This is a genomic window from Duganella alba, assembly GCF_009674495.1.
GTDB lineage: Bacteria > Pseudomonadota > Gammaproteobacteria > Burkholderiales > Burkholderiaceae_D > Rugamonas > Rugamonas alba.
Map to the genome: position 1 here is coordinate 1 of NZ_WKJN01000009.1, position 56,483 is coordinate 56,483.

52 protein-coding genes (1 of these 52 running past the window's edge) are annotated in these 56,483 nt (G+C 64.6%); 18 read left to right on the forward strand and 34 right to left on the reverse strand.

Translation table 11 applies throughout. The features are described from left to right. The 11 genes from GJ695_RS10900 to pgi all read right to left on the reverse strand — a co-directional run. On the reverse strand, positions 1-1,604 hold a 1,604-nt coding region (locus tag GJ695_RS10900; protein ID WP_154364597.1), incomplete at its 3' end, for a methyl-accepting chemotaxis protein. Between the two features lie 103 nt (positions 1,605-1,707). Then, positions 1,708-3,402, reverse strand: a complete 1,695-nt coding sequence (locus GJ695_RS10905; protein ID WP_154364598.1) for a methyl-accepting chemotaxis protein — start codon at positions 3,400-3,402, stop codon at positions 1,708-1,710. Positions 3,403-3,487: 85 nt separating this feature from the next. Then, on the reverse strand, positions 3,488-4,561 hold the full coding sequence (locus tag GJ695_RS10910; protein WP_154364600.1) for a patatin-like phospholipase family protein: 1,074 nt from the start codon (positions 4,559-4,561) through the stop codon (positions 3,488-3,490). 37 nt (positions 4,562-4,598) lie between these two features. After that, positions 4,599-5,534: a transaldolase gene (tal, locus tag GJ695_RS10915; protein ID WP_154364602.1), complete on the reverse strand. Its 936-nt coding sequence runs from the start codon at positions 5,532-5,534 to the stop codon at positions 4,599-4,601. Positions 5,535-5,596: 62 nt separating this feature from the next. Next, a complete protein-coding gene (locus GJ695_RS10920; protein ID WP_166455105.1) occupies positions 5,597-6,460 on the reverse strand; it encodes an EamA family transporter in 864 nt (287 codons plus the stop codon). Between the two features lie 3 nt (positions 6,461-6,463). Further along, the gene (locus GJ695_RS10925; RefSeq protein ID WP_229260406.1) at positions 6,464-6,862 is read right to left on the reverse strand and encodes a response regulator; all 399 of its coding nucleotides are present in this window, start codon (positions 6,860-6,862) and stop codon (positions 6,464-6,466) included. Positions 6,863-6,871: 9 nt separating this feature from the next. Continuing rightward, the gene (locus GJ695_RS10930) at positions 6,872-8,308 is read right to left on the reverse strand and encodes an ATPase domain-containing protein (RefSeq protein ID WP_154364604.1); all 1,437 of its coding nucleotides are present in this window, start codon (positions 8,306-8,308) and stop codon (positions 6,872-6,874) included. Between the two features lie 36 nt (positions 8,309-8,344). Next, positions 8,345-9,199, reverse strand: a complete 855-nt coding sequence (locus GJ695_RS10935; RefSeq protein WP_154359757.1) for an SIS domain-containing protein — start codon at positions 9,197-9,199, stop codon at positions 8,345-8,347. Positions 9,200-9,204: 5 nt separating this feature from the next. Further along, positions 9,205-10,677 (reverse strand): glucose-6-phosphate dehydrogenase, encoded by a 1,473-nt coding sequence (gene zwf / locus GJ695_RS10940; protein ID WP_154364606.1) that lies wholly within the window; start codon positions 10,675-10,677, stop codon positions 9,205-9,207. Between the two features lie 255 nt (positions 10,678-10,932). Continuing rightward, positions 10,933-11,820, reverse strand: coding sequence for an SMP-30/gluconolactonase/LRE family protein (locus tag GJ695_RS10945; RefSeq protein ID WP_229260407.1), 888 nt, complete (start codon positions 11,818-11,820; stop codon positions 10,933-10,935). Then, the gene (gene pgi, locus GJ695_RS10950) at positions 11,817-13,469 is read right to left on the reverse strand and encodes a glucose-6-phosphate isomerase (RefSeq protein WP_154364608.1); all 1,653 of its coding nucleotides are present in this window, start codon (positions 13,467-13,469) and stop codon (positions 11,817-11,819) included. Before pgi ends, GJ695_RS10945 begins: the two co-directional genes overlap by 4 nt. A 213-nt stretch (positions 13,470-13,682) precedes the next feature. On the opposite strand from pgi, the gene edd reads away from it, so the two are divergent. Together edd and eda are read left to right on the forward strand one after the other, a co-directional pair. Next, complete coding sequence (edd, locus tag GJ695_RS10955) at positions 13,683-15,608, forward strand: phosphogluconate dehydratase (protein WP_154364610.1); 1,926 nt, start codon at positions 13,683-13,685, stop codon at positions 15,606-15,608. Positions 15,609-15,611: 3 nt separating this feature from the next. Continuing rightward, positions 15,612-16,235 (forward strand): bifunctional 4-hydroxy-2-oxoglutarate aldolase/2-dehydro-3-deoxy-phosphogluconate aldolase, encoded by a 624-nt coding sequence (gene eda, locus GJ695_RS10960; protein ID WP_154364612.1) that lies wholly within the window; start codon positions 15,612-15,614, stop codon positions 16,233-16,235. A gap of 10 nt (positions 16,236-16,245) precedes the next feature. Here eda and GJ695_RS10965 read toward each other — a convergent pair whose 3' ends face one another. Together GJ695_RS10965 and GJ695_RS10970 are read right to left on the reverse strand one after the other, a co-directional pair. Beyond that, on the reverse strand, positions 16,246-16,890 hold the full coding sequence (locus tag GJ695_RS10965; protein WP_154364614.1) for a phytanoyl-CoA dioxygenase family protein: 645 nt from the start codon (positions 16,888-16,890) through the stop codon (positions 16,246-16,248). A gap of 10 nt (positions 16,891-16,900) precedes the next feature. After that, complete coding sequence (locus tag GJ695_RS10970; RefSeq protein WP_154364617.1) at positions 16,901-17,794, reverse strand: LysR family transcriptional regulator; 894 nt, start codon at positions 17,792-17,794, stop codon at positions 16,901-16,903. A gap of 80 nt (positions 17,795-17,874) precedes the next feature. Between GJ695_RS10970 and GJ695_RS10975 the strand changes: the two genes are divergently transcribed. After that, on the forward strand, positions 17,875-18,582 hold the full coding sequence (locus GJ695_RS10975; protein ID WP_154364619.1) for an NAD(P)H-dependent oxidoreductase: 708 nt from the start codon (positions 17,875-17,877) through the stop codon (positions 18,580-18,582). Here the strand turns inward: GJ695_RS10975 and GJ695_RS10980 are convergent. Beyond that, positions 18,579-18,890, reverse strand: coding sequence for a hypothetical protein (locus GJ695_RS10980; protein WP_154364621.1), 312 nt, complete (start codon positions 18,888-18,890; stop codon positions 18,579-18,581). The genes GJ695_RS10975 and GJ695_RS10980 overlap by 4 nt on opposite strands. Before the next feature lie 68 nt (positions 18,891-18,958). Then, positions 18,959-20,362: a cytochrome P450 gene (locus GJ695_RS10985; RefSeq protein ID WP_154364623.1), complete on the reverse strand. Its 1,404-nt coding sequence runs from the start codon at positions 20,360-20,362 to the stop codon at positions 18,959-18,961. 95 nt (positions 20,363-20,457) lie between these two features. On the opposite strand from GJ695_RS10985, the gene GJ695_RS10990 reads away from it, so the two are divergent. Next, complete coding sequence (locus GJ695_RS10990; RefSeq protein WP_154364625.1) at positions 20,458-21,303, forward strand: helix-turn-helix domain-containing protein; 846 nt, start codon at positions 20,458-20,460, stop codon at positions 21,301-21,303. On the opposite strand, the gene GJ695_RS10995 is transcribed toward GJ695_RS10990, so the two are convergent. From GJ695_RS10995 to GJ695_RS11010, 4 genes are read right to left on the reverse strand one after another with little or no spacing between them, the layout of a single operon-like run. Continuing rightward, positions 21,285-21,758, reverse strand: coding sequence for a DUF6265 family protein (locus GJ695_RS10995; protein ID WP_154364627.1), 474 nt, complete (start codon positions 21,756-21,758; stop codon positions 21,285-21,287). The genes GJ695_RS10990 and GJ695_RS10995 overlap by 19 nt on opposite strands. 8 nt (positions 21,759-21,766) lie before the next feature. Next, positions 21,767-22,708 (reverse strand): sensor domain-containing diguanylate cyclase, encoded by a 942-nt coding sequence (locus GJ695_RS11000; RefSeq protein ID WP_154364635.1) that lies wholly within the window; start codon positions 22,706-22,708, stop codon positions 21,767-21,769. Continuing rightward, entirely contained in the window at positions 22,705-23,349 is a 645-nt protein-coding gene (locus tag GJ695_RS11005) for a chemotaxis protein CheC (RefSeq protein ID WP_154364637.1), read from the reverse strand. Before GJ695_RS11005 ends, GJ695_RS11000 begins: the two co-directional genes overlap by 4 nt. A gap of 2 nt (positions 23,350-23,351) precedes the next feature. Next, a complete protein-coding gene (locus GJ695_RS11010) occupies positions 23,352-23,723 on the reverse strand; it encodes a response regulator (protein ID WP_154364639.1) in 372 nt (123 codons plus the stop codon). A gap of 191 nt (positions 23,724-23,914) precedes the next feature. Between GJ695_RS11010 and rpiA the strand changes: the two genes are divergently transcribed. Beyond that, a complete protein-coding gene (gene rpiA / locus GJ695_RS11015; RefSeq protein ID WP_154364641.1) occupies positions 23,915-24,592 on the forward strand; it encodes a ribose-5-phosphate isomerase RpiA in 678 nt (225 codons plus the stop codon). Between the two features lie 91 nt (positions 24,593-24,683). Here the strand turns inward: rpiA and GJ695_RS11020 are convergent, their stop codons facing one another. Both GJ695_RS11020 and argA read right to left on the reverse strand, forming a co-directional pair. Continuing rightward, entirely contained in the window at positions 24,684-24,956 is a 273-nt protein-coding gene (locus GJ695_RS11020) for an oxidative damage protection protein (RefSeq protein ID WP_117011551.1), read from the reverse strand. A gap of 36 nt (positions 24,957-24,992) precedes the next feature. Then, positions 24,993-26,303 carry an amino-acid N-acetyltransferase gene (gene argA / locus GJ695_RS11025; protein WP_154364643.1) on the reverse strand — a complete coding sequence of 437 codons (1,311 nt, stop codon included), beginning with the start codon at positions 26,301-26,303 and terminating at the stop codon, positions 24,993-24,995. 55 nt (positions 26,304-26,358) lie between these two features. Here argA and hrpA point away from each other — a divergent pair, with 55 nt between their 5' ends. Together hrpA and GJ695_RS11035 are read left to right on the forward strand one after the other, a co-directional pair. After that, positions 26,359-30,399, forward strand: a complete 4,041-nt coding sequence (gene hrpA / locus GJ695_RS11030; protein WP_154364645.1) for an ATP-dependent RNA helicase HrpA — start codon at positions 26,359-26,361, stop codon at positions 30,397-30,399. 65 nt (positions 30,400-30,464) lie between these two features. Then, on the forward strand, positions 30,465-31,583 hold the full coding sequence (locus GJ695_RS11035; protein ID WP_166455106.1) for an extracellular catalytic domain type 1 short-chain-length polyhydroxyalkanoate depolymerase: 1,119 nt from the start codon (positions 30,465-30,467) through the stop codon (positions 31,581-31,583). Here GJ695_RS11035 and GJ695_RS11040 read toward each other — a convergent pair whose 3' ends face one another. Both GJ695_RS11040 and GJ695_RS11045 read right to left on the reverse strand, forming a co-directional pair. Next, on the reverse strand, positions 31,584-32,549 hold the full coding sequence (locus GJ695_RS11040; RefSeq protein WP_154364647.1) for a TlpA disulfide reductase family protein: 966 nt from the start codon (positions 32,547-32,549) through the stop codon (positions 31,584-31,586). Positions 32,550-32,654: 105 nt separating this feature from the next. After that, complete coding sequence (locus GJ695_RS11045; RefSeq protein WP_154364649.1) at positions 32,655-33,908, reverse strand: putative Na+/H+ antiporter; 1,254 nt, start codon at positions 33,906-33,908, stop codon at positions 32,655-32,657. A gap of 115 nt (positions 33,909-34,023) precedes the next feature. Here GJ695_RS11045 and imuA point away from each other — a divergent pair, with 115 nt between their 5' ends. The 4 genes from imuA (at position 34,024) to GJ695_RS11065 (ending at position 37,800) form a co-directional block, all read left to right on the forward strand. Further along, entirely contained in the window at positions 34,024-34,716 is a 693-nt protein-coding gene (imuA, locus tag GJ695_RS11050) for a translesion DNA synthesis-associated protein ImuA (protein WP_154364651.1), read from the forward strand. Next, a complete protein-coding gene (locus GJ695_RS11055) occupies positions 34,646-36,118 on the forward strand; it encodes a Y-family DNA polymerase (RefSeq protein WP_154364653.1) in 1,473 nt (490 codons plus the stop codon). The genes imuA and GJ695_RS11055 overlap by 71 nt, the downstream gene beginning before the upstream one ends. A 61-nt stretch (positions 36,119-36,179) precedes the next feature. Next, complete coding sequence (locus tag GJ695_RS11060) at positions 36,180-37,016, forward strand: TlpA family protein disulfide reductase (RefSeq protein ID WP_166455108.1); 837 nt, start codon at positions 36,180-36,182, stop codon at positions 37,014-37,016. Positions 37,017-37,041: 25 nt separating this feature from the next. Beyond that, entirely contained in the window at positions 37,042-37,800 is a 759-nt protein-coding gene (locus tag GJ695_RS11065; RefSeq protein ID WP_154364657.1) for an alpha/beta hydrolase family protein, read from the forward strand. Here the strand turns inward: GJ695_RS11065 and GJ695_RS11070 are convergent. The 3 genes from GJ695_RS11070 to GJ695_RS11080 form a co-directional block, all read right to left on the reverse strand. After that, positions 37,797-38,135 (reverse strand): hypothetical protein, encoded by a 339-nt coding sequence (locus GJ695_RS11070; RefSeq protein ID WP_154364658.1) that lies wholly within the window; start codon positions 38,133-38,135, stop codon positions 37,797-37,799. The genes GJ695_RS11065 and GJ695_RS11070 overlap by 4 nt on opposite strands. Positions 38,136-38,162: 27 nt before the next feature. Further along, a complete protein-coding gene (locus GJ695_RS11075; RefSeq protein WP_154364660.1) occupies positions 38,163-38,801 on the reverse strand; it encodes a glutathione S-transferase family protein in 639 nt (212 codons plus the stop codon). Between the two features lie 161 nt (positions 38,802-38,962). Continuing rightward, positions 38,963-40,834, reverse strand: coding sequence for a M61 family metallopeptidase (locus tag GJ695_RS11080; RefSeq protein WP_154364662.1), 1,872 nt, complete (start codon positions 40,832-40,834; stop codon positions 38,963-38,965). Positions 40,835-41,056: 222 nt separating this feature from the next. Here GJ695_RS11080 and GJ695_RS11085 point away from each other — a divergent pair, with 222 nt between their 5' ends. The 5 genes from GJ695_RS11085 to coaD all read left to right on the forward strand — a co-directional run bounded on the left by GJ695_RS11085 (position 41,057) and on the right by coaD (position 46,435). Next, the gene (locus GJ695_RS11085) at positions 41,057-41,515 is read left to right on the forward strand and encodes an Hsp20 family protein (protein WP_154364664.1); all 459 of its coding nucleotides are present in this window, start codon (positions 41,057-41,059) and stop codon (positions 41,513-41,515) included. A 140-nt stretch (positions 41,516-41,655) separates the two neighbouring features. Beyond that, entirely contained in the window at positions 41,656-43,152 is a 1,497-nt protein-coding gene (locus GJ695_RS11090) for a Do family serine endopeptidase (protein WP_154364666.1), read from the forward strand. A gap of 57 nt (positions 43,153-43,209) precedes the next feature. Then, entirely contained in the window at positions 43,210-43,869 is a 660-nt protein-coding gene (locus GJ695_RS11095; RefSeq protein WP_154359790.1) for a response regulator, read from the forward strand. An 8-nt stretch (positions 43,870-43,877) separates the two neighbouring features. Beyond that, positions 43,878-45,254, forward strand: a complete 1,377-nt coding sequence (locus tag GJ695_RS11100; protein ID WP_229260408.1) for an ATP-binding protein — start codon at positions 43,878-43,880, stop codon at positions 45,252-45,254. A 32-nt stretch (positions 45,255-45,286) separates the two neighbouring features. Beyond that, complete coding sequence (gene coaD / locus GJ695_RS11105) at positions 45,287-46,435, forward strand: pantetheine-phosphate adenylyltransferase (RefSeq protein ID WP_154364671.1); 1,149 nt, start codon at positions 45,287-45,289, stop codon at positions 46,433-46,435. On the opposite strand, the gene GJ695_RS11110 is transcribed toward coaD, so the two are convergent. From GJ695_RS11110 to GJ695_RS11145, 8 genes are all read right to left on the reverse strand, one after another. After that, a complete protein-coding gene (locus tag GJ695_RS11110; protein WP_154364673.1) occupies positions 46,436-46,942 on the reverse strand; it encodes a hemerythrin domain-containing protein in 507 nt (168 codons plus the stop codon). It lies immediately after the preceding gene. A gap of 104 nt (positions 46,943-47,046) precedes the next feature. Beyond that, entirely contained in the window at positions 47,047-47,772 is a 726-nt protein-coding gene (locus GJ695_RS11115) for a tetratricopeptide repeat protein (RefSeq protein WP_154364674.1), read from the reverse strand. A 1-nt stretch (position 47,773) separates the two neighbouring features. Next, a complete protein-coding gene (locus GJ695_RS11120; protein WP_154364676.1) occupies positions 47,774-49,891 on the reverse strand; it encodes a bifunctional 2',3'-cyclic-nucleotide 2'-phosphodiesterase/3'-nucleotidase in 2,118 nt (705 codons plus the stop codon). 76 nt (positions 49,892-49,967) lie between these two features. Then, positions 49,968-51,677, reverse strand: a complete 1,710-nt coding sequence (locus GJ695_RS11125; RefSeq protein ID WP_154364678.1) for a DUF3443 family protein — start codon at positions 51,675-51,677, stop codon at positions 49,968-49,970. 12 nt (positions 51,678-51,689) lie between these two features. Next, positions 51,690-52,160, reverse strand: coding sequence for a DUF2844 domain-containing protein (locus GJ695_RS11130; RefSeq protein WP_154364680.1), 471 nt, complete (start codon positions 52,158-52,160; stop codon positions 51,690-51,692). 84 nt (positions 52,161-52,244) lie between these two features. After that, positions 52,245-52,565 (reverse strand): CCDC90 family protein, encoded by a 321-nt coding sequence (locus tag GJ695_RS11135; protein ID WP_154364682.1) that lies wholly within the window; start codon positions 52,563-52,565, stop codon positions 52,245-52,247. Between the two features lie 55 nt (positions 52,566-52,620). Beyond that, a complete protein-coding gene (locus tag GJ695_RS11140; RefSeq protein WP_166455109.1) occupies positions 52,621-55,005 on the reverse strand; it encodes a TonB-dependent receptor plug domain-containing protein in 2,385 nt (794 codons plus the stop codon). Positions 55,006-55,227: 222 nt separating this feature from the next. After that, positions 55,228-55,923, reverse strand: coding sequence for a PhzF family phenazine biosynthesis protein (locus GJ695_RS11145; protein WP_229260409.1), 696 nt, complete (start codon positions 55,921-55,923; stop codon positions 55,228-55,230). A gap of 129 nt (positions 55,924-56,052) precedes the next feature. Between GJ695_RS11145 and GJ695_RS30380 the strand changes: the two genes are divergently transcribed. After that, positions 56,053-56,184 carry a hypothetical protein gene (locus tag GJ695_RS30380; RefSeq protein ID WP_267874262.1) on the forward strand — a complete coding sequence of 44 codons (132 nt, stop codon included), beginning with the start codon at positions 56,053-56,055 and terminating at the stop codon, positions 56,182-56,184. Between the two features lie 52 nt (positions 56,185-56,236). Continuing rightward, positions 56,237-56,483 carry the beginning of an error-prone DNA polymerase gene (locus GJ695_RS11150; RefSeq protein ID WP_154364683.1) on the forward strand. It continues 2,921 nt past the right edge of the window, so 247 of the gene's 3,168 nt are visible here — the first part of the coding sequence; its start codon is at positions 56,237-56,239; its stop codon lies beyond the right edge, outside the window.

Consider the following 56,483-nt stretch of genomic DNA (forward strand, 5'->3'; position numbering starts at 1 on the left):
GCCGCACGCACTGCCGGACGTGGCGCCGGCTTCAACGCAGGCGCCTGCATGGCCGCCGCGCCCAGCTTGAACTGCGCCGACACGCCGGCCAGCGACGCCGCCTGATCCTGCATGCTGGCCGCCGCTGCCGCCGCCTGTTCCACCAGCGCCGCGTTCTGCTGCGTCATCTCATCCATCTGCGCGATCGCTTCGTTGACCTGATTGATGCCGATGCTCTGTTCCGAGCTGGCGGCGGTGATCTCGCTCATGATGTCGGTAACGCGGCGCACGCTGGCCACCACTTCCTCCATGGTGCTGCCGGCCTGCTGCACCAGCTGCGCGCCGGCATCCACCTGCGCCACCGAATTGTCGATCAGGGCCTTGATCTCCTTGGCCGCAGCCGCCGAGCGTTGCGCCAGGCCGCGCACTTCGGACGCCACCACCGCAAAGCCGCGACCCTGTTCGCCGGCGCGCGCCGCTTCCACCGCCGCATTCAGCGCCAGGATATTGGTCTGGAAGGCGATGCCGTCGATCACGCCGATGATGTCGACGATCTTCTTGGCCGAACTGTCGATCGCGCCCATGGTGTGCACCACCTGGCCGACGATGGCGCCGCCTTTTTCCGCCACTTCCGAGGCGGCGTGCGCCAGCTTGTCGGCCTGGCGGGCGTTGTCGGCGTTCTGGCGCACGGTGGTGGTCAGTTCCTCCATCGAGGCGGCGGTTTCCTCCAGCGCGCTGGCCTGCTGCTCGGTGCGCGCCGACAGGTCGTGATTGCCGGCGGCGATTTCGCTCGACGCCAGCGCGATCGACTGCGCGCCGTGCTGCACGTCGCCGACCACTTTCACCAGCTCGTCGTTCATGCCTTTCAGTTCGCGCATCAGGTCGCCGATCTGGTCGCGCGGGGCGGCGCCGAACTCGGTGGTCAGGTCGCCGCTGGCAACCGTGGTGGCGACGCCGATGGCCGCTTCCAGCGGACGGGTGATGCTGCGCGAAATCAGCGTCGCGCACACCGCGCCCAGCGCCACCAGCAGCACGCCAAGCGTGATGGTGAGGTTGATGCTGCGGGTGGTCGCGGCTTCCACGTCCTGCGCCATCTGGTCCAGCACCTTGCGTTCGTACTCCACCAGTTTCAGCATGCCGGCCTGGTAGGCCTCGGCCGACGGCGTGAAGCTGGTGCTGAAGATGCGCGCCGCGCCTTCGGCGTCGCCGGCCTTGTTGGCGTCCAGCAGCGCCTGCTTGGATTCGACGAACTTGGCGCGTACCGCCAGCGTGGCCTGGTAGATGGCTTTCTCGTCGTCGCTGGTGATCAGTTCACCCATCTTGCGGTTCATGACGTTGCCCTTTTTCGAACCGTCGGCCATGGTTTCGGCAAAGGTGGTGGCCAGCGAGGTGTCGCTGCTCTTGGCCATCATGATGGTGCGGGCGATGGTGACGGCGGTCTGGGTGTACCAGTCGGCGGCCAGGCGCTCACGCGCCAGCGGCTCGGCCATCATGCGCTTGGTGGCGTCGGCGTTTTGTACCGCATTGCGCAGCGCAAACGCGGTGGAGATGATCGAAAGGACCAGGACAACGGCAAAGCCCAGCGACAGCCGGGCGCCGATGCGGATGTTGGATAAGGAGGACATGACCGGGAGCAGGCCGACAACGGCCTGTAATTATTGGTAACGCTCCCAGTATAGCTTTTTTCTAAATGAATTTACATGCAGAAACATTCTGTTACGGTAATAATCACAGCGTCTGGCCGTCTTGCCAATCTTGTTCCGCGCCCACGGTTGCGGGCCGGCGCGCCGGTGTGGGCGGCTGCAGCCGGGCCCGCGCCGCCGGCAAGGCGGCGCGTTGCGGCGGTGGCGCCAGGGCGGCCTGCCGTCCGTCGTTGCCCAGCTTGAACGACGCCGCGACCTCGGCCAGCCGCGTCGCCTGCTCCTGCATGCTGGCCGCCGCCGCCGCCGCTTGTTCGACCAGCGCGGCGTTCTGCTGGGTCACCTGGTCCATCTGCGTGATCGCCGTGTTGACCTGGTCGATGCCGATGCGCTGCTCGCTGCTGGCCGAGGTGATCTCGCCCATGATGTCGGTCACGCGGCGCACGCTGCTCACCACATCCTCCATGGTGCTGCCGGCCTGCTGCACCAGCTTCGCGCCGATGTCGACCTGCTCGACCGAGTTGCCGATCAACTCCTTGATTTCCCTGGCGGCGCCGGCCGAGCGCTGCGCCAGGTTGCGCACCTCGGACGCCACCACCGCGAAGCCGCGTCCCTGTTCGCCGGCGCGCGCCGCTTCCACCGCCGCATTCAGCGCCAGGATATTGGTCTGGAACGCGATGCCGTCGATGACGCCGATGATGTCGACAATCTTGCGCGACGAATCATTGATCGAGCCCATGGTGTTGACCACCTGGCCGACGATGGAGCCGCCTTTCTCCGCCACCTCGGAGGCAGCGCGCGCCAGCTGGTTGGCCTGTTTGGCGTTCTCCGCATTCTGGCGCACGGTGGAGGTCAGCTCCTCCATCGACGACGCGGTTTCCTCCAGCGAGCTGGCTTGTTCCTCGGTGCGCTGCGACAGGTCCATATTGCCGGCGGCGATTTCGTTGGACGCGGTGGCGATGGTGTGGGTGCCTTCCTGCACCTGGCTGACCACCGTGCGCAGCGCGTCGTTCATGCCGCGCAGCGCCGTCATCAGGTCGCCGATCTCATCCTTGTTGTGTTTCTGGTCGAACCGCGTGGTCAGGTCGCCGTTGGCCACGGTGGCGGCGATGTCGACGGCGGAGCGCAGCGGCACCGTGATCGAGCGCGAGATGAACCACGCGGCGATCGAGCCGATGCCGACCATCAGCGCGGCCAGCAGCATCAGCAGCGCGTTGCTGCGGCTGTTGGCGGCGTCGATGGCGTGGGCGGTGTCGTCGATCGCCTGGCGCTGCATGGCAAGGAAGCTCTTGATGCGGTTCTGGTAGGCGTCGGCGGCGGGCGTGAAGGCTTGCTTGAACAGCTGCTCGCCCTTGACGCTGTCGCCGGCCTTGCGCGCGTTCATGACGTCGGTCTTGCCCTTCTGGTACTTGGCGCGCAGGTCGGTGATCTCGGCGAAAATCCGGCGTTCTTCATCACTGGTCAGCAGCTCCTTGATCTGGCCGATCAGCTCGCCGCCGCGCTTGGTGCTGGCGGCGATGACGTCGGCAAAGGTGTCGGAGAGTTTTTCATCGGTGCTGCGGGCGATCAGCGCGGTGCGGGCGATGGCGGAGTAGGTCAGCACATACCAGTCGGCCACCAGGCGCTCCTTGGCAAGCGGCTTTTCCATCATGTCGCGCGTGGCCTGCGCGGTGGCGCGCGCGTTGACCAGGGCGACGGAAGTGGCGAGGATGGCCAGCAGCAGAACCACTGCAAAACCGATGGCGAGACGTGTACCAATACGCATTTGCGACAGGACATTCATGATCATCACTCCGAACAGGCATGCGGGATACAAGTATGCGCCCGTCTGGCCGCGCGTGGATCACTTCGTTGCTTTTTGGGAACAGTCAGAAACTGGCGGCCTGTTTCAGGTCCGGTTTTTCGCACCAGCGTGCGAAGGCCTCGGCCATCCGCTCGCTCTCGCCGATGGCGTGCAGCCAGTCGCGGTTGCGGCGGTCGTGGTCCTGGCCGTAGACGGTGAAGTCCTTGCGGTCCGGCAGCTTGGCGTTGGGCAGTTTGCTGACGAAGTCGGCGGAGGGCGACACCAGGATCATGTTGTCGAGCGCCGCGTCGCGCGCGCGGCGCCACGGCATGGACTTGTCCAGCCAGCCGGGCACGATGTGGTCGCTGAAGTGCGGGTACAGCACCAGGCCGGGATCGCGCTGGTAGGGCAGGTGCAGGTGGTAGTCGATCAGGCCGCCGTCCCAGTAGGCGCCGTCGGGCGCGCCGGCGATGTGGGTCACCGCCTGCAGCACCAGCGGGATGGAACCGGAGGCCAGCAGCGCGTCGCGCAGATTGTCTTCGGTGAGGCCGACGAAGTGGCCGGCGAAGGCGTCGAAATCATCGCGCAGCCAGCGCGCGTCGTCGTGCTGATGGTGGAACACCACCCGTTCCATCGACGCGGCGAGGCGCTTGCGCGACAGCGCGTTGCCGGCGGCGGCCAGCAGGAAGCCGGTCATTTCGCGCCAGCGCGCGCCGTTGGTGTTGCCCAGCGCGCCGATGCCGCGCACGGCCAGCACCGAGACGTGGTGATGCGGATGGTTGACCGCCTCGGCCGCGCGGCCATCGAGCAGCTCATCGAGCAGCGCGCGGCAGGTTTGCGACACGTAGGCGGGCGTGACCTTGTCCGGATAGCGCTGGCCGGCATACAGGCGCGCCAGCCGCCGGTGCGCGGCGACCGGATCGTGGAATGCCGAGGCCGCCATGCGCCAGGCGCCGATGGAGGCGCCGACCAGCCGGCGCTGGCGCGGCGCCTCCGTGAGGAAGTCGCCGAACAGCCAGCAATCGAGGCCGTTGAGGATCAGGCCCTTGGGGCCGCCGGCGGCGGCGGGCACGATGGCGATATCGGCCGGCTGCACGCCCTCGGCAGCGATGCGCGCCCGCGCCCGCCCGCCGAGCCGGATAGTGATCGGAGAAGTCATGGTCTTCAACCGGGGGCGGCGCTGCCCCCGGATCGGATTAGCGCATGCCGGAGATGATCTGCTTCAGCTTGCCGGTGTCGGCGACGAAGGCGCGGATGCCTTCGGCGGTCTTCTCGGTGGCCATCGCGTCTTCGTTCAGCATGAAGCGGAAGGTCGGCTCGTCCATGGCGATCTTGCCGATGGAGGCGTTCTTGCCGCTGTCCGAGCTCAGTTTGCGCTCGACCGGCGCGTTGCTGTCGGCCAGTTTTTGCAGCAGGTCCGGGCTGATGGTCAGGAGGTCGCAGCCGGCCAGTTCCAGGATCTGGCCGACGTTGCGGAAGCTGGCGCCCATCACTTCGGTGTTGTAGCCGAACTTGCGGTAGTAGTTGTAGATGCGCTTGACCGACTGCACGCCCGGATCTTCGGCGCCTTCGTAGTCGATGCCGGTGGATTTCTTGTACCAGTCGTAGATGCGGCCGACGAACGGCGAAATCAGCTTGGCGCCCGCTTCGGCGCAGGCGATCGCCTGCGGCAGCGAGAACAGCAAGGTCATGTTGGTGTGGATGCCTTCTTTTTCCAGGATCTCGGAGGCGCGGATGCCTTCCCAGGTCGAGGCCATCTTGATCAGCACGCGCTCGCGCTCGATGCCGTTCTTTTCGTACAGCTTGATCAGCTCGCGGCCCTTGGCGACCGAAGCGGCGGTGTTGAACGACAGGGCGGCGTCGATTTCGGTCGATACGCGGCCCGGAATCACGCGCAGGATCTGCTTGCCGAAGGCGACCAGCAGGTGGTCGATGACTTCGCCGGTGCTGGCGTCCATGTTGTCGCGCACGGCTTTTTCCAGCAGCGGCTTGTACTCGTCCTTCTGCACCGCCTTCAGGATCAGCGATGGATTGGTGGTGGCGTCGCGCGGGGTATAGGCCTGGATGGCCTGGAAATCGCCGGTGTCGGCTACCACGGTGGTGTACTGTTTGAGTTGTTCGAGTTGGTTCATGAGCGCTGCCAATTTGATAAGGGAGTTGTTGTCCCGTTTATTTTACTCCGAACCCGGCCGGATTAGCCGAGCCGCATGACAATCGCGCCACAGGCGATCAGGCTGACCGCCACAATCCGGCCCGGCGCCAGCCGTTCGCGCAGGAACAGGGCGGCCAGGGCGGCGGCGAACAGGATCGAGGTTTCGCGCAGCGCCGCCACGGCCGCCACCGGCGCCTGCGTCATGGCCCACAGCGCCAGCCCGTAGGAGGCCAGCGTGCCGACGCCGCCCAGCAGCATCACCTGCGCGTGGCTGCGGGCGTAGGCCGGCAGTGCGCGCCAGCGGCTGGTGGAGCACAGCAACAGCAGCACGGCGGTCAGCACGAACAGCCACATGGTGTAGGCGGCCGGCGCGCCGGAGCGGCGCACGCCAACGCCGTCGATCATGGTGTAGGCGGCGATGATGACGGCGTTGAGCAGCGCGTAGACGGTGGCGCGGCGGCGCGCGGCGCGGTTGGCGTCATTGTCGGCGCCGGCATTGGCGCCGCGCAGGATGGTCAGCGTCAGCACGCCGCCGCAGATCAGCATGACGGCGATGTCCTGGCGCAGATGCAGCCGTTCGCCCAGCAGCGGCACGCTGGCCAGCGCCACCAGCAGCGGCGCGGCGCCGCGCATCAGCGGATAGGCCTGGCTCATGTCGCCGTGACGGTAGGCGGCCGCCAGCAGGCGGTAGTAGATGACCTGGCAGCAGGCCGACGCCGCCAGCCACGGCCAGCTTGCCGGGGCCGGCGCTGTCGCCAACGGCAGCAGCGGCAGCGACACCAGGCCGGCGCCGCAGGCCACCAGCAGGGTGCTCAGGTATTTGTCGGGGCCGACCTTGACCAGCGCGTTCCAGGTCGCGTGCAGCAGCGCGGCCAGCAGGACGATGGTGACGACCGGGCCATCCACCGGCTAGCCCCGGCGCCCGATCAGCTGGTTGATGGCGGCCAGCAGCGTGTCGAACGGCACCGGTTTGCGGAAGAAGCTGTCGCACGGCGGCTGCAAGTCCCGGGGCAGGATGCCGGCGCTGCACAGGATGAAGGGAATGTCGTGCAGCGCCGCGTCGGCGCGCATGGCGCTGCACAGGGCGGCGCCGTTCATCACCGGCATCATGTAGTCGGACACCACGATGTCGGGCCGCTGCTGGCGCACGGCGGCCAGCGCCTCGGCGCCGTTGGGCGCGGTGCGCACGCGGAAGCCGCGAAACTCGAACAGCATGGTGTAGGCCGACAGCACGTCGAATTCGTCGTCGACCACCAGAATGAGCTTGCCATCCGGGTTGCTGTCCATGAGTGCGGGATGGTCGCTCATGGCCAGCCGTTATCGGTTCAGCACGGGCGGTACGCTGGGTGGTACCGGTCCGTCGATGCTCATGCCGTTGTCGGAGATGAGCAGCACGTGGTTGGCGGCGTCGTAGCTGTTTTCACGCAGCTTGAGCACGCCGATCTGGCGCAGGTTGACGCCGGCCACGTCCACGTAACGCAGCAGGATGATGTTCTCGAACAGCATCGAGGCGGCCTCATCGCTTTGCACGTGGTCATGGCTGAAGTAGGGCAGTTCCTGCGTCAGGAAGGTGGTGACGTTGCGCACCCGCAGTTCGTTGACGAAGGCGGCCAGGAAGGAGCGCGAGCGGCCCTTGTGCAGCACGATCTCGCGCAGGCCGTCGAGGCCGTCCACCAGCAGGCGCGACACCTTGCGCTGCGCCACATTGGCCAGCACGCCTTGCGCCAGGCTGTCGACCAGCACTTCCAGCGGCGGATGCCAGATGATCTGCAACGCGCCGTTGTCGAAGTAAGGTTGCAGCTCCAGGCCGATGTTGCGCGCCTTTTCCAGCAGCCGCTGCGGCGATTCGTAGAAGCCGACGATCAGCGCCGGCTCGCCGCGTTGCAGGCCTTCGTGGATGAAGTGCAGGCCCATCAGCGTCTTGCCGACGCCGGGATTGCCCAGCAGCGCGGTGGTCGATCCCTTGGCGACGCCGCCGTTGGTCAGTCGGTCCCAGCCGGAAATGCCAAAGCCCAGCCGTTCGCGCGACACCGACGGCATCGCCGCCGACACCGTGCTGACCGCTTCCAGGCGGGGGTAGATGGCGATGCCGTCCTCGCCCACTTCAAACACATGGCGGCCCAGCAGGTGCTTGCTGCCGCGCAGCTTGAACACCTTGATTTCGCGGATCAGCTGCAAGCCGCTCTCGAACTGGCTCAGTTCGATCAAGCCGTCGACCAGCGTGTTTTCCGAGTCGGCCTGGTTGCCTTCGGTGGGCGACAGCAGGAAGGTGGTGCATTCCATGGTCGACACCAGCGAATTGAGCGACAGCATGAACTCGGACAGCGCCACGTCCGACGGCTTGGCCTCGCGCACGGTGCGGAAGCCGTCGATAATCATGATGTCCGGCCGCTGCTCGGCCAGGGTGGCGGCGATGGACTTGAGCAGCGCGCGCAGGCCGCCCTTGAGCAGGTCGCCATACGCGCCGATGAAGACGATGCGCTCGCCGACCAGTTCTTCGTCGAAGAAAGAGAAATTGCTCAGGTGATTGAGCATCTTGCCGTGGGTTTCGGCGATCAGCGTCAGGATCAGGACTTTCTTGCCCTGGTGCGCGTGCTGGAAGCCGATCTGGCAGGCCAGCGTGGTCTTGCCGCTGCCGGCCAGGCCCTGGATCAGGTACAGGCTGTGCGCGGGAAAGCCGCCGCCCAGGATCTCATCGAGGCCGGGAACGTGGGTGCTGAGCAGTGGAATGCGCTGGGAAGGGCGGTTGGGCATAATGACCGCACTTTAGCACACCCTCCCGCAGGCAAGCTATCCGATGAACGAATCGAATTGCAGGTCGAATTCCTGCAGCGCCTTCTGGGCGTTCTGCATTTTCTTGCGGAATTCCGGGCCGCGTTGCAGCGCCAGGCCGACCGCCAGCACGTCGATCACCACCAGGTAGGCCAGGCGGGCCGAGATCGGCGTGTACGGGTCGATGTTGAAGATCAGGTCGATCGGGATCAGCACCGTGGCCAGGTCGGCCAGCGGCGTGCCGGACGGCGCCAGCACGATCACCTCGGCGCCGCCGCGGCGCGCCAGCTTGACCGAGCGCACCAGCGACGGGCTGTTGCCGCGCTGGGAGATGGCCACCAGCGCATCGCCGGTGCGCAGCAGCGCCGCCGCGATGCTGTGGATATGCGGATCGGCATAAGCCACGGTCGGCACGCCGGAACGGAAGAACTTGTGCTGGGCGTCGGCGGCGACGATGCCGGACGTGCCCTGGCCGTAGAACTCGATCTTGTTGGCTTTCGACAGGATGTCGAGCGCGCGCTGGATCGCTTCCGGGTCGAGGTTGTTGCGCAGGTCGAGCAGGGTGTTGATCGAGCGGCTGCAGATTTTATTCACCAGGTCGGCCGCGAGGTCGTCCTGGGTCGGCTGCTCGTTCAGGCCGGGCAGGGCCAGCGCCAGGCCCTGGGCCAGCTTGAGCTTGAACTCATGCCAGCCGTCATAGCCCAAGGTACGGCAGAAACGCACCACGGTCGGTTCCGACACCTGCGCGCTTTTGGCCAGCGCAGTGATGTTCTGGTTGACCGTCTGCGTCGGATGTTCGAGCACGGCCAGCGCCACCTTGCGCTCCGATTTGGAGAGCGAGTCGAGTTGGGTACGGATGGAATCCAGCAGCATCTATATCAGTCCTCAGGCAGCACTTCTTCGCGCCATTGCAGGCCGTCGCGGCCGATCAAGGCGGAGGCGGCGGCCGGGCCCCAGGTGCCGGAGGAGTAAGGCAGCGGGTAGCTGTCGTCCGATTCCCAGTTGTCCAGAATCGGCTCGACCCATTCCCAGGCCGCTTCCAGCTCGTCGCCGCGCATGAACAGCGTCAGCTGGCCGCGCAGCACGTCAAGCAGCAGGCGCTCGTAGGCTTCCATGCGCGGCGACTTGAACTGCTCGCGGAAGTCCAGTTCCAGCTCGGCCTGTTTCAGGCGCATGCCGTCGCCCGGCGTTTTCGCCATGAGGTTCATGCGCAGGCCTTCGTCCGGCTGCAGACGGATCACCAGCGAGTTCGGCTGGAAGCTGTTGGTCGGCTGGTTGAAGATCGAATGCGGGATCTGCTTGAAGCGCACGACGATCTCTGCCAGGCCGTCGGCCATGCGCTTGCCGGTACGCAGGTAGAACGGCACGCCGGCCCAGCGCCAGGTGTCGATTTCCGCCTTCATGGCGACAAAGGTTTCGGTGCGCGAATGTTCCGGCGCATCCGGCTCGTCGCGGTAGCTCGGTACGGCCTTACCGTCGACGTGACCGGCGCGGTACTGGCCGCGCACGATGTTCTGCGCCAGCGTGGTCGGCGTGAATTTTTTCAGCGAGCGCAGCACTTGCAGCTTGGCGTCACGCACGGCGTCCGGCGCGATCGAGGTTGGAGGTTCCATGGCGACGATACACAGCAGTTGCAGCAGGTGGTTTTGCAGCATGTCGCGCAGCGCGCCCGAGGTGTCGTAGTAGCCCATGCGGTTGCCCACGCCGAGTTTCTCGGCGATGGTGATCTGCACGTCGGAAATCCATTCGCGGCGCCACAGCGGCTCGAACAGGATGTTGCCGAAGCGCAGAGCCAGCAAGTTCTGCACGGTTTCCTTGCCGAGGTAGTGGTCGATCCGGTAGATCTGCGATTCCTCGAAGACCTTGCCGACTTCGGCGTTGATCTGTTTGGCCGAGGCCAGGTCGCGGCCCAGCGGTTTTTCCAGCACCACGCGCGAGTTCGGCGTGACCAGGCCGTTTTCCTTCAGCGCCTCGCAAATCTGCGCGAAGATCGCCGGCGGCGTGGCCAGGTAGTAGACCTTGGTGATGGCGTCTTCCTTGCGCAGCGCCTCGACCAGCGGCTTGTAGCTGCTGGCGTCGGTGGCGTTCAGCGACACGTAGACGATGCGGGCGGTAAAGCGCGCCCATGCGGCCGGCGTCACGGCTGGCGACTTGATCAGGGGCTTGGAAGTGGTCTCGACGGTTTGCAGGAATTCTTCCTGGCTGGCGTCCGCGCGGCCGACGCAAATGATGCGGGCGGTGGCGGGCAAGTCATTGGCAACATCGCGGGCGTACATCGCGGGCAGCAATTTGCGCATCGCCAGATCGCCGCTGCCGCCAAACAGAACCAGGTCAAAATCGGAAAGAGCCATATATGAAAATCGTCGCAAAAAAAGTGCCGGAGGAATGGCCGCGAGCTGGTGCGGCCGCTTTGTGTAAATTTACTACTTATATTCGTCGTTTGCAAGAAATTTTACTACATTGCCGTAGGGAGATTATACGGGGTATAACCCAAACCCTGCCCGCGCCACCGAGTCCACGACTGGCCTCCGCGCTATAACCCGCACGGCGATCCGTCGCGGGGTCAGACCCCGTACGGGGTCTGACCCCTCTTGCCGTAGTGCGGGTTAACGCGAGCGGTACGCCGGCTCTTCCCGGCCCGCCACATCCATCCGGATCGCCAGCAACTTGCCACTCAACGGATACTGCGCCAACTCCGGCGCCGGACGCGCCCCCGCGCTGGTCACGTACAAGGTCCGCAAATCCGCGCCGCCAAACGCCGGCATGGTCGGACAACGCACCGGCAGCTTGATCTCACCCAGCACCGCGCCATCCGGCGACAGCTTCACAATGCGCGCACCCTCGAACATCGCCACCCAGTAGTTGCCTTCGCTGTCCACGGCCGCTCCATCCGGCCGCCCGCCGTAGTTGTTCTCCTTGTCCATCGAGAACTGATGCAGCAAACGCTGGTTCTCCACCGTCCCCGTGGCCGCATCAAAGTCCAGCTTCGTCACACGGTGCGCAGCCGTATCGGCGTGATACATGGTCTTCCGATCCGGACTGAATCCCGAACCATTCGAATTGGTCATCCCGCCCGACCAGGCCTTGCGCAGCTTGCCCTGTTCCAGCACGTACATCTCGGCCGCCGGCTTGTCGCGCGGCTCATAGATGGTGCCGACCCAGAAACGCCCGGCCGGATCGACATGGCCGTCATTAAAGCGCGTAATCGACTGATCATACGGCGCCGCCACAATCTCGCTCAGCCGCACTTCGTCGCTGCCGGTATCCAGATGCGCAAAGCCGCTGCGCATGGCGACAATCAAGCCGCCCTGGTCGTTGATCGCCAGCGTGGCCGGCTCGCTCGCCAGCTTCCACGAGCGATGCGCGCCACTGGCCGGATCGAGACGATGCACGGTAAAGGCGGGAATATCCACCCAGTACAGCGCCTGTTCCTGCGGGTGCCACAACGGGCACTCGCCGGTCTGCATGACTTCATCGTAGGCGACGGTGATCATATGTGTTGCGCCGCCTTCGCCATGAAGATCAGACCATTGGTCGAACTGTCGTGACGTTCCTGCTTCACGTCATCGGTCAGCTCCGACTGGATATTTTTGGCCAGCACCTTGCCCAGCTCCACACCCCACTGATCGAAGCTGTTCACGTCCCAGATCACGCCCTGTACAAAGGTCTTGTGCTCGTACAGCGCGATCAGCGCACCCAGCGCGCCAGGGGTCAGCTGGTCCATCAGGATGGTGTTCGACGGACGGTTGCCAGGGAAGGTCTTGTGCGGCACCAGCTCTTCGATCTGCTCGGCGCTCAGCTTCTGGCCCGCCAGATCGGCGCGCACTTCGTCCGCCGTTTTTCCGGTCATGAAGGCTTCCGACTGCGCGAAGCAGTTGGCCAGCAGCGCATCGTGATGGCCCGGCAGGTCATGCGTGGCGCGCAGCGCGGCGATGAAGTCGATCGGAACGATGTCGGTGCCCTGGTGCAGCAGCTGGAAGTAGGCGTGTTGCGCATTGGTGCCGCATTCGCCCCACACCACCGGGCAGGTCGGCGTGTCCACCGCGGCGCCGTTGCGGGTGACGCGTTTGCCGTTCGATTCCATGTCCAGCTGTTGCAGGTAGGCGGCGAAGCGGTTCAGATCCTGATGATACGGCGCGATCGACAGCGAGCCGCAGTCGAGGAACTGGCGGTTCCAGAAGCCCACCATCGCCAGCAGCACCGGCATGTTCTGTTCCAGCGGCGCTACGCGGAAGTGTTCGTCCATCGCGTGCGCGCCGGCCAGGAAGTCGCTGAAGTAGCCGAAGCCCACCGCCAGCGCCACCGACAGACCGATCGCCGACCACACCGAATAACGGCCGCCGACCCAGTCCCAGAACGGGAACATATTGGCTGGGTCGATGCCGAAGGCTTTCACCGCTTCCGTGTTGGTGGAGACGGCGACGAAGTGCTTGGCCAGGTTGTCGGCCGCGCCGCCGTTTTCCAGGAACCAGGCGCGCGCGGTGCCGGCGTTCAGCATGGTCTCGGCGGTGGTGAAGGTTTTGGAGGCGATGATGAACAGCGTGGTTTCCGGCTTGACCTGCGCCAGCGCCGCATCCATGTCATGGCCGTCGACATTGGAAACGAAGTGCATCTTCAGGCGCGGATGCGCGTAGGAGCGCAGCGCCAGTACCGCCATCTTCGGCCCCAGGTCCGAACCGCCGATGCCGATGTTGACGATGTCGGTGATCGGCTTGCCGTTGTAACCGAGCCAGGCGCCGTTGCGCACGCGGTCGGTGAAATCCTTCACCTGATCGAGCACCGCGTGCACGTCGGCGTTGACGTCCTGGCCGTCCACCACCAGAGCCTTGCCGCGCGGCATGCGCAACGCGGTGTGCAGTACGGCCCGATGTTCGGTAAGATTGATCTTCTCGCCACTCAGCATGGCGTCGCGCTGGCGTTCGACGCCGCGTTCGCGGGCCAGGTCGAGCAGCAGGCCGACGGTGCTGGCGTCCAGGCGGTTCTTGGAATAGTCCAGGAACAGGCCGGCCGCGTCGACCGTCAGTTTCGGGAAACGCTGGGCGTCGGCCGCAAACAGCTGGCGCATTTGCCAGGTTTTGGCGTCGACAGCGTGGGATTCAAGTGCTTGGAAGCTGGCAGTGGAAGTGAGTGCAGGCTGGCGCATAATATGATTGGCTGAGGAGGGTGGTTAAATGATACATGAAAAACAGGTAAATTCACTACGGTTTCAACGTGGCGCACCATAAATTCTCCCGCTAAACGGATGGTTCAACCGTGTGTTGCTGATCGCCAGCGTAAGCCAGCCCGTCTACGAAAAGCCGGTGGGTTTTTCAATTTTGTAGTAAAATTTCACGGAATCCATTCATAAGGAACAATCATGGCGTTGCACCCAGTCCTAGAAAGCGTCACCGCGCGCATCATTCAGCGTAGCAAACCTTCGCGTGGCGCGTATCTGGCCCACCTTGAAGCGGCCCGCGTCAAAGGCGGCCCGCAGCGCGGCACCCTGGCCTGTACCAATCTTGCACACGGCTTTGCCGCTTTCCCCGCCAACGACAAGCTGGTGCTGAAAGAGATCAAGAAGCCGTCGGTGGCGATTATCTCGGCGTACAACGACATGCTGTCGGCCCACCAGCCGTTCGAGCGTTTCCCTGAAATTATCAAACAAGCCGTGCGCGAAGTCGGCGCCGTGGCGCAATTCGCCGGCGGCACGCCCGCCATGTGCGACGGTGTGACCCAGGGCCAGCCGGGCATGGAACTGTCGCTGTTCTCGCGCGACGCGATCGCCATGTCGACCGCCGTGGCGCTGTCGCACAATATGTTCGACTCCGCCGTCTACCTGGGCGTATGCGACAAGATCGTGCCGGGCCTGCTGATCGGCGCGCTGCACTTCGGCCACCTGCCGGCGGTGTTCGTGCCGGCCGGTCCGATGACCACCGGCCTGTCGAATTCCGAGAAAGCCAAGATCCGCCAGCTGTACGCGCAAGGCAAGGTTGGCCGCGCCGAGCTGCTGGAAGGCGAGTCGCAGTCTTACCACGGCGCCGGCACCTGTACCTTCTACGGCACCGCCAACAGCAACCAGATGCTGATGGAGGTCATGGGCCTGCACCTGCCGGGCGCCGCCTTCATCACCCCGAATACGCCGCTGCGCGATGAACTGACCAAGGCCGCCGCCCAGCGCGCCGCCGTCATCAGCGACCAGTCGAATGAATACCTGCCGGTCGGCCATGTGGTCGATGAAAAGGCCATCGTCAACGCCCTCGTGGCGCTGCTGACCACCGGCGGTTCGACCAACCACACGCTGCACCTGGTGGCCATCGCCAAGGCGGCCGGCATCGTCATCGACTGGAACGACTTCGACGAGCTGTCGAAAGTGGTGCCGCTGCTGTGCCGCATCTACCCGAACGGCGAAGCGGACGTGAATCACTTCCACGCCGCCGGCGGCACCGGCTTTGTCATCCGCGAACTGCTGGATGCGGGCCTGCTGCACGACGACGTCACCACCATCCTGGGCAAGGGCCTGCGCAAGCACTGCGCCGAGCCGTTCCTGGGCGAAGGCGACAAGGGCGTGGTCTGGAAAGACTCGCCGCTGCAATCGGGCGACGACAAGGTGCTGCGCAAATACGACGCGCCATTCTCGGCGGACGGCGGCATGGTGCTGGTGCAGGGTAACCTGGGCCGCGCCGTGATGAAGGTGTCGGCCGTGAAGCCGCAGCACCGCACGGTGGAAGCGCCGGCGCTGGTGTTCAATTCGCAGGAAGACTTCATGGACGCCTACAAGGCCGGTACGCTGGACCGCGACTTCGTGGCCGTGATCCGCTTCCAGGGCCCGCGCGCCAACGGCATGCCGGAGCTGCACGCGCTGACCCCAGCGCTGGCCAACCTGCAGGACGCCGGCCGCAAGGTGGCGCTGGTGACCGACGGCCGCATGTCCGGCGCCTCGGGCAAGGTACCGGCGGCGATCCACGTGTCGCCGGAAATTCTGGCCGGCGGTCCACTGGGCCTGGTGCGCGACGGCGACATCATCAAGGTGTGCGCCGAAACCGGCACGCTGGAAGCGCTGGTGGAATCGAGCGTATGGCACGCGCGTTCGCTGGCCACCGCCGACATGACGCTGAACCAGGTGGGCATGGGCCGCGAGCTGTTCTCGATGTTCCGCAACAGCGTGTGCGAAGCGGAGAAGGGCGCGACCACGTTCCCGCTGCCGTCGCCGATCGCCACCACGGTTGGCCTGCATGACAAAGACCCGGTCGGCAATACCGTGCCGGGTTCCGACGAAGATTTCTCGATGAAGAAAGAAGCCTAAATCATGACCATGACTCTGCTCGACATTATGCGTACTTCGGCCGTGATCCCTGTGATCGCGATTGACGAACCTGAACATGCCGTCCCGCTGGCGAAAGCGCTGGTGGCCGGCGGCATCCGCGTGCTGGAAGTGACGCTGCGCACCAAGCACGGCCTGGGCGCGATCAAGGCCATGAGCGAAGTGGAAGGCGCCATCGTCGGCGTCGGCACGCTGACGCAGCCGGACGAATTTGCCGCCGCGCGCGATGCGGGCGCGGTGTTTGGCGTGTCGCCAGGCCTGACGCCGGCGCTGATCGCCGCCGCCAAGAGCAGCGGCCTGCCGCTGCTGCCGGGCGTGATGACGCCGTCGGAAGTGATGGCGGCGCGCGAGCAGGGCTTCCGCCAGCTGAAACTGTTCCCGGCGGTGCCGGCGGGCGGCGTCGGCATGTTGAGCGCGATCTACGGTCCGCTGCCGGACGTCACCTTCTGCCCGACCGGCGGCATCTCGCAAGAGACGGCGTCGCAGTTCCTGGCGCTGAAGAACGTCGCCTGCGTGGGCGGTTCGTGGCTGACGCCAAAAGACGCCATCGCCGCCGGCGACTGGGGCCGCATCACCGACCTGGCCAAAGCCGCCAGCGGCCTGCGTTAATTCTTCCGCTTCAGGCCCATTCCAGCCCATAGGGCAGAGTGGGTGGGCCGAACAGGAAATGCAGCACGCGCCTGCGGCTGCCGCCTGTCGCTTTGGACGATGCGTGCAGCAGTAACGGCCGCATCGCCATCCCGGCGCCTTGCGCGACCGGGCAGAGCACCTCTTCCGTCACATCCCGGATGCCGGCCTTGCCGGCTTCATTCAAACGTCCGCTCCGATGCGAGCCTGGGATGACCTTCAACGCGCCGTCTTCAGGTCCGCAATCGTCGATATGCAGGCGTAGTGCGAGCAGTTGTTCCAGCAGCGCCGGTGGCGGCTGCACGAACAATACGCCATCCTTCTCCGACCAGCCGCTGAGCGCCGCGTGCGCAATCCGGGCTTTAACCGGGATGCTCAAGTCCTGATGAAACGCCACCAGCCAATTATGTTCCGTCGATTTCTCGAAATAGGTGCATTGGACTGCGACGTAATCGTTCGCTATCAGGCCTGCCGCCAGCAGCTTCAGGCGCACTTCGTCTGCCAGGCTGGCGCACCAGTCCAGTTCCAGCATCTGGCGCGAGTTCATTTGCCCGGCATCGATGAATTGCAGGCGGTCCGGCGCAACCATGTCGGGCAGAATGGCGTAGCCTGATTGATCGAAGAGATGTGTCGTCATGGCCGCAAGTCTACACACTTGCGGCCATGTGGTCGCGCAGCCATTGGTGGGCTGGATCGCGGTGCGAGCGTTCGTTCCACAGCATCGCCATTTCGTAGCCGGGGATGTCCACCGGCGGCGCGACGATGCGCAAGGCGGCGTTGTCGCGCACCAGCCGTTCCGGCAGCATGGCCACCAGATCGGTGCGCGCCAGCGTCGCAATCACAAACAGAAAATGTGGCACCGACAGCACCACCCGTCGAGTCAGTCCAACCTGCGCCAGCATCTGGTCGGTGACGCCGTGGAAGCCGCCGCCGTCCGGTGAGACGATCACCTGTTCCAGTTCGCAGAATTGCTTGAGCGTCGGCCGCCGCTTCAGGCGCGGATGATCGGCGCGGCCGGCCAGCACATAACGTTCCTTGAACAAGCGGCGGTGGCGCATGCCCGGCGGCGCCTCGTCGGCCGTGTGGAAGGCGAGATCGATCACACCTTGCTCCGCCTGCCGTGCGATGAGCGGCGGGGACAGCTCCAGCACCGCCAGCCGCGTGCCTGGTGCGGCAGTGCGCAGGCCTGCCATGGCGGGCAGCAGGATGGTCGATTCGCCGTAGTCGCTGGCCGCCACGCGCCAGGTGTGGTCCGCCTGCGCCGGATTGAAGGGCGCAGCGGGAGACACGGCCCGGCCCAGCACTTCCAGCGCCAGCCGCAATGGTTCGCGCAGCTCTTCCGCCCGCGCGGTGGGACGCATGCCGCGCGGTCCGGGCAGCAGCAGCGGATCGCCGAAGATGTCGCGCAGCTTGGCCAGGTGGACGCTGATCGACGGCTGCGAAAAGTTCAGCCGCTCGGCGGCGCGCGTGACATTATGCTCGGCCAGCAGCACATCCAGCGTCACCAGCAGGTTGAGGTCGAGGCGTCGAAGATTAGTCATGTCTATAGCTGGAATATTGGGAATTCATTTCTACTATACCGGATACATCCCTATGCTGAGGTTTTCAAGGAGAGCTTCACATGAATGTATTTATTGTCTACGCCCATCCGTCCGCCAACTCGCTGAACGGCGCTTTGAAAGACTACGCGGTGCAGCGCCTGCAAGCGGCCGGCCACTCCGTACAGGTCTCGGATTTGTACGCGATGGAGTGGAAGCCAGCGCTGGAAGCCGGCGAGGTGGCCGGTCATGCCGTGCTGGCGGAGCAGGAAAAACTGTTGTGGGCGGACGTGGTGATCTTCCAGTTTCCGCTGTGGTGGTTCTCCATGCCGGCCATCATGAAAGGCTGGGTGGAGCGCGTGTTCACCCATGGCTTTGCCTATGGCATCGGCGAGCACTCGGAGCTGCGCTGGGGTGATCGTTACGGCGAAGGCACGCTGGCCGGCAAGCGCGCCATGTTGATGGTGACGGCCGGCGGCTGGGAGTCGCACTACGGCCCGCGCGGCATCAATGGCGCCGTGGCGGATCTGCTATTCCCGATCCATCACGGCATTCTTTACTATCCTGGCATGGACGTGCTGCCGCCGTTCCTGTTGTATCGAAGCGACCGCATGGACGATGCGCGCTTTGCCGCGGCATGCGCTGCGCTGGGCAAGCGGCTGGATGCACTGGCGACGACGGTGCCGATTCCCTTCCGTCGCCAGAACTACGGCGACTACGACATCCCGGCGATGACCTTGAAAGTCGATATCGCGCCGGGCGTGGTCGGATTCGGCGCGCACCTCGCCTAGCCGCCCAGTTTGTTATAAAGCGGGCCAGGCCAGCGGGCGGTGACGCGGCTGCAGTGCATCTCGAACTCGTCGCCGTCCTTGGTTTTGGTGACATGGAAGTGATTGATGGCGATACGGGTCGCATCCTGCAAGGCGCCGGCTTCGGTGATCTGCTTGGGTGGCGGCTCGTCGCGGATATGCAGCAGATATTCCACCTTCTTCGGATCGGTATTCTGGTCGTACCAGATTTCGACGCGAATGGCGTCGTCGTCATGCTCGCTCTCCGCAAAGCACCGTCCCTGCCGCCTGGTCTCAAATTTAAACCGCATCGCGTCCCTCCGTTGACAGACAGGACCAGCGTAGCACGGCTGCCGCGCACGGGAAACACGCTTGCATATCAGGAGTGTTGCAGCCGCATCTGCAAGCCGATGGGGGACATGGTGAAGCCTCCGAGTTCTTGCGGCGCTTCGCCGCTGGTGGTGCCGATGGATTGGATGTTGAAGCTCGACAGCAGCATGGCGCTGGCGAGCTTGATTTCCAGTAGCGCGAGGTAGCGTCCAGGGCAGGTGCGCACGCCGGCGCCGAAGGGCATGGAGACGTGCTTGTTCACCGGCTGCTCGCTGCCCGCCAGCCAGCGCTCTGGCTTGAAGTCGGCCGCGTTGGGCACGAGGCTGTCCGACACGCTATCGTGGCGCATCACGCACCACAACAGGCTGCCTTTCGGCACCTGCACATCGCCGACCACGCTGTCGCGCAGGGCTTCCAGCGGGATGAACGGCGCCACCGGCTTGAGGCGCATGGCTTCCTGCGCGCAGGCGTCGAGATAATCCAGGCTGTCCATCTGCTCGATGGAGAATGCGGCGGGATCGGGCGCCACGCGCAGCACTTCTTCGCGCGCTTTCTGCATCGCCGATGGATTTTCGTGCAGCAGATACAGCATCCACGCCAGCGTGTTGCTGGTGGTGTCTTCGCCGGCCAGCAGCATGGTGCTGACGTTGCCGGCCACCGCCGCGTCATCGACGCCGCTGTCGCCTTCATCGGCGGCGCGGATCATCGCTTCCAGCAGGTTGGCCGGATGCGCGCGGCGTTCCGGCTCCGCCGCCAGCCGTGCGCGGGCCGCGTCGACCATGTCGTCGATGGCCTTGGTCATCGCCGCCAGGCTGGCGTCCAGCAGATGGTCCTGTGGCAGTTTGATGTAGCGCCAGTACGGGAACAGCGCCAGCGAACGGCGCGCCACGGCGGGCAGCACCACGTCCATGTGACGCTGGATGACGTCCTCGCCGCCATCGATGGTATTGACCTCGGTGCCGAACGCCAGCCCGGCGATGACGTCGACGCTGAAGCGTTTCAGGTCATCGGCCAGATCGATCACGCGGCCGTCGCGCGCCGCCTGTTGCCAGCGCTGTCGCAGCCGCAGGCCGACCGCCACCAGCGATGGAAAATACGCCTTCACCGCGTGCGGCGCCAGCGCAGTCATCACCATGCGCCGCTGGTTGCGCCACGCCGCACCTTCCGAAATGAACAGGCCTGGCTGACCGCCCATTTCCTCTGAGACGGCCGCCGTGATGGAAGGGCGGCGGAAGCCATCCGGCCGGTCGCGCAGCACGGCGCTGACCAGTTCATGGCCGGCCACCACCAGTATCGGCGTGCGGCCGAAGCGCATCTTGAACAACGGGCCGTACTGCCTGGCCCAGGCTTCCACATCCTGATGTACGCGCTGCGGCTGCAACTGCGGCAGATTGCCGGCCAGCGGCCAGGGACGCGGGCCGGGCAGGTCGTTGATCTGGCGTGTGGTCTGCATGGCGGCTCCTCTTTGGATTTGACCGAAGTGTGCGCCGGCGCGGAAAAGCAGTATTGAACGATTACGACATCCGCTGTTGGTATAAACTATTTCGCATGGAGCCTGCCGAATCGCCCACCCGATTGATCTTTCCGCGCAAGACGCTGGCGTCCTGCGTGCGCGCCTGCATCGTCCGTAGCACGATCGAGGCGCCGCTGCCGGACGCGGCCGACCGCTACAACCATTTCCCCGCAACGCCGCATTGTTCGCTGACGTTTTTCATCGAAGGCGAGGCGGAAGTGATAGAGCCTGCCGAGGCGCCCAGGGAATCGATCCGGGTGGTGTTCGGCGGCCCGCAAACGCGGCCCATGGTCACTTATAATCCCGGCCCGGTGCGCATACTGATGGTGATGCTGTATCCGCAGGCCTTGAATGCGTTGAGCGGCGTCGATGTCTCGGCATGGGTGGACCGCTGGGCTTCCATCGAACAGGTGCTGGGCCAGGATTGGCAGGCGCTGTCTGATGCCGTGCTGTGCGCCAACAGCGATGGCGAGCGGCTGGAATTGATCGAAAACTTCCTGGAGCCGCGCTGGCAGGCCGCACGGCCTGGCGGCGCCGGCGCCACGGCGGGCGACTGGGTGCGCCATCTGGCCGCGCAAGCCGCCGATACCGCGTTCGGACGCGGCGTGCGCAATATCGAGCGCCGCATCAAGGCCCGCGCCGGACAGCCGATGCGCAAGCTGCTCGGCTTCCAGCGCGCCGAACAATCCTTCTTTGAAGCGCGGGATGAATTCCTGGCCGGGAAAGCCGTATGGGCCGACATCGCCGCGCGCGGCGGTTATTCCGACCAGGCCCACTTCTGCCGCGAGGCGCGCAAGATCACCGGCCACACGCCTTTGGAACTGGCGCGCGTGCTGGCCTCCACGGATGAACGCTACTGGATCTACCGCGTCTGGACGTGAGCCGCGCACGCCGCGCGCGTCATCGGAAAGTCGATATGCTTGTTAGCGCCCTTGATGGTGCCTTCGATGCTGGCGCGCAGCTTGGCCGGCGCTTCATAGCGGTAGATCACGCGCTGCGGAAAATCGTGTCCCAAATTTTCGAAAACAACCTCCGTCGCCGTCAGTGTGGTGGCCGTGAAGCTGGCGCCATCCTGTCCCGACGGCTGCGCGTGGAAAATCACCGCGCCGTCGTTGGCGGTGGTGATGCGCATGAATTCATAGTTGGCCACCTTGCCGCCCTTGACGGTGCGGCTCAGGCCCATCATCGAATCGCCGGCCGGCGCGGCCCATTGCTCGATGGAGCCGGCCTCGCCGCCGTCTGCGGTCCAGCAGCCGGTCAGCCACGCCAGCTGGTCGATCGGTGCGGCGTGAGCGCCGGCAGACACCAGCAGCAGGAATAAAAGCACGTTGCGCATAGCGGTCCTCACGCGGGAAGCATTGAAGCGATCAGGTTGCGGCCATTGCGCTTGGCCTGATACAGCGCGCGGTCGGCGGCGCCGATCAGCGCATCGATTTCCACTGGCGCATCGACCCGCTGCGTGGCAATGCCGATGCTGACCGTAACCAATTGCGACGCATCCGTATTGCGTTCATGCGGAATCGCCAGCTCCTGCGCCCGCGCGCGGATCGCCTCCGCCATCAGCATCGCCTGCTCGACGTCGGTCTCCGGCAGGATCATGGCGAATTCCTCGCCGCCGTAGCGCGCCATCAGGTCGCACGGACGCTTCAGCATTTCCGCCAGTGCGGCCGCCACCTGGATCAGGCACTGGTCGCCTTTCTGGTGGCCGTAATGGTCGTTGTAAGCCTTGAAGTGGTCGATGTCGATCATCAGCAGCGACAGCGGCGTGCCGCCACGCTTGGCGCGCCGGTGTTCCTTCTCCATCGCCACGTCGAAGTGGCGGCGGTTGGCGATGCCGGTCAGGCCGTCGGCAAAGGTCTGCGAACGCAGCACCATGGCCTGCTCGCGCAGCAGCTTCTCGCGCGTGACGGCGATGCTGACATCGCTGACCTGGATCAGGCAGTGGCGCGGCGCGGCGTCCACCGCGATCGGCGTTACTTCCACCGCCTGCTGGATGCGCTCCTCGCGCACAAACAGCGCAAACGGCGCCTTGTTCAATGTCTGCGACAGCAGCGAAGGGAAGTTGTTGTACAGCGCGTGCTGGATGGCCGCGTCCACCCGGCCGCCGCGCAGGTCTGGGCACACGTCGAAAAAGTCGCGGCCCAGCACCTGCTCGTGCGACAGGCCGGAATGCTTGACCATCCAGCTGTTCCACAACACGATGCGGCGCTCGCTATCGAGCACGATGGCGCCCAGGCTCACCGCGCAGAACACACTCTCCAACAGGGGCAGGCGCAATGAAGTCATGATTGCCCTATTGCGCGTGCGATGTAGAGATTGATCTGGTCCTTCAGGTCGTGCAGCGCCGAGATGGCGAGCACGAAGGCGACGTAGCCGTGGATCTGGTGCTTCTCCAGCACGAAGTCGATGTGCAGCATCAGCACCACGGTATTGGCCTGGCTGGCGCCCGCGGTGGCGGTGAGGATCTCGTCGCTGGTGCCCACGTGGTACTGCGGCAGCGAGCCATGCAGCTCGCGCTGGAAGATATTGGCCAGCGTGCCGACGCAGGAGTTGAGCATGATGTTGCCGATCTCGCACATGGCTTCCTGCTCCATCTCGGTCAGCTCCTTGAGCGGCACCGCTTCGCCCACCATCAGGCGCACGATCTCCAGGCTTTTATCTTCGGGGAACATGAGGATGGCTTCGGTCTCGAAGGCGCCGGCGTAGTGCTGGCTGACGCCGCAGATGCGCTCCGGCGCGGTGTTTTGTCCATGCGCGCCCGCGCCCAGCAGCCGCGCCGCTTCGGCGCGCGCGATGAAGCTGATCGACGGCACCGCCATGCGCACCGCCTCGTTGACGATGGCGCTCATCGAGGCGGCCGCGTGGCCGACGCCGATGTTGAATATCTCGATCAGCGCATCGTTTTCCAGTTCGGAGAGCTGGAACATGATTACGCTGCTTTCAGCGTGGCCAGCAGCTGGGCGATGCGCGCCTCGGTGATCGGCTTCTCGACAAAGCCGATGCCCATCGCGATGGCGCGTTCGCGCGTGGCGGTTTGCACATTGGCCGTCAGCAGCGAAATCGGCACGGCGGGGAATTCCTGGCGCAGTTGTTCGGCGGCGGCGATGCCGCCCATGCCGGGCATGTTGACGTCCATCAGGATCAGGTCCGGCGTGGTGTGGCGCGCCTTGAGCAGCGATTCCTCGCCGGTGCCGGCTTCCTCGATGATCCAGTCGGCATGCAGGCTGGCGATGTACTGGCGCGCCATCATGCGTGAGACGCGGCTGTCGTCGACAATCAGGACGGTTTTCGTACTAGTCATGTCTCTTCCCCGGCGGTCTTTTTTTATACTACTGCGTTGCAACCATTCTCGCATATCCCGTGGCTTTCCTGACCACAGGTGTTGCTCTAGTTGTACGCTATTTGAACGGTATTGTCTGTGCGCAATTTTTAGGCAGAAAGCGCGATGGTAAAATAGCGGGATTCGATTTCCCCATCTCTTAAGTATTTATCATGACCCAAGACGAACTGAAACAAGCCGTAGCCCGTACCGCCATCGATTACGTGGTGAAAAACGAGATCATCGGCGTCGGCACCGGCTCCACCGCCAACTTCTTCATCGATGAACTGGCCAAGATCAAGGGCGACATCAAGGGCGCCGTGGCGTCGTCGGAAGCGACCGCCGCCCGCCTGCGCGGCCATGGCATCGAGGTGTTCGACCTGAACGATGTGCCGGAAATCGCGGTGTATATCGATGGTGCTGATGAAATTGACAACAGTGGCGCCATGATCAAGGGCGGCGGCGCTGCCTTGACCCGCGAAAAAATCGTGGCCTCGGTGGCCAAGCAGTTCGTTTGTATCGCTGACGGTTCCAAGCTGGTGGAAGTGATGGGCAAGTTCCCGCTGCCGGTGGAAGTGATTCCGATGGCGCGCGCGTCGGTGGCGCGTGAGCTGGTCAAGCTGGGCGGTACGCCGAAGCTGCGCTTGAAGCCGGGTACGGAGGAGGCGTTTGTCACCGATAACGGTGGTTATCTGCTGGATGTGTCGGGTCTGTCGATTACCGAGCCGAAGGCGCTGGAAGCGCAGATCAATCAGATCGTGGGGGTGATTGCGGTGGGGTTGTTTGCGGCGCGGGGGGCTAACGTGTGCCTGCTGGGTACCGCTGAGGGCGTGAAAACGCTGAAGTTTTAACCCGCACCGCCAGGTGGGGTCGGACCCTGCGGGTCCGACCCCTAAGCGACGGAGCTTGCTCTGTCACTAAAGCGTGCGGGGTAGAGCGTGCTTATTCCGCTGGCGGCACGTAACCCTGCGCGGCATCCGCACCATCACCAAAGAAATGCTTCTCCATCTGCGTCGCCAGGTATTTGCGGGCGCGCTGGTCGGCCAGGTTCAGGCGGTTTTCGTTGACCAGCATGGTCTGGTGCTTGAGCCAGGCGGCCCAGGCTTCTTTCGAAACCGACTCGTAGATCTTCTTACCCAGTTCACCCGGATACGGCGGGAAGTCCAAGCCCTCGGCTTCCTTGTTGAGTTTGATACATTGAACGGTGCGGGCCATGTGGGTTGCTCCTAAAGCTTGTGTAGAAAAACGAGATTATAAGGTTTTAATCAAAACCTGGGATTTGCGCTGCCAGTTATACATGCGCTGACGGTCCTTTGGCAGTGCATCGACGGTGGCCGGCGCGAAGCCGCGTTTGATGAACCAGTGCGCGGTGCGCGTGGTCAGCACGAACAGTTTGTTCACGCCAAGCGCGCGGGCGCGGTTTTCCATGTGCTTGAGGATACGGTCGCCGTCGCCCTGGCCCTGCACGTCGGGGTTGACGGTCAGGCATGCCATTTCGGCCATTTTCTGTTCCGGGAACGGGTACAGCGCCGCACAGCCGAAGATCACGCCATCGTGCTCGATGACCGAGAACATTTCGATTTCACGCTCGATCAGCTCGCGGCCGCGCTTGACCAGCGTGCCGTCGGCTTCCAGCGGTTCGATCAGCTTGATAATCCCGCCAACGTCCTCAATTGTGGCCGTGCGCAGCGATTCCAGGTTCTCGTGCGAAATCATGGTGCCCACGCCATCGTGGGTGAACAGCTCCAGCAGCGCCGAGCCGTCCATGTTGAACGAGACGATGTGCGAGCGCTCGACGCCGTTGTCGCAGGCCTTGATGCAGTGCTTCAGGTAGAAGGCGGTGGCGTCGGGCAGGAAGCCCGCCTGTAGCACGGCTTCCGCCTGGTGCGACGACAGTTCGCGGATTTCCGTGCCGCCGGCGTCGGTCATCATCTCGGTTTCGGTGATGAAGATCAGTTTGTCGGCGTGCAGGGCGATGGCGGTGGAGCAGGCCACGTCTTCCATGGTCAGGTTGAACGCCTCGCCGGTCGGCGAGAAGCCCAGCGGCGACAGCAGCACCAGGCCGTCTGAGCCGAGGATGGAGTGGATGGTCTCGGCGTCGACCTTGCGGGTGACGCCGGTCAGTTCCAGGTCCACGCCATCGATCACGCCGAGCGGCTTGGCGGTGATGAAGTTGCCAGAAATGATACGGATGGCCGCGTTGGACATCGGCGTGTTCGGCAAGCCCTGGCTGAACGCGGCCTCGATGTCGAGGCGCAGTTCGCCGGCGGCTTCCTTGGCGCACTCCATGGCCGAGGTGTCGGTGATGCGCACGCCGTTGTGGAAGCGGCCTTCGACGTTACGCAGGGCCAGTTGTTCGGCCACCTGCGGCCGCGAGCCGTAGATGACCGTAACGTTGATATCGAGCGCGTGCAGCAGCGAGAGGTCGTGGGCCAGCACCGGCAGGGCGCCGGCGGCCACCAGTTCACCAGGGAAGGCAACCACGAAGGTCTTGCCGCGGAAGGCGTGGATGTAAGGCGCGACGGAACGCAGCCATTGGACGAATTGGGTAGGGTTTTCCATTAGCCGCATTATAATTCGGTGCGCGACGTCCGCGCCAAAACCTTTGTAAAAAACAATGTCAGAAGCCAGCAACAAGCCAAAAAGTCAGCCTAGCCGTCCGCAAAACGCTACTCCTCGCCCGCCGCAAGCGCAGAATGCCCGCTCCGGGCAGAAGCCGCCGCGTCCACGCCTGACGCCGGAGCAGCTGGCGGCGCGCGAGGCCGAGCGCAATTTCCGCAATCCGCTGCCGCCGATCACCTATCCGGAAGATCTGCCGGTGTCCGGCCGCCGCGAGGAAATCGCCGAAGCGCTGCGCAACAACCAGGTCATCATCGTCTCCGGCGAAACCGGCTCGGGCAAGACCACGCAGCTGCCGAAGATCTGCCTGGAGCTGGGACGCGGCCAGAAAGGCCTGATCGGCCACACGCAGCCGCGCCGTATCGCCGCCTCGTCGACCGCCAAGCGCATCGCCGTGGAACTCGGTTCGCCGTTGGGCGAGCACGTGGGCTTCAAGGTCCGCTTCGCCGACACGCTGCAAAAAGGCGCGTCGATCAAGCTGATGACCGACGGTATCCTGCTGACCGAAACCCAGAGCGACCCGCTGCTCAGGGGCTACGACACCATCATCATCGATGAAGCGCACGAGCGCAGCCTGAACATCGACTTCCTGCTCGGCTACCTGAAACAGCTGCTGCCGCGCCGCCCGGATCTGAAAGTCATCATCACTTCGGCGACCATCGATGCGGACCGCTTCGCGCGCCACTTCGGCACGCCGGAGAAGCCGGCGCCGGTGATTGAAGTCTCCGGCCGCCTGTACAAGGTGGAGGTGCGCTATCGTCCGATCGAGAGCGACGTGGTCAATCCGGCCATTGCCAACGCCGAAGGCAAGGGCGCACGCACCGCCGCCGCGCGCGAAAAGCGCGACCTGATGGACGCCGTGATCGACGGCGTCGATGAAGTGGCGCGCATCGGCTCGGGCGATATCCTGGTATTCCTGCCCGGCGAGCGCGAAATCCGCGACGCCGCCGAGGCGCTGCGCAAGCACCACTCGCCGCACGTGGAAATCCTGCCGCTGTTCGCCCGCCTGTCGGCCGAGGAACAGGAGCGTGTGTTCAAGACCACCAACGCGCGCCGCATCGTCCTCTCCACCAATGTGGCCGAGACCTCGCTGACCGTGCCGGGCATCCGCTACGTGGTGGACGCCGGCCTGGCGCGCGTGAAGCGCTACAGCTACCGCAACAAGGTCGAGCAGTTGCAGATCGAGCCGATCGCGCAATCGGCCGCCAACCAGCGCGCCGGCCGCTGCGGCCGTGTGGCCGATGGTGTCTGTATCCGCCTGTACGACGAGCAGGATTTCATCCAGCGGCCGAAGTTCACCGAGCCGGAGATTCTGCGTTCGTCGCTGGCCTCCGTCATCCTGCGCATGAAAACGCTGCACCTTGCGGACGTGGAGACCTTCCCGTTCATCGAGCCGCCGCTGGCGCGCGCGATTGCGGACGGCTACCAGCTGCTGCAGGAACTGGGCGCGGTCGATGAGTACAATCAGATCACGCCATTGGGCACCAAGCTGGCCAAGCTGCCGCTGGACCCGCGCGTCGGCCGCATGATCCTGGCCGCGCTGGACAACGTCTGCCTGAACGAAGTGCTGATCATCGCTTCCGCCTTGTCGGTGCAGGATCCGCGCGACCGGCCGATGGAGCACCAGCAGGCCGCCGACGAAGCGCACAAGAAGTTCGCCGACGAGAAATCCGAATTCCTCAGCTATCTGAAGATCTGGCGCTGGTTCGAAAATGCGATTGAGCACAAGAAGACCAACCGCCAGTTACAGGACAACTGCCGCACCAACTTCCTGTCGCAACTGCGCCTGCGCGAGTGGCGCGACGTGCATTCGCAGTTGCTGACGATCGTCAAAGAGCAGGGCTGGCGTCTGAACGAAGCGCCGGCGACGTATGAAAACCTGCACATGGCGCTGTTGACTGGCTTGCTGGGCAACGTCGGCTTCAAGCAGGAGGACGATCCGGGCTTCCTCGGCGCGCGCGGCATCAAGTTCAATATCTGGCCGGGTTCCTCGCTGAGCAAGAAGCCGGGCAAGTGGATCATGGCGGCGGAGCTGGTGGACACCACGCGCCTGTACGCGCGCTGCATCGCGCAGATCCAGCCGGAGTGGCTGGAGAAGGTCGGCGGCCACCTGCTGAAAAAGTCGTGGGGCGAGCCGCGCTGGGAAAAACGTTCGGCGCAGGTCACTGCTTCCGAGCGCGCGACCCTGTATGGCCTGGTGGTGTACAGCCAGCGCCGCATCAACTACGGCTTGTTCAATCCGACCGAGGCGCGCGAAATTTTCATCCGCGATGCGCTGGTGGGCGGCGACTACGACACGCGCGCGCCGTTCTTCGCGCACAACCACAAGCTGATTAAAGAGATCGAGAACCTCGAACACAAGTCGCGCCGTCAGGACGTGCTGGTGGACGATGAACTGATCGCCGCCTTCTACGACAAGCTGCTGCCGGCCGACGTGGTCAATGGCGCGGGCTTCGAGAAGTGGCACAAGGACGTCACGGCACAGGAGCCGAAGCTGCTGTTCCTGAACCGCGATGAGCTGATGCGCCACGAAGCAGCCGGGGTCACCACCGACCTGTTCCCGAAGAAGATGAACGTCTCCGGCCTGGAACTGGCGCTGACCTATCACTTCGAGCCGGGCAGCGTGCGCGATGGCGTGACGCTGGCGGTGCCGCTGTATGCGCTGAACCAGCTGTCGCGCGAGCGCTGCGAATGGCTGGTGCCGGGCATGCTGAAGGAGAAGGTGCATCTGCTGCTGAAATCGCTGCCGCAGAAGCTGCGCCGTCATTGCGTGCCGCTGCCGGAGTACGCGGCCAAGTTCTGCGAGCGCGTGGAGGAGAGGCATGCCTTCGGCCGTGGTGAGTTGATTGACGCGATCATCGCCGATATCCGCAAGGAGATCACGGTGACGCCGCTGACCACCGACTTCAAGCCGGAGACGCTGCCTGCGCACCACTTCATGAACTTCAAGGTGATCGACGAGCATGGCCGCCAGCTGGACATGGGCCGCAACCTCGCCACCTTGCAGGCCGAATACGGCACGCAGGCCCGCGAGAGCTTCCAGAAGATGGCGGAAGCGTCCGGTCCGCAGTCGACCGTCGCCGCCCGGTCCGTCGTTCCCGCGCAGGCGGGACGGTCCGGCGCTCCGGGGCATGCTGCGCCGGCCAAAGCCGCGGCATCGGGCGCCGCCGCGCCAACCAGCAATATCACGCTGACCAACCTGACCTCGTGGACCTTCGGCGAACTGCCGGAACTGCTGGAAATCGCCCAGGGCAAACTGACGCTGATCGGCTTCCCGGCGCTGGTGGACAAAGGCACGCACTGCGACCTGGAAGTCTTCGACGACCCGACGGTTGCCGCGCGCACGCACCGCATCGGCCTGCGCCGCCTGTTCGCCTTGCAGATGAAGGACCAGATCAAGTTCATTGAAAAGAGCATTCCCAACCTGCAGCAAATGGGCATGCAGTTCATGAGCATGGGCACGCAGGAAGAACTGCGCGAGCAGATCATTAACAAGGCGCTGGACATCGCGTGCCTGCAAGACCCGCTGCCGATCGACGCCGCCAGCTTTGCCAAGCGCAAGGACGAAGGCAAGTCGCGCCTGGTGCTGCTGGTGAACGAGATCGCGCGCCTGCTGTCGCAAGTGCTGACCGAGTTCCACGGCCTGCCGAAACGCCTGCAAGGCTTGCCGCAGCAGACCGCGCAGGACATGCAGCAGCAGTTGCAAGGCCTGGTGCACAAGCGCTTCCTGCTGGAGAACGACTACAGCCAGCTGTCGCACTTCCCGCGTTATCTGAAGGCGATGAACGTGCGGATGGAGAAGCTGCGTGGCGATCCGTCCCGCGATGCGAAATTGATGGCCGAGTGGCAGCAGGCCGCCGCAGCCTATCTGCGTGCGACGCGTGAAAAATCGGCCGGCAAGAACACCGATCCGAAAATGGTGGAGTTCCGCTGGATGCTGGAGGAATTGCGCGTATCCTTGTTTGCACAAGAGCTGCGCACGCCGATGCCGGTATCAGCCAAGCGCTTGCTGAAAGTCTGGGAGTCCATGCAACGCTAAGCGGCTTGCCGCACGCTGGACGCAGCGGCTTTCAGGTAGACTATTTTGCAACAGGAGGTGTTGCGATGGCCAGAACCGGAAAGCTGCTGCGTAGTCTGATCCGCGCCGGCACGCGCACAGCGAAACTGTTCGCCGCCGCCGCAACGCCGCCGAAACCGAAGCGTGCCGCCGCCAAGCCGCGCGCCAGGCTGGCCGCCGCGAAACCTGCCGCTGCAAAACCTGCCTCGAAGCGCACCGCCACGCTTCATGCGCCACGCAAGGCCGCGCCATCTGCCGCTGCTTCGCCCGCTGTGGCGCCCGGCAAGTGGCTATCCGGCCACGCGCCAACCGCGAGCGGTCAGCGCATGAGCTACTGGCTCTACCTGCCAAACAATCTTCCCGAACGCGCGCAACGCCAGGGCATGCCGCTGGTCGTCATGCTGCACGGCTGCCACCAGACCGCGACGCAGCTGGCGCAAGGCACACGCATGAACCTGTGGGCGGAAAAAAAGGGCTTCGCCGTCCTGTATCCGCAACAGCTGATCAGCATCCAGCCGCAGCGCTGCTGGAAATGGTACGACCGCGCCACGCAGGAAGGTGGCGGTGACGTGCCCACCATCGTCGGTATCATCCACAAGGTGCTGACGCATTGCGCCATTGACCGCACGCGCATTTACGTGGCAGGCATCTCCGCCGGCGCCGGCATGGCGAATATCCTTGCACTGAACCATCCAAAACTGTTTGCCGCTGTCGGCCTGCATTCAGGCCCCGTGTTCGGCGCCGGCCACAGCACGCTTGGCGCGCTCGGCGTGATGAAACACGGCGCCGGCCTGGGCGCCGACATGGCCGCGCATGCGGTGCTGCAACGCCAGCCGCAATTCCCAGGCATGCCGGCGATCCTGCTGCAAGGCGAGGGCGATAACGTCGTCCGGCCGATCAATCAGATCCAGCTGGCGCGCCAAAGTCTATTGCTGAACCGCCTGGCCGGGCCGGCGAAAATCACGCACAAGCCCAAGGGCCGCCACAACGCCCATCAGCTGCACGACTTCTACGCCGGCCGCAAACTGATGCTGCGCGTCGCCCAGATCGAACAACTGGAACACGCCTGGAGCGGCGGCGATCCCACGCTGGCCTTCAACGCCAAGGCCGGTCCTGACGCCAGCAAGATGATGCTGGATTTCTTCTCCCGCCACCAGCGCACCTGATCACGGCTGCGAGAGTACCTTGCTGACGCGGCCCTGCGCATCCAGCATCACAATCACCGGAATATCGCGCACGCCGAAAGCGCGGAAGATCGCGCCGTCTTCATCGAGCGCCAATGGAATGCTGGTGTGCTTTTCCTTCGCATACGCAGCCAGGTCGGCGCGCGAGGTCCACAGCGGCGAGGCGATGGCAACCCATTCGGCGGCATGATCCCTGGCCATTTTCTCGGACTCGATGCGAACGCGCTCACAGGCGGCGGACGTGGCGGGGCGTGTCTCGCGCAGATAGGATTCGCACCATGGCGAAAAGAACACCAGTGCGCGCGGCTTGCCGGCGGCGGGCGTGATGGTCTTGCCGGACAAGGTCTTGATGCTGATGTCGGTCACCAGATCGCCGACCTTGAAGCTTGCCGGCGCGGTGGCCTGCGGCGTCAGCGCGATGCTGCCGGCGGCCGGCTTGGTGGTGGCCACGCGCTCCAATACGGCGTGCAGTTCCTGGTCATCCAGATGGCCCACGTGCACGATGCGGCCACTGGAATCGATCACGATATGTTGTGGCGTGACGCGCAGATTCAGCTTGGCCGCGAGGCTGCCGTCATCGATCACGGTGGGCATCCGCAGTTTGTATTTGGCGATGAAGGCGCGCACGTCGGCGTTGGTTTCGCTGTAGCCGGCGTTGACCGACACCACCGCGATACGCTTGCCGTACTGCTCGTAGATTTTCTCGAACCCCGGCGCCTGCTGGTTACAAGGAACGCACCAGCTGGCCCAGAATTTCAGATACACCGGCTGCTTGCCGTACAGCGTGGCCAGATCGATGCGCTGACCGTCAATCGACGTCAACGTCGCCGCAGGCCCCGGCTGCCCGATCAGCCCTTTGCTCGCGCTCCGCGCCCGCTGCTGACCATCCTGCGCCGTCGCCGCACCCATCAATCCACACAACAAAAGAAACACCGCACCCCATTTCATACCACGCCCTTGATGAATTAACCATCAAGCTATCCTACCCGGCGTGCGGCATACAAAACAGATGCAAGAAGCGTCTAAACGACTAGGCCATGATTGGGCGCTCGGCTACAGCAGCAGGAAAGCCGCCGCCGCCACTGCGGTGGGCGCCAGTGCGCCGGCTAGCAGGCCGAGGGTGCCGATGGATTCGTCGCGGAAGCCGCGGCGCAGCAGCGAGACGCCGGCGGGATTGGGCGCGTTGGCGATCACGGTCAGGCCGCCGCCGGTGACCGCGCCCGCCATCAGCATGTATTGCGCGGCTGGCGAGATGGTGTCGATCAGTGAACCGAGGTAGGTGAGGGCGGCGTTGTCGGTAATCGCCGTCAGGCTCATGGCGCCGAAGAACAGCGCCAGCGGCGACAGGCTCTCGACGATCGGTTGCAACCACCATTGCTGCATCCCGCCCAGCACCACCAGTCCGGCCAGGAAGAAGCCGACCAGCAGGCCTTCCTTGATGATCAGCGGGCTCTGGTAGCGCTGGTACGCGGTGGTGAAGCCGAGGAACAGCATGAAGATACCCAGGAACAGTTCCGGATGATGGCCCAGCACCACCACCGCCGCCAGGAAGCCGAGGTGGATCAGCGTCACCGCCAGCGGCACCGCCGGCGCGGCGCGCGTATCGCTGGCGCCGGCCGGCGCGCGCAGGTGCTTGCGCAGCATGAAGCTGATCGCGGTGGCGTTGATGATGACGGCGATGACCGCCTTCCAGCCGAACTGCGACGCCATGTAGGCGGTATCCCAGTTCCAGGTGGCGGACACCATCAGCACCGGCGGCGCCGCGTAGGAGGTCAGCATGCCGCCGATGGAGATGTTCACGAACAGCACGCCCAGCGCCGCATACTTCAGCCACTCCGGCATGCCGTCGCGGAAGATCAGCGGCGCCAGCATCAGCGCGGCCAGCGTCATCGCGGCCGGCTCGGTGATCAATGAGCCGGTCAGCGGCACCAGCGCCAGGCCGAACCACACCAGCGCCAGTTCCGTCTTGACCGGCATGCCGCGGGCAAACCCCATCAACACCCGCTGCACGATATCCATCACAGGCCGCGACGCGGCCACCACCATCACCACAAACACAAACAGCGGCTCGGTGTACTGGCGCGATTCGGCGTAGGCGATGGCGGCCTGGCCGCCGTTGAGCAGGGCCAGCGCAAGCATCAGGATGAACGCCCAGAAGCCGAACACCACCTCGACCTCGCCCAGCAGATGGAACAGCCCGGCGTGCTGCGGATGGCGATGGGCCAGCTTCTCGAACGACTTGGCGGCGAAGGTGTGCAGCAGCGCCAGGCCGAACAGGATGGCGCCTACCAGTTGTATTGTTTGCAAAGTGCTTCCTTTGATCATTCTCTTGGGGGCATGGTACAGCAAAGGCAAATAAATCTTGTCAAACTAGCGTGCGCAGAGTACTGTGTATTTATACAGTATTTTGCGGTACAATCTCATGACACATCCGGAAACCCTGCATCCGTCGCTCTGGCGCGCGGACCAACTGGCGCACAGCGCCACGCGCTGCATGGACACGGGCTTTGCCGCCTTGTCCGCGCAGCTGCCGGGTGGCGGCTGGCCGCTGGGCACCCTGATCGATCTGCTGGTGCAGCAGCACGGCATCGGCGAGCTGCGCCTGTTGCAGCCGGCGCTGGCCGCGCTGGACAAGCGGCCTGTCGTGCTGCTGCAACCGCCGCATGAACCGCAGGCGCTGGCGCTGGCGGCCTTGGGCATCGAACCGTCGCAACTGCTGTGGGTGCGCAGCGGCGCCAAGGCCAGCGATGCGCTGTGGGCGGCCGAGCAGATCCTGCGCAGCGGTTGTTGCGGTGCGCTGCTGCTGTGGCAAAAACATGCGCGCGGCGAAACCTTGCGGCGCCTGCATCTGGCGGCGCAAAGCGGCGAAACCTTGTTCTGCATGGTGCGGCCGCTGGCGGCGGCGCAGGACGCCTCGCCGGCGCCGTTGCGGCTGTCGCTCAAGCCGGCGGCGGGCGGCGTCGACATCGGTTTTGTGAAGCGACGCGGACCGCAGCGCGACGCGCCCTTGTTTCTACCTTTAACCCCTGCTTTGCTTCAACGCCATGCGCCTCTGGATCGCCATACACCTGCCACAGCTCCCGCTCGAAGTATTCTGCCCGCGCTGGTCGGCTGACCATTGCACGGTGGTGCTGGAGCAGGAACGCGTCGTCGCGCTGTCGCAGGCGGCTTACGATGCCGGCGTGCGCATCGGCCTGCGGCGCGGCGGCGCCATCATGCTGGCGCCGCACACGCAGTTCCAGCAGCGTTCGCTGCTGCTGGAGGCCGAAGCGTTGCAGGCGGCCGCCATGGCGCTGCTGCAATTTACGCCGCAACTGGCGGCGGCGGAGGAGGCCACGCTGCTGCTGGACGTCGGCGCCAGCCTGCGCCTGTTCGGCGGCATCCGCGCGCTGTGCCGCAAGGTGGCCGGCAGCGTGCGCGCGCTCGGCTTCACCGGCACGCTCAGTTGCGCACCGACCGCGCGCGGCGCCTGGCTGCTGGCGCGCAGCAACGCCGGCCGCTCGCTGAAGATGGACACGCTGGCACGGCGTCTGGACGTGCTGCCGGTCGATCTGCTGCCGCCTGTCCGCGCCTATCTGGGCTGGCTGGAAGGCATCGGCTGCATGAGCCTGGGCGAGCTGCGGCGCCTGCCGCGTCCTGGCTTGCAGCGCCGTTGTGGCCGCGCCGTGCTCGACATGCTGGACGACGCCCATGGCGCGCGTCCCGAGATGCACGAATGGCTGCAGGCGCCGGCCAGCTTCCGCGCCAGGCTGGAACTGTTCGACCGCGTGGAGAACGCCGAGGCCTTGTTGTTCGGCGCGCATCGCCTGCTGCTGCAACTGACCGGCTGGCTCAGTGCGCACCAGCTGGCCGTGGAGCGCATCCATCTGCAGCTGGAACACGAGCGCGGCCGCACCGCCTGTCCGCCGACGCTGATCGAAATCCTGCTGGCCGAGCCGACGTGGAAAGACGCGCATCTGGTGCGCCTGCTCAAGGAGCGGCTGGCCAAGCAGGAGCTGGTGGCGCCGGTGATCGGCCTGTGCCTCGAAGCGCCGCAGGTGCAGCCGATGGCGCCGCCGAGCGAATCGCTGTTTCCCGAGCCGGGCGGCAGCAAGGAAGACTGGCAGCGCCTGCTGGAACTGCTGGCCGCGCGGCTGGGGCCGGAAAACGTGCTGCAAGCCGCTCCCAGCAGCGATTACCGGCCCGAGTACGCCAACACCTGGGTCAGCATCCAGACCAGAATCCGTCCCGCCGACGCGCGTGCCCAGCTGCCGCCCGACCTCACCAGCCTGCCGCGACCGGCCTGGCTGCTGCCCAAGCCGGTGCCGCTGCTGATGCGCGACCATCGCCCGTATTACGGCTCGCCGTTGCGCATCCGCTCCACCGGCGAACGCATCGAGGCCGGCTGGTGGAGCACGCTGCAAACCCGCGACTATTTCATCGCGGAAGGGGAGGACAGCGCTTATTACTGGCTGTACCAGGATCGGCACGTCGGCGAGCAGGCGCCGCGCTGGTATCTGCAAGGGTTGTTCGGATAGATTAAGATTGTTCTAACAAGCAACAAGTAGCATGTGCTTTTTGCATGCACATCCTCTCATCATGAAGATCGGCCCCCTGCTGTTGCCGTACACCGCCCTGTTGCTGCTGCTCGTGGCCACGATCAGCTTTGCGCTCGCCCGCTATTTCGACCGGCGCAACGAGCGCAAGATCGAGGCATCGATCACCCGCATGTTCATGGTGGCGGTGGTGGTGGCGCGCCTGGCGTTTATCCTGCGCTACCATGCCCTGTACCTGGACCGCCCGCTGACCATGCTCGACATCCGCGATGGCGGCTGGGATGAGCAAAGCGGCATCATCGCCGCCTGGGTGTATGCGCTGGTGCTGTGGCAGCGCGGCCGCACCATCCGCAAGGCGGTGGTGGTGACGGTCGGCGTTGCCAGCGTGCTGTGGCTGGCCGGCACGGTGCTGATGATGGCCAACACGTCGGTGCAGGGCGCCATCCCCGCCGGCGCGCTGCGCAGCCTGAGCGGCGAGCAGGTGGCCCTGTCCGACTTCCATGGCAAGCCCACCGTCATCAACTTCTGGGCGACGTGGTGCCCGCCATGTCAAAAGGAAATGCCGGCCATGGCGCAGGTCCAGGCGCAGCGGCCCGATGTGAATATTGTCTTCGTCAACCAGGGCGAGTCGCCGCAGGTGATCCAGCAATTCCTGCGCGCGGGCCGGCTGGCGTTGCACAATGTCCTGCTGGACCCGACGCAAGCGACCGCGCGCGGCTTTTCGGTGATGGGCTATCCCACCACGCTGTTCTTCGATGCCTCCGGCAAGCTGGTGTATCAGCACATGGGGCCGCTGTCGGAAGCCGCGCTGCTCCACCGTTTGGAAGAGACCCGCTTGCCGCAGGCGCCTACCCAAGCCGCGGGAAGTTTGGTTAAATAGCCTCATATTCTTTTCAGGACACGCGATGCAATCACAGCGACAGGAATTTATCGGCGCGCACGGCCACAAGCTGGCGGCGCGGCTGGACGGGCCGGACGGCGAGGTCAAGGCCTACGCGCTGTTCGCGCATTGCTTCACCTGCGGCAAGGACGTGTTTGCCGCCAGCCGCGTGGCGCAGGCGCTGACCGAGCATGGCATCGCCGTGCTGCGCTTCGACTTCACCGGCCTGGGCGCCAGCGAGGGCGAGTTCGCCAACACCAATTTCTCATCGAACCTGGACGATCTGGTGGCGGCGGCCGATTTCATGCGCCAGACCTACCAGGCGCCGCAACTGCTGATCGGCCACAGCCTGGGCGGCGCGGCGGTGCTGGCGGCGGCCTCGCAGATGCCGGAAGTCAAGGCGGTGGTGACGATCGCCGCGCCCAGCGATCCCGGCTCCATCGTCAACATGTTCAGCCAGCATCTGGACGAGATCGCGCGCGAAGGCGAGGCGCAGGTGCAGCTGGCGGGGCGGCCGTTCCGCATCAAGCAGCAATTCGTGGAAGATGCGGGCGGGCACAACTTGAAGGTGAAGATCGCGGCCCTGAGGCGGGCCTTGCTGGTGATGCACGCGCCGGGCGACGACACGGTGGGCTTGAGCAACGCGATGGAGATTTTCACCGCCGCCAAGCACCCGAAAAGTTTCATCTCGCTTGACAGCGCCGACCATCTGCTGACGCGGCGCGAAGACGCGGTCTACGTGGCCAACCTGATAGCGGTCTGGGCCGACCGCTATCTGTTTTAAAAGTCTTCCGACAGGTCTTTCCAGCCCTTGCTGGCGGCAAAGGTGCTGAATTCGTCCGGCGATTCCAGCACCAGCAGGCGGCCTTCCTGCAGCACCGGGTCGCCGGCGCTCAGGTCCGGGCCCTTGTAGCCGACGGTGCGCAGCTGCGCGACCACGGCGTTAATCAGCGCCTTGTCCTTGTGCAGGCCGCTGATGGGCGCCTTGAAATCCACGTAGACGTCGATGGCGCCGTAGCCTTCGTCGAAGATGCGGATGGCGGTGGCGTCGTGGGCACGGCCGGAGCCGTCGGTGGCCTTGAAGGGGCCGCTCAGTTGGATGTCGGTGTCATTGTTCATGGCTTCAGCATACACAAAAGGTCGAGGTCAGTCCACTTTTGGCAGGGCCATGCCGCGCTGCACGGCCGGGCGGGCGCCGATCATATTGAGCCAGCGTTGCAGGTGGGGCTTGGTCTCCAGCTTGTCGCCGAGCGCCGGTTTCAGCTTGTCGAGGATGCCCACGGTCCATGGGTAGCAGGCGATGTCGGCAATGCTGTAGGCCGCGCCGGCGATGTAGGCGTGCTTCGATAATTGCTTCTCCATCACGCCCAGCAGGCGGTCCGCCTCGTCGATGAAGTGCTGGATGGCCAGTTCTGATTTCTCTTCCGAGCGGATGGCGAAGAAGCCGACCTGGCCCAGCATCGGGCCGAGGCCGCCGATCTGCCAGTGCAGCCATTCCAGCACCTTGTAGCGTTCCGGACCGGCGGCCGGCAGCAGCTTGCCGGTCTTCTCAGCCAGGTAGGTAAGGATGGCGCCGCTTTCGAAAATGCTGACGCTGTTGCCGTCGGCATCGGTGTCGACAATGGCGGGGATTTTGTTGTTGGGGGAGATGGCCAGGAATTCGGGCTGGAACTGTTCGCCCTTGCCGATGTTCACGGTCTTGATGGTGTACTGCAGGCCCAGCTCCTCCAGCATGATGGGGATCTTGCGGCCGTTGGGCGTGGTCCAGGTGTGCAGGGTCAGCATGGCGGTCCTCGGATGGATTTTCTGTAACGATAATCCATCCGGCCGCGACGCCGCGCCCGTTATAACTCCGGGGTCAGGTCCCCCATTTCTACACGAGCTGTACCGTAGCGTGCGCTACGGTACAGCTCGTGTAGAAATGGGGGACCTGACCCCGGATTTTATTACTTCAGTGGTTGCAGGATCGCTTCCAGGCGGTCCGGCGTGCCGTCGATGCGTTCCAGGCGTGGATACTTCAGGCCGCCGTGGTAGTCGAGCGCGACGGTCTGGTACAGGGCGCCTTTTTTCACCAGCAGGTTGATCGGCTCTTTCGACGTCTTGGCCGCCGTCACTGCCGCGCGCAGCAGTTCAGGCTTGTAGGCGCGGCCGTTCACCGCCAGCAGCGTGGTGTTGCCCGACAGGCCGGCCTTGAAGCCGACGCCTTCCCACTGGAACGCTTCCAGCTTGCCTTCCGAACCGACCGAGAAGCCCAGCGAGTACTGGAAGTTGGCCGATTTGCTCAGGTCTTCCTGCGCCTTGAGGAAGTCGGTTGGCTTCTCTGCATACACCAGTTTCCAGCCGGCGCGGGCCAGGCCGTCCAGCGGAGCGCCCGGGCCGTGGCCGTCCAGGCGGGTGCGCAGGAACTTGGCCCACTCGTAGGGCTGCACCGCGTTGAGCGCCTTGACCACGTCGTCGAAGGTGTAGGGCTTGGCGACGTTGACGCCGTCATCCACGCCAAAGAAGGTTTTGGCGAAATCGTTCAGCGACTTTTTCTCGCCCGACAGTTCGCGGATCTTGGTGTCGGCGTCCAGCCAGATCAATTCGCCTTCCGAGTAGTAGTCCTCGGAACGCTGCCAGTTGTTCCAGCCTTGCGGACGGCGGGCGTTGATGATCGGGTCGTTGACCGTGTCCTGCACCGCGCGCCAGTCGCGGCCCTTGACGTTGTCGTAGCGGGCGGCGGTGGCGGCGATCATGTCGCGGGTGTTTTCAGGCTTGATCAGGCCGGCGCGCGCGGCCAGCACGGCGCCCCAGTACTGGGTCTGGCCTTCGTACACCCACAGCAGTTCGTTCTGCAGCGGCGTGTTGAAGTCGGCCACGGCCTGGCCGGCAGGACGGCGGAACTTGCCGTTCCACGAGTGGGTGAATTCGTGCGACAGCAGTTCGCGGCGCGCTTCGTATTTTTTCCACTCGGCGAAGTAGCCCAGCTTGACGCCGTTCTCGCTCGACTGGTGGTGCTCGCGGCCGATGCCGCCGAATTCATCGCTGATGGCGAACAGGAAATCGTAGTGTTTGTAGTGCTGCGAGTTGAACAGCTTGTAGGCCTGCTGCACCATTTCGCGGTGCGGGGCGATCTGTTCCGGCGTCGCTTCCAGCTGGTCGGCCGAGTCGGCCACCACGTTGAGGTGCACGGGAATTTTCGCGCCCGGATCGAGGTCGATGCGGCGGAAGTAGCGGCCGGCGAACAGCGGCGAATCGACCAGCGTCTCCAGGTCCAGCGGCTTGAAGGCGACGTCGTCGCCGGTGCGCGCCTGCTGCTCCAGCGCGCTGCCGTACTGCCAGCCGGCCGGCACGGTCAGGTTCGGCTGCACGGTGATCTTGTTGGTGGCGTAGCCGGCCGGGTACAGCGCCACCGATTGCCATTGCACGCCGAGGATGTCGTTGGTCATCGTGGTGCGGCCCTGGTTGGCTTCCACCGGCGACAGGTATTCGAACTCGACCTCGACGCCGCTGGCGCCCTTCGGCACGGTGAGGTGGAAGGCGAAGATGTTGACCGGATCGCGCGTCCATTCCAGCGGCTGGCCGTTGGCGCTGACCTTGAAGCCGGCGAACTGGTTGATCGCGCCGCTCGGGCCGTGATTGCCCGGAATCCATTGCGGATACAGCAGCGTCAGCTTGCCCGGCTTGGCCGGAATGCTTTCGCGCACGCGGAAGATCTGCTGCGCGGTGTTGCTGGCGTCTACTTTCAGAACGATGGTGCCCGGATAGGGCTGGTCGGAAGCCTGGGCGCTGAAGGCGGTAGCCAACACGGCGGCGAGTACGGCACGGGTCAAGGTCATGGTATGCACTAATCGGTTGAACAAGAGAACGAGTGTAGCACGCGGGCAACTTGCAAATCTCGCAAAAAGCATGACGCGGTGCAGCGAAAATTTTTTGCGCAAAACTCTTGAAAGGCGGGCCGGGCGACTTATATGGGAATCAGCGGTTGCCCAGATGGGGACCGCGAGAAGGGGATGCTCCCCGTTTTAACCATATCGCTTATTTTGACAAGGATATCTACCATGCGTACTTTTGACCTGGCACCACTGTATCGCTCCGCTATCGGCTTTGATCGTCTGGCACAACTGCTGAACGACGCCCAACGCAACGACGCCACCCCGAGCTATCCTCCCTACAACATCGAGCTGGTCTCGGAAGACCAATACCGCATCGTGATGGCGCTGGCCGGTTTCGACCGCTCGGAAATCGACATCACCTTCGAACGCGACTCGCTGCAAGTGGTCGGCCGCAAGCAGAAAGACGGCGTGGAACGCACCTATCTGCACCGTGGCATCGCAGCCCGCGATTTCGAACAGCGCTTCCAGCTGGCCAATCACGTCAAGGTGACCGGCGCCAGCTTCGACAACGGCATGCTCACCATCGAACTGGTGCGTGAGATTCCGGAAGCGCTGAAACCACGTAAAATCATCATCGATGGCGGCGAAAACGTCACCGCGCTGGAGCAACGCGCAGCGGCTTAATCCAGCTTTAATGTAGCATTTGCAACTGGCCGGGTAACCGGCCAGTTTTGCGTTGTAAGCCCGCATTTTGGTTAAGTAGGGCCTAAGTTTTTAGCGTCATATTGGATACATCTAAAGTCTTCACCCATAGGAGAACCGTTATGTCCAACTCTACTCTCAAACGCGCAGCCGTCGCAGTCGCCGTCCTGGGCGTGGTCGGCGTCGGCGGTGCAGTCGCTGTCAAACAGAATGCCGCCGTTGCCGCCGCCACCGTACCTGCCGCCACCGTCGCCCAGGCCGGCATCCCTGCGCCGGTCGCCGCGCCGCCCATTGCGCTGCCCGACTTCAGCGTCATCGTCGCCCAGAACGGCCCGGCCGTGGTCAACATCAACGTCACCGGCAGCACCAAGACCGCCTTCGATCCGGACGCCCAGCAAGGCCGCAACGATCCGTATGCGGACGATCCTTTCTATGAATTCTTCCGCCGCTTCCAGGGCCAGCAGCGTGGCCCGCAACAACGCCAGGCGCCGACGCACGGCCTGGGGTCCGGCTTCATCATCAGCCCGGACGGCATCATCCTGACCAACGCCCACGTGGTGCGCGACGCCAGCGAAGTCGTGGTCAAGCTGACCGACCGCCGCGAATTCCGCGCCAAGGTGCTCGGTTCCGATCCGCAAAGCGACGTCGCGGTGCTGAAGATCGACGCCAAGAACCTGCCGGTGGTGCCGCTGGCCAAGGGCAACGACCTGAAAGTAGGTGAATGGGTGCTGGCGATCGGTTCGCCATACGGCCTTGATAACACCGTGACCGCCGGCGTGGTCAGCGCCAAGGGCCGCTCGCTGCCGGATGGTAACGTGCCGTTCATCCAGACCGACGTGGCCGTCAATCCGGGCAATTCGGGCGGTCCGCTGTTCAACACGCGTGGCGAAGTGGTCGGCATCAACTCGCAGATCTATAGCCAGACCGGCGGCTACCAGGGCTTGTCGTTCGCCATCCCGATCGATGTGGCCAGCAAGATCAAGAACCAGATCGTCTCCACCGGCAAGGTGGTGCACGCCAAGCTGGGCGTGGAAGTGCAGGAAGTGAACCAGGGCTTTGCCGATTCCTTCGAACTGGCCACGCCGGAAGGCGCGCTGATCGCCAACGTCGAACGCGGCGGTCCGGCCGACAAGGCCGGCCTGAAGGCGGGTGATGTGATCCGTTCGGTCAACGGTCAGAAGATCGTCAGTTCGGTCGATCTGCCGTCCATGGTGGGCCTGTCGACGCCGGGCGAGAAGATCACGCTGGACGTCTGGCGCCAGGGCAAACCGGTGCGCATCGTCGCCACGCTGGGCAACGCCACCGATAAGGTCGCCAAGGGCGATGCGCCGGTGGCCGATCAGGCCAGCGCCAAGCTGCGCCTGGGCCTGTCGCTGCGCCAGCTGGACCCGTCGGAGCGCCGTGAATCCGGCATCGCCAGCGGCTTGCTGATCCAGGATGCCGGCGGCGCGGCGGCCGATGCCGGCGTGCAGGCGGGCGACGTGCTGCTGTCGGTGAACGGCCGTCCGGTCAACAGTGTGGATCAGGTGCGCGAGGTGGTGGGCAAATCGTCCAAGTCGGTGGCATTGCTGATCCAGCGCGGCGACGATAAAATCTTCATACCGGTGCGCTTAGGCTAAGGTTACACTGCGGCTACGGGCCGGCAGAACGCTCAACAAAAATAGAAAGGAAATAACATGCGACTTCTGCTGGTAGAAGACGACACAATGATCGGCGAGGTAGTGCTGGACCTGTTACGGGCCGAGCACTACGCCGTCGACTGGGTCAAGGACGGCGCCATGGCCGACACCGCGCTGCAAACCCAGACCTACGATCTGGTGCTGCTGGACCTGGGCCTGCCGCGCAAGGACGGCCTCGACGTGCTGCGCTCGATGCGCCTGCGCAAGGAGCTGACCCCGGTGCTGATCGCCACCGCGCGCGACGCCAAGGAACAGCGTATCGCCGGCCTCGACGCCGGCGCCGACGACTACGTGCTCAAACCCTACGACCTCGACGAGTTGCTGGCCCGCATCCGCGCGCTGCTGCGCCGTTCGGCCGGCCGCGCCGAGCCGGTGTTTGAACACGGCAACGTCACGGTCAATCCGCAGACCCGCGAAGTCATCGCCGACGGCAAGCCGGTCAGCCTGTCGGCGCGCGAATGGGCGGTGCTGGAAGCGCTGATCGCGCGGCCCGGCATCGTGCTGTCGCGCCACCAGCTGGAGGAAAAACTGTACAGCTGGAAGGATGAAGTCAACAGCAACGCGGTGGAAGTCTATATTCACGGCCTGCGCAAGAAGCTCGGCGCGGAACTGATTCAGAACGTGCGCGGCCTGGGATACATGGTGCCCAAACTATGAAGGTAAGGATGCCACCGCTGCCGCGCGTGCCGGTGGTCACCCACTCGCTGCGCGGCCGCCTGCTGTGGTTCCTGCTGGCCGCCATCACCATGGCGGCCTTTGCCCAAGCGATGATCGCCTACCGCAGCGCGCTGAGCGACGCCGACCAGATCTTCGACTACCACATGCAGCAGATGGCGATGTCGCTGCGTTCCAGCGCCACGCTGACCAACAAGGCGGCCGACACGGCGGCCGATCCCGAAAACGACGACCTGGTGGTGCAGGTGTGGACGCCGGACGGTGCGCAGGTGTTCCGTTCGCTGTCGCGCGCGGCCTTGCCGCAGCGGGCCGTGCTGGGTTTCTCCAACGTCCGCGTCAACAACACGACCTACCGCGTGTTCTCGGTGCAGACTTCCAACCAGACGGTGCAGATCGCCCAGGACATGGCGGTGCGCCAGCGCATGGCCGGCACGCTGGCGCTGCGCACGGTGGGCCCGATCGCCGTCATGGCGCCGGTGCTGATGCTGGTGGTGTGGTGGGTGGTGTCCGGTTCGCTGGCGCCGGTGTCGCGCGTCAAGCGCCAGGTGGCGGCGCGCCAGGCCGAGGATCTGTCGCCGGTGTCGGAAAACGATTTGCCCGATGAAGTGCTGCCGCTGGTGCAGGAGCTGAACCTGCTGTTTGTGCGCGTGCGCACGGCGTTCGAGGCGCAGCAGCACTTTGTGGCCGATGCCGCGCATGAACTGCGCACGCCGCTGGCGGCGCTGAAGTTGCAGGTGCTGAGCCTGGAGCGCGCGCCGGACGAGGCGGCGCGCAAGGTGGCGGTGTCGCGCGTCACGGCCGGCATCGAGCGCGCCACGCGGCTGGTGGAGCAGTTGCTGGTGCTGGCGCGGCAGGAGGGCGGCAGCGAGGAGGTCAAGCCGGAGACGGTCAACCTGGCCGACGTGGTCAAGCGCGTGCTGGGCGACATGAACGGCCTGGCGCAGGCGCGCCAGATCGACCTCGGCCTGCACCATGCCGACGATGTGGTGGTGGCCGGCCATCCGGACGCGCTGCTGATCCTGCTGCGCAACCTGATCGACAACGCCATCAAGTACACGCCGGCCGGCGGCACGGTCGATATCGACCTGCGGCGTAGCGTGGCCGCCACAAAAAACGCCAAGCCGCGTATTGTGCTGAGCGTGGAGGATTCCGGTCCCGGCATTCCGGCCGACGAGCGCGAACGGGTGTTCAGCCGCTTCTACCGCGTGCCCGGCAGCCCGGCCGGCGGCAGCGGCCTGGGCATGGCGATCGTGCAGTCGATTGCCGAGCGCCACGGCGCCGTGCTGTCGCTCGACCAGTCCGAGCGTTTGGGCGGGCTGAAGGTAAAAGTCGATTTTCCTGAGACTGTCAGGGCCACTCCGGTCTAAAATGCCGTTTTGACACGGTGTTGGAGTGGCGCATGAAGAAAATCGGATTTTCGGGAACCCTGGACCCGATCACCAACGGTCACATGTGGGTGATCAACGAAGCCCGTTCGCTGGCGGACGAGGTGGTGGTGTTCCTGTCTGAAAATCCGGCCAAGAAGCCCAAGTTCACGGCCGAGGAGCGCAAGAGCATCATCGCGCTCAGTTGCGCCGAGCAGGGCTGGGACAATGTCTCGGTGGTCATCGTGCGCGGCGACTACACGGCGCGCGCGGCCAAGAAGCAGGGCGTCGAATGCCTGATCCGCGGCATCCGCACCACCGCCGACTTCGATTACGAAAACCTGATCCAGCAAACCAACGTCGACGTGCTGCAAGGCGCCAAGACCGTGTTTGTCATGCCGCCCCGCGACCTGGGCTCGGTCAGTTCGTCCTTCGTCAAGGCGCTGGAAGGGCCGATCGGCTGGAACTGGATCATGAAGAAATTCGTGCCGGGTCCGGCGTATCACGCCTGGGTGCTGAGCTGGCTGCGCAAGGAGTGGGAAACGCTGTGGGACTATGAACACCGCGACGCCACCGCCATCGCCCATGCCGACGACTGGTTCGTGCGGCTGACCGGCGCCGGCTGCTACGGCGGCGCGGCGCGGCACTATCACAACCTCGACCACCTGGTCCACGGCCTGAGCGAGATCCGCGTGTGGGCCTCCAATACGCGTCCGGACCCGGCGGACGTGGACATCATCAAGCAGGCGTTCTGGTTCCACGATGCCGAGTATGGCCATGGCGGCGATCCGGCGGCGCCAAGCAACGAGGAAGCCAGCGCGCAGATGTGGCTGGGCAGCTACCTGGGACAGGAGATGGGCGACGCGGCCGAACTGATACGCGCCACCGATCACTTCCAGGAAGCGTCGATCACGCACCGGCTGAAGGATGTGCTGCTGAGTGTGGACCTGGCGATCCTGGGACAGGACGACGAGGTGTACCAGAACTATGCGCGGGCGATCCGGCAGGAGTACATCCACCTGCCGGACGCCAAGTACCGCGAGCAGCGCGGCTCGGCGCTGGCGCACCTGAGCCGCAAGGCCCAGGAAGGCCAGCTGTTCGGCAACGCTTACTTCTCCGACCAGTACAACGAGCGGGCCATCGACAATATGCAGCGCGAGATGGAGCGGCTGGCGGTCAACTGATCAGGTCGGCGGCAGTTCGATCTGTTCCTTGCGGATGGCGATGGCTTCGCCCAGCGCCATCAGGTCCAGCTTGGCCTTGCGCGCTTTCGGGAACATTTCCTCCTCTTCTTCCTTGACGTGGTGGTCGATCAGCTCGCCCAGCACCTTGACCTTGGCGTCGAACAGGTCCTCGGTCGGCTCCATGCTGATGATCTGCGCGATCAGGTCCTTGGCCGACGCATGCTCGACCACGGCCTCGTCCACCATGTCTTCGTCCTTGGTGGCTTTGCGCACGGCCGGGTAGAAAATTTCTTCTTCCGCCGTGGCGTGCTTGGTCAGCTCTTCGCAGATTTGCATTGCCAGCTTGTGCTTGCTGACGTGCGCGCGGTCGCCCAGCTCTTCATACTGCTCGAACATCGATTTGACGTGCTCGTGGTCTTCGGTGAGCAGCGTGATCGCGTCCTGTGGTGCGGTGGCGGTGGGGATGGGCTTGGGCAGCTTGCTGTGCGAGTGGGAAGTGGTTCTCATGTCGGCTCCTTGCGTGGCTAATGAACTGGCGGGGGATTACCAGTTCAGTCTAGGAGCCGACATCTACTGCGTCTGTGCGCTGTTCAACGCATTGCCTGGAGCGTTCAGAAGCGATTCCAGTTGTTGCGGCGGTGCTCGCTGGCTTCCTTCATCAGGTGGCTGGCGCGCAGCTCATCCTTGGGCGACAGGGCGTCGCCCAGCTGGACCGTCATCGCCAGTTCCTGGATGGCCGGCGGATATTCGTGCTCGGCCGCTTCTTCCAGCATCTCGCGGGCCTTGGCGCTGTCTTGCGCCACGCCCAGACCTTCACGGTAGATGTTGGAGAGCAGGAACATCGCATGCGCGTTGCCAAGACTGCTGGCTTGCGCCAGCAAGCGCGCCGCCTGTGCATCGTCGCGCGGCACGCCGTTGCCGTTCTTGACCATCAGCGCCAGGGCCAGGGCGGCCTTGGCGTGCTGATGCTGGGCGGCCATGGCGTACCACGGCGCGGCGGCGGCCGGCGCGGGCTGCACGCCCAGCACGCCGACGCGCAGCATTTCGCCGAGCTGGAACGCAGCTTCGACATCGCCGCCACGCGCCGCCTGCTCGAACAGCTTGAGCGCGTCGGCGCGTTGCTCGGGGCGCGTCTGGTACAGGATGGCCAGCTCGCGCTGGGCCACCGGCATGCGTTGCGCCGACCACGCCATCAGCTTGCGCTCGGCCTGGGCATCGGCTTCCTGCTTGGCTTTCATGCCGATCACTTCGATTTGCGCCGAGGTCGGTTTTTCCTGCTGGATCTGGCATCCGAACAGGAACACCGAACTCACGAGGGCGGTGGTCAGGGCGCGCATATTATTTGCTCAGGTCGATGGTGTATTTGCCGAAGCCGCTGGCGTCCAGGCCGCCTTCAGCCGTCACCGCCGTCAGGCCGCTGCTCTTGGCCAGCGCCAGGTGGCCCGGCGCCGAACGCAGGATCACCGGACCGGCCGTCGCCACTTTCACGAAGCTCCAGCTGCGCGCGCTGCCGTTGGTGGCCAGCGTGACCTTGCCGGTGGCCGCGCCTTGCGCCGTCAGGTAGTTGCTGACCACGGTCTGGTTGGCGTCCGGCGACTTGATGATGGTCTTGCTGCCGTCGATGCCAGGCACGGCGCCGCCGCCGCCCGCGCGGTAGTCGTTGGTGGCGACGATGAAGTCATCGCCATCCGCCACAGCCTTGCCCAGGTAGGTCAGGTTGACGATGCGGCTGCCGGCTGGCTTGGTGACGTCGATCTGGTAGGTCAGCGCATTGTTTTCGGCGTAGAACACGTCGTAGTTGTAGATCGTGCCATACGACGGCACCAGGTCCTGCTCGGCGGTCTTGGTCGGATCGATCTGGCCGAACTGTTTGGCGGCCGTTTCCAGCCAGGCCTTCAGGTCGGAACCCTTGATCTTCACCGCTTGCAGGTTGTTGTTCGAGTACAGGTACAGGTCGCCTGGATTACGCACTTGCAGGCCGATCGGCGCGGTTGCGCTGGCGCCCGGCGCGACGTCGGTGAAGTCGCTGGCGCCATTGCGGCCGGCCTTGAACGGCGCACTGCACGAGATCACCGGAATGTTCTTGTAGCTGGCGATGGTGGCGTCGGTGCTGGTGGCAATGAAGTTCTTCACGTATGCCAGCTGGGCCTGGTTGACGAGCTGGATCGCGGTGACGTCGCCGGCCAGCGAGAAGTACGAGGACATCTCGAAGTCGGTGGTCACGCCCAGCGGCTGCTTGGCGTAGGCGATGGTGGCGGCGTGCTCGGTGGCGATCAGCGGCGCGACGCTGCTGTCGGCGGCCACGTTGGTGGTGCCGTCGGTGTACTTGAAGCCGCGCGATTCGACCGTGGTCTTGGTTGGCTGCACCACCCACTTGCCGCTGGTGTAGGCCAGCGTCATCTTGATGATGCCGAGGCGACGGCCCCAGCTCTGTGCCATCACGGTCGGCACGCCGTTGACGAAGCCGTTGACGGCGTCGATGTTGGCGCTGGCCGGGAAGGAAGCGAACGATGGGTCCAGTGCGGCGGCGCCGGTCTCTTTGCCTTTCGGGAAGATCAGGTGCGAGTGGCCGATCAGCAGCGCGTCGATGCCGGTGCTGGTCAGATGGTACGAACCGTTTTCCATTTTCGGGCTGTAGGTGCTTGGATCCAGGCCGCCGTGCGACAGCGCCACCACCAGGTCGGCGCCCTTGGTGCGCATTTCAGGCACGTACTGCTTGGCTGCTTCCTGCACGCCGGTGATGGCGACCTTGCCGGCCAGGTTTTTCTGATCCCATTCCAGGATCTGCGGCGGCACGAAGCTCATGATGCCGATGTTCATCTTGACGTCCAGCTTGGTGCCGTCCGGCTTGGTGGCCGAGAAGGTGCGCGCCAGCAGCGAATATGGCTGCACGATCGGCTTGCCGCTGGCCACGCCGGTGACGTTGGTCAGCACCAGCGGGAAGGTCGGCGCGCCGCAGGTGCCGGTCGGCTTGGTCACGCCCGGAATGCCGAAGTCGGTATTGGTGATCTGGCTCAGCAGTGGCAGGCCGTAGTTGAATTCGTGGTTGCCGAAGCCGCCGCCATCGTACTTCATGGCGTTCATGACTTTATGCACGGCCATGGTGTCGGAGCAGGCGATCGGCTTGGTGACGGCCTGCATGTCGCCCAGCAGCGTGCCCTGGATGACGTCGCCGTCGTCGAGCAGCAGGTTGTTCGGGTTTTCGGCGCGCGCGGCCTTGACCAGCGTCGAGGTGCGCTCCAGGCCCAGGCTGGTGTCCTCGGCCAGCGAGTAGTAGTTGTAGCTCATCACGTTGGCGTGGATGTCCGTGGTTTCCATCAGCGCCAGGGTGACCGTCGTGCCTTCCGGGATCGCCGGCGTGGCTGGTGGAGTCACTGCAACAGGATTGTTATCGCCGCCGCATGCTACCAGGCCGGCCGCAGTCATGGCGGCCAGCATCACCAAATTCAATTTCATCGCTACCTCGAAGAGTGGGAAAATTCAAGGTTGCGACTTTAGCTAGTTATCGTGACAACACGATGACATTTCTCAATCAATACGCCCAGTACGGTCCGGTCTTGCCGGCCACGGTATTGTTTTCCATCACCACGAACACGCGGCGGCCGTAGAAGAACGGCATGCCCCAGTCGAAGTAGTTGCCGGAAGAGCTGCCGCTGCCCACCGTGCCGCCGACCTGCGCGGCGTTGATGGTCGAGGCCAGGTTGACCAGGTTGACCACGTTGAAGTTGACGGCGCCAGTGGCGCTGTTGTCGGACGCGGTGTTGGTGGCGGTCAGCGACAGGGGCGAGGCGGGGCAGTAGAAGTCGCCGCCCGAGCACTGGCGGATGCTGCTGTCGCTGAAGAAGTAGCCGTTCAAGCCGCTGTCGATGAAGCTGGCGGTGTAGTTTTTGCCGTTGTAGGTGGTGGTGAAGTCGCCGCTGCTGTTGGCCTTGAAGATGGTCTCGCTGGCGATGGTGTTGTTGCTTTGCGTGTTGACGCCGAACACCAGCGTGCCGCTGACCGAGGTCAGGCCGGCCGCGCCGACGCTGGGCATGGTGATCAGCAGGCCGTTGTTGTTGACGGCGAACGAATTTACCGGATTGCTGATCTGCTTGGCCAGCGGCATGGCGCTGGCGCTGCAGCTGCCGCTGGCGCAGGCGTAGTAGATGCCGCTGATGGCGGCGTTGACGCATGACGTGCCGCAGTCCTGCTTGAACATGCCGACGCCGAGGATGCCCTTGGCGCCCATGGCCGACAGCGTGCCCAGGTTGGTGCCGGCGCTGCTGCAGCTCGACGGCGTGCTGGTGTAGCTGCTGCCGGTGTCGCCGATGACCTGGATCGAGATGGCGGACGCCACCTCGTCGGCCATCTTGACGTCGGCCTGGCGCACCGCGCCCCAGGTGTAGCCGCTGATGAACTTGCCGCATTCGCCGGCGTCGGCGCCGGCGGCGGTGGTGACGGCCGGCAGCGCCAGCGTCGAGTTGAGCTGGCTGGCCAGCAGGCGCAGGCCGTAGGAGCCGGTGTCGAGCAGTACATGGTCGATGGTCTGACAGGTGGTGGTGCCCGGACGGCAGACGGTGACGCTGACATACGGCACGTTGATCACGCCGCTGACGCCGCTCGGGCCGCTGTCGACCAGGATCGCGGTGCTGTTGCTGAGCGCGGCCGTGACGCTGAGCACGCTGCTGGCGTTGGCCGTGCCGCCGTCGCCGGTGCAGGCCATGCTGTAGGTGAAACTGCCGCTCGCGGTCGGCGTGATGGTGACCGCGCCGGAAGTGGCTTTGCTGCCGCTCCAGGCGCCGCTGGCGGTGCAGCTGGTGGCGTTGGCCGACGACCAGCTCAACACGGTACTCTGGGCGGTGGTGATGTTGGCCGGCGCCAGCGTCAGGCTGACGCTTGGCGACGGCGGCGGCGTGGCGACGGTGACCACGGCGGTGTTGCTGGCGCTGCCGCAGGTGAGGGTGTAGTTGGCGGTGCCGGCGTCGCCGGCGGTGACGGTCTGGGTGCCGCTGGTGGCCACCGTGCCGCTCCAGGCGCCGGAGGCGGTGCAGGTGCTGCCGCTGGCGTTGGCGACGCTCCAGGTCAGCGTCACCACCTGGCCGGTGGTGGTGGCGGTCGGCGTCGCACTGATGCTGACCACCGGCGTGATGGCGGCCATCGATTCGGTGGCGCCGGTGGCGGTGCTGGTGGACGACGAACCGCCGCCGCCGCATGCCGCCAGTGCCAGGCACAGCAGGGCGCCTGCGAGGTGAAGGTATTTCATGCAGACTTCCTTTTATTCGATGGTGGAGGTGTCGAAACCGGCCGGCAGCGCGCTGGGGATCCAGGCCTGGCCGGCGAATGCGCGCATGTGGCCGTTGGAGACGATGACCACGTCCGACTGGTTGACGGCCAGCTGCGAATGGCCGGCTTTCGGACGTTTTTCGGCGTTGCTGGTCATGGCGGCGAACTTGTCGCCCAGCAGGGTGCGCAGGTCGGGCAGTGTCGGGCCGCTCCAGCTGACGGCGAACACCACGCCGTTGGCATCGGTGTATTCGCGCACGATGGTGCCGCTGTCGAGCGTGCTTTGGCTGACGGTGTAGACGGCGGTGGTGGCGTCGACCGTGGTGGCCGCCAGGCTGCGTGCGGCCATTTTGGTCTTGGCGGTGGCGCCGTCGAAATTGGACGGCGAACTGCCCAGTGCGGCCCAGGCGAGCGCGCCTTGCAGCAGGGACAGGAATAACATCAGGGTGATTGCGCGGCGCATCGCACGCTCCATTGCCGAAAATAAAGACAATGCGAGTTTAGAACGGTCGCGCGTTGGGATAAGTTAGCGAGATGTAAGCAAACGTTACATCTTGGGCTGGGGGGCCGGGGCCGGCTGGGTGTAGATGACCACCGGCGGCAAAGGCGCGGGCGGCGTCGCCTTCGGCACGGCGTTGTTCAGCACGAAGGTCATGACAACGATTCCCGTGCCGCTCATGACAATCGCTGTGCCGACAATCCACTTGATAATGTCGGCAAAGCCTTTGTGCATTTCGGCCCTTAAGTCGCCAATCTGCTCATTGAGGTCGGCTTTGGTGGCGCATTGTTCCAGACGTTCCTCGATTCTCACCAAACGCTCTCGGGTGTCGGTCATCAATTCTTCGAGTTTTGCGATCCTGGTTTCCATACCAGGATCGTATTCCCCGTCACAGCCGCCGTCAAACGCGCGGCCTTGAGCCAGATCAGAACTTCACGTAGAGCCTGCCGAAGTAGGAGGCGCCGTTCAGGCCGAACTGCACCGACTCGTACTTGAAGCCGTTGTCGGTCTCATCCGGATTCTGCGTGGTCGGATGCACGTTGAAGATGTTGTTGCCGCCAAACGAGAACTTCATGTTCTTGTTGATGGTGTACGTAAAGCTCAGGTCGGCCGATGCCTTGGCGTCGTAGTGCTGGTTGGCCACGCCGGCAGCGGTGCCGCTGTAGGTGCCCAGCGTCTGTGGGCCGAAATAGATCAGCTTCAGGTCGGTTTCCCAGGCGCTGTGCGTGTAGTCGAAGCCCAGCGTGGCCTTCGAGCGCGGCGCGCCTTGCTCGATGTACAGGCGTTCCTTCTCCGACAGCAGCACATCCTCGTAGCCCTTCAGCGACGCCGGCGCATGGATGCCGGTCACCTCGGTCTTGCTGACGTTGAGCGCCAGGAAGGTGGTCAGCTTGTCGGCGCCGAAATTGGCCTTGTGCGATGCGGTCAGGTCCAGGCCCTTGGTCTTGGTGTCGACCGAGTTGACGAAGAACTGCGCCTGGCCCACGCCCAAGGTCGCCAGCTTGGCGGCCAGGTCAGGGTAGTTGCTGTCGTCAAAGCGGCCGGACAGTACGATGCGGTCCTTGATCTTGATCTGGTACAGGTCGGCGGTGACGGACACGGCTTGCGTCGGCGTCCAGGTCGAGCCCAGCGTGAAGCTGGTGGATTTCTCTTCCTTCAGCTTCGGAATGCCGGCCAGGTTGGTGACCGCGCTGTTGTTCGGCGCCAGCACCACGTCGGTCGGCACGCCGCCGATGAAGTCGGTGAAGGTCGACGAGAAATACATCTGCTGCAGCGACGGCGCGCGGAAGCCGGTCGAGGCCGAGCCGCGCAACAGCACCGTCGGCGCCACGCGCCAGCTGCCGGCCAGCTTGCCGGTGGTGGTCGAGCCGAAGTCGCTGTACTTCTCGTAGCGCACCGCGCCCTGGGCCTTGACGGTATCGGTCAGGTCCGCTTCCAGATCGAGGTAGGCGGCGACGTTGTGGCGGTTGGCGTTGACCTGGTCGGCCGGCTGGAAGCCGGGGAAGCCCTGGCTGCCGGCCGCGCCGCCAATGCCGACACCGTCGGCGTCGATGTAGGAACCTGGTTCGCCGGCATAGATCTTGTAGTTCTCGTGACGGTACTCGGCGCCGAAGGCGACGTTCAGGCCACGGCCCAGCACGCCATCAAAGTAGCGGTTGAAGTCGAGGTTGGTGGTCAGCTGCTCGAACGAGAAGCCGCCGGCGCCGAAGCTGGTCGGGCTGATGCCCTTGCCGCCGGCCAGCAGATCCTTGTTGGCGATCGACGCGTTCAGCGTGTTGCTGATGTCGTAGATCATCTTGTTGTAGCCGTAGGTCTGCGACAGGTCCATATTCCATTCGCCCACCTGGTTGCGGTGGCCGATGGTGGCGTAGCGGTCGTCGATCTGCGCGTTGATGAACGGCACGAAACCGTTCGGGTACATGGCGGCCGAGTTGCGCGACGGGATGTCGTCGCTGTCGATGCCGCCGCGTGCCCAGGCGCCGGAGGACGCGTCGCGGCTTTGCGCGCCGGCGGTCAGGTACAGGCGGCCGCTGCCGATGGTCGGCAGTTCGCCGTTCAGGTACAGGGTCTGGTTCTTGGTCTTGCTGTCGCCGATGGTGCGCGGATTGCCGTCTTCGGCGCGGTTGGAGCGGCCACGGTCGAGGTACTCGCCGGTGATGCCGAGCACGCCGCCGTTGCCGATGTCGACGCCGCAGTAGGCCGACGCCATGTAGTTCTTGCCGTCGCGGCGCGAATATTCGCTGAAGCCGGCGACCGCTTCGCAGCCCTTGGATTTTTTCAGGCCGATGTCCATCACGCCGGCGATCGCGTCCGAGCCGTACTGGGCGGCGGCGCCGTCACGCAGGATTTGCACATCCTTGATGGCCAGCATCGGGATGGCGTTCATGTCGGTGCCGGTATTGCCGCGGTTGCGCGCGCCGAACAGGTTGACCAGCGCCGTGGTGTGGCGGCGCTTGCCGTTGACCAGCACCAGGGTCTGGTCCGAGCCGAGGCCGCGCAGCGCGGCCGAATCGACCAGGTCGGCGCCGTCGGAGCCGGTCTGGCGGGTCGAGTTGAACGAAGGAGAGATATAGGTCAGGGTCTGCGCCAGGTCGAACTGGCCGCCGGATTCGCTGACTTTGCTCAGCGGGATGACATCGACCGGCACCACGGTGTCGGTGGCCGAGCTGGTGGCGCGGCGCGAGCCGACCACGCTGACCGATTGCATGGAAGTGTCCGTTTGCGCGTAGACGTCCGGCGTCACGGCGACTGCGCTGGCGCCATACAGGCTGACCAGGACGGCTTTACGTAGAGTTTTTGTTTTGAACACGTGTGGTCTCCCATGAAAAATTTGATTTTATGCAAATAGTTCATATAGATAGCTGTTTTTGTAGCAATTTCCGGTGCAAACATTATTTTGTGTTGTATGCACGCGCCACTCCGGTGTTCACTCTACGTAGCACTACGCAAATCCGGTTTTGCCTCCGATTAAAATACTTTCATCACGGAACTCCGTGCGCAGCAGGCAGGGCGTGCCGAGGTTGGCGCCCTGCTACAGGATCAGGCCGGTTTTCAGCAGGACGGTGAGGGCGCCGGCCGCCACGCCGGTGGCGGCGTCTTCGGCAGCCGGATCGAGGTGATTGAGGTTGCGGCCCTCCAGCGCGCCGTCCGGACGGCGGCACCAGACATAGCAGCCGTTGACGCCGTGCCGCCGGCTCCAGTCGGTGATGCGCGCCAGGTCCGGCGTCAGCGCTTGCAGCGTGACGCTGTCGGCCACTTCCAGCAGCAGCTTGGGGCTGCCGACCGAGGCGATCACTGGCGGCGAGGCCAGCGCGATGCCGGGCGCGGCCAGCAGCTGCGCCGCCAGTTCCTGCGAGACCGCTACGGCCAGGGCCGCTTGCGGCGCCAGCGCGATGAACACTTCGCCGTCTTGCAGGATCAGGCTCAATGGCTGATTGTGCATGGCGGTGCGCACTTCCAGCTGCGGCCGCTCGGCCGACAGCAACACGCGCGCCGCCGCCAGCGTGGCGTGCAGGCACAGCGGACTGCGCTTGTGTGGATAGAAATAGTCCAGCACGATGCGGCCATCCGCCGTGTCGATGAACACGCAGGCCGGCTTGTTGCGTTCGGTGGCGAACTGCTGGCGCTGCCCGGCGCCGGCCGGACCATGCTGCACCACCAGCGCGGCATTGCCGCCGCCCGCTGCGATGCCGAAGCAGAGCAGTTCCTGTACTTGTGCTGTTTGCATCCCGATCCCCTGTCTCCGCATTTCATCGCATCCTTGACCTCCGCGTGCTTGGCGTATGGAGGAATGCAATTTTCGTCAAGGAAGGCATTATGACAAAGCGTATGGCGCTGTGCCTGGCGGGCCTCGCGCGTGATCAAGAAGCATGACGATTTCCCGCTAATCAGGACCGTCGTGGTGGACTCCGACCACCGGATGCAAACCGAATTGCCGCAAGTCATCATCGACGCCATCCAGCAACGCATCGCCGCCCAGCACAAATAGTCTCTGGTTGATGGCGTAGTGTAATATACTGTATAAAAACACAGTATAAATCATGAGCACGCCACTGCCCTCTACGGGACTGCCGGAATATGCCGAGCTGTTCTGCCTGTCCAATTTCTCGTTCCTGCAAGGCGCTTCGCACGCCGAGGAGCTGGTGGCGCGCGCGGTGCAGCTCGATTATGCGGCGCTGGCCATCACCGATGAATGCTCGCTGGCCGGCGTAGTGCGCGCTCACGCCGAGGCCAAGGAGGCGAAGTTCCCGCTGATTATCGGCAGCTATTTCCGTCTGACCAATCCGG

What these genes read in the sequence shown, in the direction of transcription:
- GJ695_RS11010 (WP_154364639.1), bottom strand. Translation starts at nt 23,723, where the DNA reads ATGACTAGTACGAAAACCGTCCTGATTGTCGACGACAGCCGCGTCTCA.
- GJ695_RS10930 (WP_154364604.1), bottom strand. Translation starts at nt 8,308, where the DNA reads ATGCCCAACCGCCCTTCCCAGCGCATTCCACTGCTCAGCACCCACGTT.
- GJ695_RS11135 (WP_154364682.1), bottom strand. Translation starts at nt 52,565, where the DNA reads ATGGAAACCAGGATCGCAAAACTCGAAGAATTGATGACCGACACCCGA.
- GJ695_RS11060 (WP_166455108.1), top strand. Translation starts at nt 36,180, where the DNA reads ATGAAGATCGGCCCCCTGCTGTTGCCGTACACCGCCCTGTTGCTGCTG.
- pgi (WP_154364608.1), bottom strand. Translation starts at nt 13,469, where the DNA reads ATGCGCCAGCCTGCACTCACTTCCACTGCCAGCTTCCAAGCACTTGAA.
- GJ695_RS11005 (WP_154364637.1), bottom strand. Translation starts at nt 23,349, where the DNA reads ATGTTCCAGCTCTCCGAACTGGAAAACGATGCGCTGATCGAGATATTC.
- GJ695_RS10970 (WP_154364617.1), bottom strand. Translation starts at nt 17,794, where the DNA reads ATGACTAATCTTCGACGCCTCGACCTCAACCTGCTGGTGACGCTGGAT.
- GJ695_RS10975 (WP_154364619.1), top strand. Translation starts at nt 17,875, where the DNA reads ATGAATGTATTTATTGTCTACGCCCATCCGTCCGCCAACTCGCTGAAC.
- GJ695_RS11090 (WP_154364666.1), top strand. Translation starts at nt 41,656, where the DNA reads ATGTCCAACTCTACTCTCAAACGCGCAGCCGTCGCAGTCGCCGTCCTG.
- coaD (WP_154364671.1), top strand. Translation starts at nt 45,287, where the DNA reads ATGAAGAAAATCGGATTTTCGGGAACCCTGGACCCGATCACCAACGGT.
- GJ695_RS10980 (WP_154364621.1), bottom strand. Translation starts at nt 18,890, where the DNA reads ATGCGGTTTAAATTTGAGACCAGGCGGCAGGGACGGTGCTTTGCGGAG.
- imuA (WP_154364651.1), top strand. Translation starts at nt 34,024, where the DNA reads ATGACACATCCGGAAACCCTGCATCCGTCGCTCTGGCGCGCGGACCAA.
- GJ695_RS11100 (WP_229260408.1), top strand. Translation starts at nt 43,878, where the DNA reads ATGCCACCGCTGCCGCGCGTGCCGGTGGTCACCCACTCGCTGCGCGGC.
- argA (WP_154364643.1), bottom strand. Translation starts at nt 26,303, where the DNA reads ATGGAAAACCCTACCCAATTCGTCCAATGGCTGCGTTCCGTCGCGCCT.
- GJ695_RS11055 (WP_154364653.1), top strand. Translation starts at nt 34,646, where the DNA reads ATGCGCCTCTGGATCGCCATACACCTGCCACAGCTCCCGCTCGAAGTA.
- GJ695_RS11095 (WP_154359790.1), top strand. Translation starts at nt 43,210, where the DNA reads ATGCGACTTCTGCTGGTAGAAGACGACACAATGATCGGCGAGGTAGTG.
- zwf (WP_154364606.1), bottom strand. Translation starts at nt 10,677, where the DNA reads ATGGCTCTTTCCGATTTTGACCTGGTTCTGTTTGGCGGCAGCGGCGAT.
- GJ695_RS11065 (WP_154364657.1), top strand. Translation starts at nt 37,042, where the DNA reads ATGCAATCACAGCGACAGGAATTTATCGGCGCGCACGGCCACAAGCTG.
- GJ695_RS11120 (WP_154364676.1), bottom strand. Translation starts at nt 49,891, where the DNA reads ATGAAATTGAATTTGGTGATGCTGGCCGCCATGACTGCGGCCGGCCTG.
- GJ695_RS10925 (WP_229260406.1), bottom strand. Translation starts at nt 6,862, where the DNA reads ATGAGCGACCATCCCGCACTCATGGACAGCAACCCGGATGGCAAGCTC.
- GJ695_RS11080 (WP_154364662.1), bottom strand. Translation starts at nt 40,834, where the DNA reads ATGACCTTGACCCGTGCCGTACTCGCCGCCGTGTTGGCTACCGCCTTC.
- edd (WP_154364610.1), top strand. Translation starts at nt 13,683, where the DNA reads ATGGCGTTGCACCCAGTCCTAGAAAGCGTCACCGCGCGCATCATTCAG.
- hrpA (WP_154364645.1), top strand. Translation starts at nt 26,359, where the DNA reads ATGTCAGAAGCCAGCAACAAGCCAAAAAGTCAGCCTAGCCGTCCGCAA.
- GJ695_RS11040 (WP_154364647.1), bottom strand. Translation starts at nt 32,549, where the DNA reads ATGAAATGGGGTGCGGTGTTTCTTTTGTTGTGTGGATTGATGGGTGCG.
- GJ695_RS11075 (WP_154364660.1), bottom strand. Translation starts at nt 38,801, where the DNA reads ATGCTGACCCTGCACACCTGGACCACGCCCAACGGCCGCAAGATCCCC.
- rpiA (WP_154364641.1), top strand. Translation starts at nt 23,915, where the DNA reads ATGACCCAAGACGAACTGAAACAAGCCGTAGCCCGTACCGCCATCGAT.
- eda (WP_154364612.1), top strand. Translation starts at nt 15,612, where the DNA reads ATGACCATGACTCTGCTCGACATTATGCGTACTTCGGCCGTGATCCCT.
- GJ695_RS10945 (WP_229260407.1), bottom strand. Translation starts at nt 11,820, where the DNA reads ATGATCACCGTCGCCTACGATGAAGTCATGCAGACCGGCGAGTGCCCG.
- GJ695_RS10910 (WP_154364600.1), bottom strand. Translation starts at nt 4,561, where the DNA reads ATGACTTCTCCGATCACTATCCGGCTCGGCGGGCGGGCGCGGGCGCGC.
- GJ695_RS10995 (WP_154364627.1), bottom strand. Translation starts at nt 21,758, where the DNA reads ATGCGCAACGTGCTTTTATTCCTGCTGCTGGTGTCTGCCGGCGCTCAC.
- GJ695_RS11035 (WP_166455106.1), top strand. Translation starts at nt 30,465, where the DNA reads ATGGCCAGAACCGGAAAGCTGCTGCGTAGTCTGATCCGCGCCGGCACG.
- GJ695_RS11000 (WP_154364635.1), bottom strand. Translation starts at nt 22,708, where the DNA reads ATGACTTCATTGCGCCTGCCCCTGTTGGAGAGTGTGTTCTGCGCGGTG.
- GJ695_RS10985 (WP_154364623.1), bottom strand. Translation starts at nt 20,362, where the DNA reads ATGCAGACCACACGCCAGATCAACGACCTGCCCGGCCCGCGTCCCTGG.
- GJ695_RS11115 (WP_154364674.1), bottom strand. Translation starts at nt 47,772, where the DNA reads ATGCGCGCCCTGACCACCGCCCTCGTGAGTTCGGTGTTCCTGTTCGGA.
- GJ695_RS11070 (WP_154364658.1), bottom strand. Translation starts at nt 38,135, where the DNA reads ATGAACAATGACACCGACATCCAACTGAGCGGCCCCTTCAAGGCCACC.
- GJ695_RS10965 (WP_154364614.1), bottom strand. Translation starts at nt 16,890, where the DNA reads ATGACGACACATCTCTTCGATCAATCAGGCTACGCCATTCTGCCCGAC.
- tal (WP_154364602.1), bottom strand. Translation starts at nt 5,534, where the DNA reads ATGAACCAACTCGAACAACTCAAACAGTACACCACCGTGGTAGCCGAC.
- GJ695_RS10990 (WP_154364625.1), top strand. Translation starts at nt 20,458, where the DNA reads ATGGAGCCTGCCGAATCGCCCACCCGATTGATCTTTCCGCGCAAGACG.
- GJ695_RS10905 (WP_154364598.1), bottom strand. Translation starts at nt 3,402, where the DNA reads ATGAATGTCCTGTCGCAAATGCGTATTGGTACACGTCTCGCCATCGGT.
- GJ695_RS11145 (WP_229260409.1), bottom strand. Translation starts at nt 55,923, where the DNA reads ATGCAAACAGCACAAGTACAGGAACTGCTCTGCTTCGGCATCGCAGCG.
- GJ695_RS10935 (WP_154359757.1), bottom strand. Translation starts at nt 9,199, where the DNA reads ATGCTGCTGGATTCCATCCGTACCCAACTCGACTCGCTCTCCAAATCG.
- GJ695_RS11085 (WP_154364664.1), top strand. Translation starts at nt 41,057, where the DNA reads ATGCGTACTTTTGACCTGGCACCACTGTATCGCTCCGCTATCGGCTTT.
- GJ695_RS11125 (WP_154364678.1), bottom strand. Translation starts at nt 51,677, where the DNA reads ATGAAATACCTTCACCTCGCAGGCGCCCTGCTGTGCCTGGCACTGGCG.
- GJ695_RS11110 (WP_154364673.1), bottom strand. Translation starts at nt 46,942, where the DNA reads ATGAGAACCACTTCCCACTCGCACAGCAAGCTGCCCAAGCCCATCCCC.
- GJ695_RS11130 (WP_154364680.1), bottom strand. Translation starts at nt 52,160, where the DNA reads ATGCGCCGCGCAATCACCCTGATGTTATTCCTGTCCCTGCTGCAAGGC.
- GJ695_RS11020 (WP_117011551.1), bottom strand. Translation starts at nt 24,956, where the DNA reads ATGGCCCGCACCGTTCAATGTATCAAACTCAACAAGGAAGCCGAGGGC.